The organism is Geodermatophilus sp. SYSU D00705 (assembly GCF_054050135.1).
Genome location: NZ_JBJGYT010000009.1, coordinates 112183 through 166882, shown reverse-complemented (window position 1 = coordinate 166882; position 54700 = coordinate 112183). Strand labels below are relative to the sequence as shown.

Here is a 54700-nt window from a genome sequence, read left to right as displayed (position 1 = left end):
CCCCCCCCCCCCCCCCCCCCCCCCCCCCCCCCCCCCCCCCCCCCCCCCCCCCCCCCCCCCCCCCCCCCCCCCCCCCCCCCCCCCCCCCCCCCACCCCCCCCCCCCCCCCCGCCCCCCCCCCCCCCCCCCCCCCCCCCCCCCCCCCGTCGTGTGTCCGAGGGGATCACTGCCGGCAGGTGGACACCATCACCGTGGCGTTCGCCGTCCAGCCGTAGGACGTCCGCGCCGTGACGGTGATCGGCAGCGTGTAGTTCTGGTCGATCGAGATCGGCGCGTAGGTGAACTGGGTCGTGTCACCGAGGTCCGCCGAGTACGGCGCGGGGCCGGGGATGGTCAGCGTGTAGCTGGTGACGTTCGGGGTCGTGCTCCGCTGCCAGGTGGCCACGCCCGACACGGTGGTGTCCTGGGTGGTCTGCCGGGTCGTGGTGGTGGTCGTCCCGTCCGGGTTGGTGGTCGTCTCGGTCGAGGCCGGCGGGTAGCTCCGGACCGGCGTGGTGACCGTGGTGGAGGAGGACTCCGTCACCGTGGACTGGCCGATGACGGTGCCGTCGGCCGCCTTCCGCGTCGTGGTGGTGGTGGTCGTCGTGGTCAGCGTGCAGGGCGCCGTGGCGCTCAGGCCGGTGACCGGGGCGACGGTGAGCGTGCCGACCGTGGTGGCCACGGACGCGCTGTCGCCGAAGGCGGCGCCGGCGAGCTGCTGCCCGCCCAGCACCATCAGGGTCGCGGTGGCGAGCACCGTGACTGCGCGGCGGACGATCATCGCCGGGCCTCCCCTTCCTCCACGCCGGGCAGGGGGGTCTGCCAGGTCCGTGTCGAGATCGACTGTGCCGGGCCGGCCGCAGGATCCCCGCGACGCATCCGCAAGGGATCCGCAAGGTGTGCCGGACGCGGTGGTCATGGCTGGTCCTGGTGGGTGTCGGTGTCGGTGTGGGGGTCGGTGGTGGGGCGCCAGATGGTGAGCAGGAGCCAGCCGGCCAGGAGGGTGGGGGCGCCGTAGACGAGCAGGTGGCTGAGCCAGGGGGTGCGCAGGGCGGTGATGGCGTGGCCGACCTCGGGGATGACGGCCTGGACCTGGTAGGCGGTGTCGCCTTGGAGGACGGCGGTCCAGGGGTCGGGGTGGTCGTTGGCGTCGCCCTGGGTCTGCACGGCGACGGTGCCGTCGGGGTTGTGCTCGACGGAGAGGACGCGGTGGGTGACCAGGCGGTGGTCGTCGATGGGGATGTGGTAGGTGATGATCATGCCCGGGGTGACGTCCTGGACGGCCAGGGGCGTGGTGACCACGATGTCGCCGGGGTCGATGGCCGGGGCCATGGAGGCGGTGAGCATGGTCAGGGTGCGGTAGCCCAGGACGTGGGGGCCGATGGCCAGGCCGGCGAAGGCCAGGACCGCGATGCCGACCAGGGCCCGGACCAGCCAGCGGCCGGTGGCCGCGGCCAGCGGCCGGAGCAGGGGCCCGGTGGTGGCCGCGGGGGGCCGTGGGTGGGTCGGCCCCGGTGCGGCGAGGGGGAGGACGGCGGTCATGGCGGGGTTCTCCGGTCGGCTCGGGGGGCGTCGGTCAGCGGGCGGTGCCGGTGCGCTGCAGGGCGGAGAAGGTCAGGCTCAGCGCGGCGGTCTGCTTCTGGAAGGCGTTGCCGGCGTCGGAGGGCAGCGAGACGGTGAAGACCAGGTGGTCCTTGGCGCCGGCGGTGAGGCTGGCGGCGTTGGTCACCTCGAAGGTGCCGACCGCCGGGCCCTGGCCGATGAGGCGCTCGGTGCCGCCGGTGCAGGCGTAGGTCGGCGCGCCGGCGGCGGTGAGCGTCTCGGTCCAGGCCACCGAGCAGGACTTCAGCGCCAGCTGCAGGCCGTTGGTCTTGTCGCTGGTGAGGATGTTGGCCGGGCTGGTGGTGGTGACGGTCAGGTTGACCGAGGACAGCGCGGCGTCGCCGATGTTGGCGAGGGTGACCGCCCGGCTGAGCGAGTCGCCGGGGAGGAAGGCGCTGGTGGTGACCGGGATGGAGGTGCCGGCGGGGGTCAGGTTGATGTCGACGTTGCCGGCGGTGACCTGGGTGGAGACCGGGGTGGTGGAGTCGGTGAAGGCGCCGAAGGTGCCCAGGCCGGCGACGGCGGCGGCGGCGCCGATCACGCCGAGGGAGCCGATGACCTTGCGGGTGGTGGTGCGGGTGGTGGTGCTCATGCGGGGCGTCTCCTGTGTGGGGGGCCGGAACGGGGTGTTCCGGCGGCACAGACGACGATCGGGGGGCAACCGCAGGGCACCCGCCCGCCTCCCGCAAGAAAGCCGCAAGCCTCCCGCGGGATCACACCCGGGGAGGCTCGCAGCAGGACCGTGTCGGCCCCCTGCAGGGTCCCGGTAGGGGCAGGGGCGCGTCCACCGAGCGGTGAGGACGGGGTCCTTCTTCAGGCGCCGGCGACGGCCTGCAGCTCGAGGACCAGGTGGTGGGCGAGGACCCCGCGCCGGGCGTCCTGCGCGATCGCGCGGCACACCGCGGCGACCTCCGGGTGGCCCAGCTGGGCGCTGGTCCCGGCGAGGGTGGCCGAGGCCCACGCGAGCGCCGTCGTGTCGCCGGACCGTGCGCCGTCGCTGATGGCGGTGAGCCGGTCGGGCAGGGCGGTGGCGTAGAGCTCCTGCAGCCGGTCCATGAGGTCGGCGTCCACGTCGTCGTCGTGGAGGTCGGCCACCTCGCTGATGGCCTGCAGCGCTGCCGGCGGCGGGGTGGCCGCCCGGCGGCGGAGCGCGGTGAGCAGGAGGCCGGCGTCGACCGGCTTGGCCAGGCAGGCCAGGGCGCCGGCCCGCAGGGCGGCGGCGCGGTCCTCGGCGGTGACGGTGTCGCCGGCGACCACGAGCAGGTGGGCGCGGCAGCCGGCCAGCCGGAGCCGGCGCAGCAGGGCCGGCCCCTCCCCGTCGGGAGCCAGGTCGATCACGACGAGGTCGGGGTCCAGCCGGCGGGCCAGGGCCGGTGCCTCGTGCGTGGACGGGGCCTCGTGCACCGCCCAGCCGGTGACGGCCAGGAGCCCGGCGACGCGGGCGCGGTCGGCCGCCTCGGCGTCGACGACGAGCGCGGTGGTCATGGCTGGTCCTGGTGGGTGTCGGTGTCGGTGTGGGGGTCGGTGGTGGGGCGCCAGATGGTGAGCAGGAGCCAGCCGGCCAGGAGGGTGGGGGCGCCGTAGACGAGCAGGTGGCTGAGCCAGGGGGTGCGCAGGGCGGTGATGGCGTGGCCGACCTCGGGGATGACGGCCTGGACCTGGTAGGCGGTGTCGCCTTGGAGGACGGCGGTCCAGGGGTCGGGGTGGTCGTTGGCGTCGCCCTGGGTCTGCACGGCGACGGTGCCGTCGGGGTTGTGCTCGACGGAGAGGACGCGGTGGGTGACCAGGCGGTGGTCGTCGATGGGGATGTGGTAGGTGATGATCATGCCCGGGGTGACGTCCTGGACGGCCAGGGGCGTGGTGACCACGATGTCGCCGGGGTCGATGGCCGGGGCCATGGAGGCGGTGAGCATGGTCAGGGTGCGGTAGCCCAGGACGTGGGGGCCGATGGCCAGGCCGGCGAAGGCCAGGACCGCGATGCCGACCAGGGCCCGGACCAGCCAGCGGCCGGTGGCCGCGGCCAGCGGCCGGAGCAGGGGCCCGGTGGTGGCCGCGGGGGGCCGTGGGTGGGTCGGCCCCGGTGCGGCGAGGGGGAGGACGGCGGTCATGGCGGGGTTCTCCGGTCGGCTCGGGGGGCGTCGGTCAGCGGGCGGTGCCGGTGCGCTGCAGGGCGGAGAAGGTCAGGCTCAGCGCGGCGGTCTGCTTCTGGAAGGCGTTGCCGGCGTCGGAGGGCAGCGAGACGGTGAAGACCAGGTGGTCCTTGGCGCCGGCGGTGAGGCTGGCGGCGTTGGTCACCTCGAAGGTGCCGACCGCCGGGCCCTGGCCGATGAGGCGCTCGGTGCCGCCGGTGCAGGCGTAGGTCGGCGCGCCGGCGGCGGTGAGCGTCTCGGTCCAGGCCACCGAGCAGGACTTCAGCGCCAGCTGCAGGCCGTTGGTCTTGTCGCTGGTGAGGATGTTGGCCGGGCTGGTGGTGGTGACGGTCAGGTTGACCGAGGACAGCGCGGCGTCGCCGATGTTGGCGAGGGTGACCGCCCGGCTGAGCGAGTCGCCGGGGAGGAAGGCGCTGGTGGTGACCGGGATGGAGGTGCCGGCGGGGGTCAGGTTGATGTCGACGTTGCCGGCGGTGACCTGGGTGGAGACCGGGGTGGTGGAGTCGGTGAAGGCGCCGAAGGTGCCCAGGCCGGCGACGGCGGCGGCGGCGCCGATCACGCCGAGGGAGCCGATGACCTTGCGGGTGGTGGTGCGGGTGGTGGTGCTCATGCGGGGCGTCTCCTGTGTGGGGGGCCGGAACGGGGTGTTCCGGCGGCACAGACGACGATCGGGGGGCAACCGCAGGGCACCCGCCCGCCTCCCGCAAGAAAGCCGCAAGCCTCCCGCGGGATCACACCCGGGGAGGCTCGCAGCAGGACCGTGTCGGCCCCCTGCAGGGTCCCGCCGCGAGCGTGCGAGCGGTGGGGGGCAGGGGGTCCTTCACCGAGGGGTGGGGAGGACGGGGTCCTCTCTCAGCGCGGCAGCGTCAGGGTGAACGTGGTGCCGCGGCCCTCGGTGCTGGCCACCTCGAGCGTGCCGCCGTGGGCGGTGGTGATGGCCTTGGTGATCGCCAGGCCCAGCCCCACACCCGGCACCGCGTGCCGGCGGGCGGTCGAGGCGCGGAAGAAGCGCGCGAACAGCTGCGCCTGCTCCCCGGCGGGGATGCCGATGCCGGTGTCGCTGACCGCCAGCTGCGCGACCGGGGTGGCACCCGGCTGCTCCCCGGCGACGACGGCGCCCTCCGGTGTGCGCCAGGCCGCCCGCAGGGTGAGGGTGACGCGGCCGCCGTGCGGGGTGAACTTGACGGCGTTGGAGACCAGGTTGTCGCATGCCTGCCCGAGCCGGACGGCGTCCCCGCGGACCGTCAGGTCGCCGTCGGGAACCTCCACCACCACCTCGACGCCCGCGGCGGCGGCGGTGACCCGGGCGGTGTCCTCCGCGGCGCGGGCCACTGCGACCAGGTCGACGTCCTCGGGCTGGAGGCTGAACCGGCCGGCGTCCACCTGCGCGGTGAACAGCAGGTCGCCGACCAGGCGCAGCAGCCGCTGGGCGTTGCGCTCCACGGTGGTCAGGTACTGCCGCTGCTCGTCGGTCAGCGGTTGGTCGGGGTCGTCGAGGACCAGTTCCAGGTAGCCGAGGATCGAGCTCAGCGGGGTGCGCAGCTCGTGGCTGATCAGGCTCACGAACTGGTCCTTCATCCGTTCGGTGGCGCGGACCTCGGTCATGTCGGTGCCGACGAAGTTCCAGCCGGCGTGCGCGCCGCTGTCGTCGGTGCGGGGGGTCACCGCCACCGAGACGGTGAGCTCCTCTCCGGCGGCGGAGACGTAGGTCCAGTCGCGGACGTCGCTGCCCTGCTCCTGCGCGGTCCGGACGAGCGCGGCCAGCCCGCCGCCGGCCTCCTCGAGCTCCTCGGGCAGGTGGAACTCGGTGATCGAGCGGCGGCGGACGACGTCGGCGCGGGGCAGGCCCAGCATCTTCTCGGCGCCCGGGTTCCAGACGCGGACGACGCCGTCGACGTCGGTGCCGATGATCGACTGCTCGGTGACCGCGTCGATGACGCTGGTCATCGTCTGCGCTCGCGCCTGCAGCATGCGGGTGGCGACCTCGAGCTCCTCGTCACGGTGCTGCATCTGCGCGCGCAGCGCCGCGTTCTCCCTGCGCAGCCGCGCCACCTCGGGATCGGTGGTGGGGGTGGCGTCGATGGCGGTCACGCGGTGGCTCCGGAGGTCAGCTCCCGGACGCGGGCGACCAGCCCCGCGACCGAGAAGGGCTTGGCGAGGTGGTCGTCGGCGCCGGCGGCCAGCCCGCTCGCGACGTCGTCCGGGGAGGCGCCCGCCGACAGCAGCAGCACGCGGACGGCGGCGGTGGCCGGGTCGGACCGGAGGGCGGCGCACACCTCCAGGCCGGTCGCTCCGGGCATGGAGACGTCGAGGACGGCGAGGTCCGGCGGGTCGGTGCGGGCGGCGGTCAGCGCGGACGAGCCGTCGGCGGTCTCGGCCACGACGGTGCACCCGGCCCGGCGGACGGCTAGGCAGACCAGGCCGCGGATGTCGTCCTCGTCGTCGGCGACCAGCACGGTCGGCACGGGGCGGGCTCCCTCGGTCGGGCGGCCGGTGCCCGGGGGCCCGCGCCGGTGGCGTCGTCCTCTCGGACGTCGGCCTCCGCGGCGGGCGGCTGCAGCCGGGGCGTCGCGGCCTCACCCCAAGAGGGGACCGGCCCCGGACAGCACTGCGCCCCGCCGGGGGAGTCCCGGCGGGGCGCAGTACGAGGGAGGGAACGGCTCAGCTGGTGCGGCTCTGCACCGTCTCCCGGGACTGCTGGGCCTGGCCCTGCACGTCCTGGGCGGCGGACTGGCCCTCCTGCTTGACCGTCTGGGCGGCGTCCTGCGCGGTGGCCTTGACCTCCTCGACCGCCTGCTGGGCGGCCGGCTTCAGCTGGTCACCGATCTCCTGGGCGGCCTGCTTGGCCGGCGCGAGCAGCGCGTCCTTGTTCTCGCGGACCGCGGTCTCGGCCTGCTGCGCGAGCTGCTTCTCCTTCTCCGACGCCGGCATGAGGCTGGAGACCAGCCAACCGACACCGAAGGCGATCAGCCCGGCCGCCAGCGGGTTGCCCTGGGTCTGGCGCACGACGGTGTCGGGCGCCTGCTGCACGGCCGAGGCCGCCGACTGCGCGGCGCCCTGCACCGACTCGGCGGCGCTCGACGCGACGTCCTGCACCGTGCCGGCGGCGTTCTGGGCGTGGTACTGGGCCGTCGACCGGGTGTCGTGGGCAGAGCCCATCACCGACGACCGGGCGTTCTGCGCGCTTCCCATCACCTTCTCCTTCACGCTGGTGATGCGGCCCTTGGCCGCGGTGACCCGCCGGTCCACCACCCGGGCGGGGTTGACCTTCTCGTTGAGGGCGTCGACGTCGTAGCTCAGCTCGCGCTGGGTGGCCTCGATCTGTGCCCGGATGACGTCGGGATCGCTGCTGCTGGTCATGTCTGCAACTCCAAGTCTCGGAAGGGCTGAGGCCGCGGTCAGTGGGGCTTGAGGGCGTCGGGAACCTGCTGCAGGGTGTCGACGGTCCGCTCGGGCTTCGGGTTCACGGTCTTGAGCTGCTTGCGGCCCATGACGAACGTGATCGCGGCGACGATCCCCCAGATCACGGCGACGATGAGCGCGGCCAGGCCGGCGTCCATCACGTTCTCCAGCGCCCACCACAGGGCGATGGAGAGGAACAGCAGGACCATGTAGCCGGCGAAGCCCGCCGCGCCCATGAGCCCCGCGCCCTTGCCTGCCTTGCTCGCCTCGGCCTTGACCTCGGCCTTGGCCAGCTCGAGCTCCTGGCGCATGAGGGTGGAGAGGTCCTTGGCGACCTCACCCATCAGCTGGCCGACCGAGGTGCCCTCCACGTCGGGGCGGCCCTGCTCGGTCGTGGGGGTGCCCATGGCGCCGCTGTGCGCGCCGTAGGCCTCGTCGGGGGAGACCGCGTAGTTGGCCTGCCCGGCGGCGGTGGCGCCGGTCGGGTCCTGGTAGCCCTGCGGCGTCCCCACCGGCGTGGCGCCGGAGTAGGGAGACGTCATCGGTCAGACCCCCCGATCCGTGGTGCGCGCGGGGTCGTCCCAGCCGGCCGAGGTGGTCGGCGGGACGGGCGCGTCCGGCGGCACGGTGCCGTACGGGGGCGGCGGCACGGGGGCGGTGCTGCTGGTGCCGTAGCCGGCCGTCTCGCCGTAGCCCGGGGTGGTCCCGGTGGTCCCGGTGTAGCCGGTCGTCGTCGTCTCGGTGTAGCCGGAGTAGGCCGGCGTCGGGGCGACGTAGTCGGTCTGCGTGTAGCCCACCGGCGTGGCGCGGTGCTGGCCGCTGGGACCGGAGTCGCTGTGCGCGGCCTTGACCCCGCTGGTGAGCCGGCCGGCGACGATCCCGGCGAGGGCGGCACCGAACAGGAACGTGCCCGGCTTGCGGCGGGCGAAGGAGCGGACCTCCTCGAGCAGGTCGGCCGGCTCGCGGTTCTGCAGCCAGCCGGCGAACTCCTCGACCTTGCTGGTGGCCTGCTCGACGATGTCGCGGGCCGGGCCGGCCTGCGCGCCGTTGCCCTCGACCATCCCGCGCAGCTGCGAGGCGATGCCCTGCAGGCCCGTGGCGGCCCGCTGCTGGGAGGCGACGGCCTGCTGGCGGAGCTGGGTGCGGCCCTGCTGGACGAGGTCCTGGGCCTGCGCCTTGGTCTCGTAGGCGACCCCCTTGGCCTGGTCGGCGGCGGTCGAGGCGACCTGGCTGCCGGCCTGGGCCGCGGTCTGGCCGACGTTGCGGGCCTCGTCCTTGGCGACGTCGGTGGTGGACGGGGAGCCCGTGGTGCCGGTGCTCGTGGTGCTCGTACCCGCGGTGGCGCCGCTGCCGTGGGTGGCCGGCGGCGGCGGGAACGGGGTGTCGATGGAGTGCGTCATCGTTCCTCCTCGGCATGCGTCGTGGTCAGAGCAGGCGCTACCCAGATCGCGATCACCCACACATCGCCGAACGACGGCCGTTCGGCGTTGACGTGCGGATATGGGTCTGGCCCGAGCCGCATGAGCGGGCCGGGTCGAGCGGTGTCGCCCGCCGGACGCGGCGTCGCGTGCTCGGCGGAGGGTGGAGCGGGTGGCCGGGGACGGACGGCCGGGCCGGTCGACCCACCGCGTCTTGGTGGCGCCCTGTCGCGGAACCGCTGGTACCCGGCGCGGAGGAGCCGAAACGAGACCGGTCGGTCGACGCCCGCCGTCACCGTCGGATCGCGGACTAAGGTGAGGCACACCTATCTCCCTCCCCGAGGAGCTTCGACCATGGCCGAGCAGGCCCCGCGCCGTCCGCGCTCCCCCCGGCTGGCCACGGTGCTCCGGACGTCCCGCCCCACGCCGCACCTCGTGCGCCTCGTCCTGGGCGGGGAGGGGCTCGCCGGCTTCGCGCCCGAGCACACCGACTCCTACGTCAAGCTGGTCCTGCCGCCGGCCGGCGCCCCCTACGCCGCGCCGTTCGACGTGGAGCGGGTGCGCAGCGAGCAGCCGGCCGAGCTGTGGCCCTGCCTGCGCACGTACACCGTCCGGGCGTGGGACGCCGCGGCGGGGGAGCTGACCCTCGACGTCGTCGTCCACGGCGACGAGGGGGTCGCCGGACCCTGGGCGGTCGCCGCCGCCCCCGGCGACCCGGTCCAGCTGCTGGGCCCCGGCGGCGCCTACTCCCCGGCCGACGACGTCGACTGGCACCTGCTCGTGGGCGACGAGACCGCGCTGCCGGCGATCGCCGCCTCCCTCGAGCGCCTGCCGGCCGGCGTCCCGGCCCGGGTGTTCGTCGAGGTGGCCGACGCCGCCGAGCAGCAGGACCTCGGTGCGCCGACCGGCGTGGAGCTCGAGTGGGTGCACCGTGCCGGTCCGCCCGGGGCCGCCCTCGTGGCCGCCGTCCTGTCCGCCGAGCTCCCGGCCGGCACCGTGCACGCCTTCGTGCACGGGGAGGCCGGCTTCGTCCGCGACCTGCGCCGGTTCCTGCGGGTGGAGCGGCTGGTGCCGCGCGAGCGGCTGTCGGCCTCGGGCTACTGGCGGCTGGGCCGCACCGACGAGGGCTGGCGGGCGGAGAAGGCGGAGTGGAACGCCGCCGTCGAGGCCGACGAGCAGCGCCTGCCCGTGGCGTAGCGCCTCAGCCGAGGTCGTCGGTGGTGAAGGTGTCGCACTGCCCCGGGTCGCCGGTCTCGTAGCCGGTGCTGAACCAGCGCTGCCGCTGCTCGGACGAGCCGTGGGTGAAGGCGTCCTGGTCGACGGTGCCGCCACCGAGCTCGCGCTGGATGAAGTCGTCGCCGATGCGTCCGGCGGCGTCCAGCGCCCGGTCGATGTCGTCCTGCGTGATCTCGGCGATCAGCGGCTCGCCGGACTCGTCGGGCACCGTCTCGGCGTGGTTGGCCCAGGCGCCGGCGTAGCAGTCGGCCTGCAGCTCCAGCCGCACCGTCCCGCTCTCCGGGCCGGTCAGGCCGGGGGTGACCTGCTGGTTGGTGCCGAGCAGGTTCTGCACGTGGTGGCCGTACTCGTGGGCGATCACGTACGCGTTGACGAACAGCCCGCCCTCGGCGCCGAACTGCGACCGGAGCTGGTCGAAGAACGACAGGTCGATGTAGACGAGCCGGTCGCCCGGGCAGTAGAAGGGCCCCGAGCCGCTGGTCGCGCCGCCGCAGCTGGTCTGCACCGAGCCGTTGAAGAAGACGGTCTGGGTCGGCTGGTAGTCGGCCCCGAGCACGCCGGACCAGTAGTCCTGGATCGACTCGATGTCGGCGACCACGGCGCAGTCCACCGACTCGTTGGCGTCCGCACCGGTCCGGCACTGTGCGGCGAGCTGGCCGTTGTCGGCCGTCTGCCCCTGGCCGAGGCTGCCCAGCTGGCCGAGGGCCGCACCGGTGCCGCCGTCCCCGCCGCCGAGCAGTTGGAACAGCACCAGGACGACGACGCCGACCAGGCCGAGCCCGCCGCCGCCGACCGCCAGCCCGCGGCCCCCGCCGAGCCCACCACCGCCGCGCCGGTCCTGGACGCCGGACGTGTCGAGATCGGCACCTTCGCTGTACCTCATGGGCTGGGAGCTCTCCTGGTCCCCGGCACGCTCGGTCGGTGCCGTCGGTCCCCGCGGTGCCCCGCCGAGCCCCCGGTCATGCGCGCTCGGCGGCCTCCCCGCCGGTCGGCGTCCGGGTGGGCTGCTCGCGCGGCTCGTCGCGCAGGAACAGGTACCAGTAGGACGTCGCGACGAAGACCACCGCGCCGACCAGGTTCCCCACGCCGGCCAGCACCCAGTTGAGCAGCACGTCGCCCCAGCCGATGTCCGGGACGCCGGCCCACATCGCCGCCGGCAGGAAGAACATGTTGGCCACGACGTGGTCGAAACCCATGGCGACGAACGCCATGACCGGGAGGAAGACCGCCAGCACCTTGCCCGACACCGACTGCGCGGCCAGCGACATCCAGACCGCCAGGCACACCAGCCAGTTGCAGCCCACGCCGCGCAGGAAGACCTGCCACGGGGACTCGTGCAGGGCCTTGGCCTCGGCGATCGCGGCCAGCCGGTCGTGGGTCAGCGCGGCGTTGCCCGTGGCGCCGGGCGGGCCGATGACCCCCGTCTGCACGGCGAGGAAGTAGGCGACCACCAGGGCGCCGAGCAGGTTCCCGAGCAGCACGAGCGTGAGGTTCTTGACGACGTCGCTGCCGCTGAGCCGACCGTGCATCGCGCCCAGCGGGACCAGCATCATGTTGCCGGTCGCGAGGTCGGAGCCGGCGACGATGACCAGGATGAGCCCGAGGGTGAAGGCCGCGCCCATGAAGAGGGTGGGCAGCGTGCCCCAGGTGTCGGGGTCCAGGCCGGAGGAGACGGTGATCGCCACCAGCGCCCCGAAGGCGATGTAGGCGCCGCCGAGGAAGGCGCTGACCAGCACCCGGTCCCACGTGCGGTGCACCTTCTTGGCGCCGGTCTCGCTGGCCACCTGGGCCATCTCGGGCGGCTGACGGTCGGACATCGCGCCTCCACGTGGCAGCGGACCTGGCCCTTCGGACGCTAGTGCTCGGGAGCCGTCCCGGCTCGTCGGCGGCGCGAGAGCGTGGCCTGGCCCGCGGGCCGATCTATGGTCGGCCGACACCCCGACGTCCCCTGGGAGAGCACATGGCCGTCTCCAACCGCGTCCGCAGCGCCCTCACCACGACGGTGCTCGCGACCGCGGCCACCGGGTTCCTCGCCGGGTGCGGGACGGACGAGGACGAGCAGGAGCAGGTCGCCTACTGCACGAACGAGGACGGCGAGATCGTCGACGACGACTACTGCGACGACGGCTACCGCGGTCCGGGCGCCGGCCTGTTCTTCCTCTACCTGGGCGGGTTCCGCCCCGGCCTCCCGGTCGGCACCGTGCTGCCCGCCGGGGGCACCCGCATCCACCCCGCCGACAGCGCGGCCCGGCAGCGGGCCGGCCTGCCCGCCAGCGGCAAGGTGACCGGCGGCACCCGCGTGACCGGCGGCCTCGGGTCCGGCACCGGCGGCCGGGTCGGCACCGCCGGCGGCTGACCTCCTCCGGCAGCGAGATCAGCGCAGTGGCGGCCATCGGCCGGGGAACGACCGCGAGTGTGCAGATCTCGCGGGGAAGGGGAGGTGTCCGGTGAGGCGGATGGCGACCGGCGTCGTGCGGCCCGGGTGGGAGGCCGAGATCGAGGCCCAGGGGCTGGTCTACAACCGCACCACCACGCCCGGCGGCGAGGAGCGCAGCTACTGGCGGGAGGGCCCCTTCTACGACTTCACGATGGCGGAGGTGCAACGACTGGAGGGCTGGGTCGCCCAGCTGTTCGAGATGTGCGTGGCCGCGGGGGACCACGTCGTCGAGCACGACCTGTTCGACCGCATGCGGATCCCGCCGATCGCCCGCCCGGAGATCCGGCGCACCTGGGAGGCGGAGCCGCCCAGCGTGTACGGCCGGTTCGACCTGCGCTACGACGGGCTGGGCCCGCCCAGGTTGCTGGAGTTCAACGCCGACACCCCCACCGGGCTGGTCGAGTCGGCCGTCACCCAGTGGAACTGGCACCTGTTCACCGGCCAGGGCGCCGACCAGTGGAACGCGCTCCACGAGAAGCTCGTCGCCGCCTGGCAGCGGAACCTGCTGCGGTGGGAGCGGCGGACCGGCGTCCGGCCCCGCGTGCACCTGGCGTGGACGTCGGAGGAGCGCTCCGGCGAGGACCGGATGACCGTCGCGTACCTGATGGACACCGTCGTCCAGGCCGGGTACGAGGCGATCGAGCTGGTCGTCGAGGACATCGCGCTGGACGACGGCGACGGGCGCTTCTACGACCCGCAGGGTCGCCACCTCGACGTCGTCTTCAAGCTCTACCCCTGGGAGTGGCTGGTCGAGGACGAGTTCGGCGCCGCCGTCCTCGCCGACGCCGCCCGGCCCGGCGGGACCACGTGGGTGGAGCCGGCCTACAAGATGCTGTGGAGCACCAAGGCGCTGCTGCCCGTGCTGTGGCAGCTGTTCGGGGGCGACGCCGAGCTGTCGCAGCTGCTGCTGCCGGCCTACTTCGCCGACGAGATGCCGTCGTCGTGGCGGGACTACGTCCGCAAGCCGCTGTGGGGGCGCGAGGGGGCCAACGTCTCGATCGTCCGCGGCGGGCAGGTGCAGCTGAGCCAGCCCGGCCGCTACGGCACCGAGGGCTGGGTGGTCCAGGAGCTCGCGCCGCTGCCCGACTTCCCGGGCGTCGACGGTCCGCACCACCCGGTGCTCGGCGCGTGGGTGGTCGACGGGGAGCCGGCCGGCCTGGGCATCCGCGAGAGCGACGGGCTGATCACCGACAACCTGAGCTGGTTCGTGCCCCACACCATCGACCACCGGGCTCCACAGGCCGAGGGGCAGCGGCCCGTCTAGGGTCCGGCCATGCCTCTCTCCGGCGAGTACGAGCCCAGTACGCAGCAGTGGGTCCGCGACCAGGTCGAGCGGTACGAGGCCACCGGGGGGCGCGAGGCCAACACCCTCCGCGACACCGGCCTGCCCGTCGTCGTCTTCAGCACCCGGGGCGCGAAGAGCGGGAAGGTGCGCAAGCAGCCGCTCATGCGGGTCGAGCACGACGGTGCCTACGCGATGGTCGGCTCGGTCGGTGGCGCCCCGAAGGACCCGGCGTGGGTGGCCAACGTGCGGGCCCACCCGGACGAGGTCACCGTGCAGGACGGCCCGGAGCCGTGGGACGGCGTCGCCCGCGAGGTGGTCGGCGAGGAGAAGGCGCAGTGGTGGGAGCGCGCGGTCGCCGCCTATCCCGAGTACGCCGTCTACCAGCAACGGACCGACCGGGAGATCCCGGTGTTCGTCGTCGAGCGGCGGTGACCCCCGCCACGAGGATGAGGTGAGGCTGCCCTAAGTTCTTCCCGGGCGCCGGACGGTCCGGCGGCCAGGGAGGACGGCTGTGCACGAGATCGGGCGATACCGCGGCGGAGTGCTCGCGGTGGCGGTGGGGCTCGCGCTCACCGGCTGCGGCGGCGGGACGACGGACGAGGCAGCGGCGACCGCGACCGCGCAGACCCGCACCGTGGAGCACGCGGCGGGGACGACGGAGATCGAGGGCACCCCGGAGCGGGTCGTCGTCCTCGACACCGGGGAGCTCGACGCCGTCCTCGCGCTCGGCCTCGCGCCCGTGGGCGCGGTGCGGACGTCGGTCAGCGACGAGCTGCCCGCCTACATCGAGGACGCCGGGGCCGACCCCGCCGAGATCGCGAACGTCGGCACCATCGCCGAGCCCGACCTCGAGGCGATCGCCGCCCTGACCCCGGACCTCATCCTGTCCAACGCCGTCCGGCACACCGAGATCTACGACCAGCTGTCGGCGATCGCCCCGACGGTGTTCGCCGAGGCGATCGGCGAGACGTGGAAGGACAACCTGCGGCTGGCCGGCGAGGCGCTGGGCCGGTCGGAGGAGGCCGAGGAGCTCCTCGCCACCCACGAGGAGCGGGCCGCGGAGGTCGGCGCGCTGTTCGGCGACCCGGCGGCGACCGAGGTGAGCATGGTGCGCTTCCTCGACGGCACCGCCGTCCGGCTCTACGGCGAGGGCTCCTTCATCGGCGCGGTGCTGGCCGACGTCGGGTTCGCCCGGCCGGAGGTCCAGCGCACCGGCGAGACCTTCGTCGAGGTCGCCCCGGAGGCCATCAGCCAGGCCGACGGCGACCTGCTCTTCCACGCCTCCTACGGCGAGGACGGGCAGACCGCGGCCGGGCAGATCACCGGTGGGGGCCTGTGGGCCGGCCTGTCGGCGGTGCAGAACGGCCGCGCGTTCGAGGTGGACGACGACCGGTGGTTCCTCGCCATCGGCCCGCTGGGGGCCTCCCTGGTGCTCGACGACCTGGAGGAGATCGCCGGCCGCTCGGTGGGCTGAGCGACGGGTCAGCCCGTCAGGTCCTCGCCGATCCGGCGGGCCAGGGAGTCGCCGAGCGCCTCGTCGCCGCGCGCCCGGGCACCCAGCAGTCCCCACCCCAGGTCGGCGACCCAGCGCGAGCGCTGCGTCCAGGCGGTCACCGACGGGGTGGGCAGCAGCTCCGCCCGGGCCGCGGTGGCCACCTCGTTGAGCTGGACGAGGGTGTCGTGCAGCCGGGCGTCGGCCGGGGAGCCGGGGGCCGCGGCGGCCGCGGCCACGGCGGCGTCGGCCGTGGCGCGCACCGCCCCGGGCAGCCGCCGGCTGGCCGCCCGGGGCAGCAGCGCGAGCCCGACGACGAGGGCGAGCACGATGCCGACCGCGGTCTCGGCCAGCCGTTCCCCGATCAGGTCCGTGCCGGACAGCCCGGGCCGGCCGATGTGCACCAGCATCAGCACCAGCGGGGTGATCGAGGAGACCGCGAGCACGTACTGGTGGGCGATGAGCAGCTCGACGCCGAGCTGCAGCACCCCGACCAGCGCGATCTCCACGCCGATCGGCAGGTCCAGCCAGATCAGCAGGCCGGCGACCAGGACGCCGAGCACCGTGCCGGTCGCCCGGTGCAGCGCGCGGGCCCGGGTGGCCCGCGCGTCGGTGCCGAGCTGGACGCCGACCGCGGTGGCCACCGCCCAGTACGGGCTGTGCAGGCCCAGCGCCGTCGCGACCAGCCCGGCCGCGGCGGCGCCTCCGCCGATGCGCAGCGCCGTCGCCGCCCACGGCGAGTGCCACCAGCGGTGGTCGGGCAGCTCGGCCTCCGGCAGCGGGGCGGTGCTCCGCGGTGTCGCCGGCAGCGCCCGCATGAACCGCTGCTCGACCTCGTCCAGGCGCCGGCGCAGCGTGCCGTCGCCCCGCCGGCTGCCGCTGCCGACGGCGGCCTCGGCCACGCGGATGGCGCGGGCGACGGTGCCGGGCCGCTGGGTGCCCGGCCCACCCCGCTCGACGACGTCGACCGCCGCGTCGGCCGCGGCCAGGGCCCGCCGCTCCGGTCCGGTCGAGTCCCACAGCCACGGCAGCATGCAGCCGGCCCAGGCCAGGGCCCCGCCGCCGGCCGCGGCCAGGGCGTGCAGGCCGAGGTCGCCGGGGCCGGTGCCGAGGGCGCTGGACCCGCCGGCCACCAGCACGATGCCCAGCGGGCCGGGCGGGCCGACCCGCCAGAGCACCGTGATCGCAGCCGCCGCGGCGGCCATCGCCCCCAGCAGCAGGGACAGCGCCACGGGGTGGCCACCGGCCAGGGCGCCGAGGGTGCCGGCCACGGTGAGGGTGACCCCGACGGCGGCCACGACGACGGCCCGGCGCCGGTAGGGCAGCGCGTGCCCGTAAACGGCGGTCAGGGCGGCGAGGGCGGCCGCCGACCCGAGGTCGGCCCGGCCCGCGGCCACGCCGAGGGCGAGGGGCACGGTCATGCAGACCGCGGCGGTGACCCCCCGGCGGCCGCCGGCCTGCCACAGGGCGGACAGCGCCGGGAGCGGCGGGCCGACGAGGTGGGGGCGTACCCGCCGCACGCGGGAGGGGGCAGCGGACACGCCCCTCATCCTCACCGGCCGGCCGATTCCCCACCCGCCGGCGGACCGGTGATCCTCATCCCCTCAGAAGCCGGCGACGGCGTGCGGGGTGTAGGGCTCCTCCAGCCGTGCGACCTCCTCCGCGGTCAGCTGCAGGTCCACCGCGGCGACGGCGTCGTCGAGGTGGGCGTCCTTGGTGACCCCGACGATCGGCGCGGTCACCACCGGCTTGGACAGCACCCAGGCCAGCGCGACCTGCGCCCGCGGGACGCCGCGCTCCGCGGCCACCTCCGCCACGCGCTCGACGATGGCCCGGTCGCTGGCCTCGTCGTAGAGCCGCTTGCCGAACTCGTCGGTGCCCGACCGGTCGGTCGACTCGTCCCAGTCCCGGGTCAGCTTGCCGCGGGCCAGCGGGCTCCACGGGATCACGCCGATGCCCTGGTCGGCGCAGAGCGGGTGCATCTCCCGCTCCTCCTCCCGGTTGAGCAGGTTGTAGTGGTCCTGCATCGACACGAAGCGGTGCCAGCCGTGCTCCCCGGCGAGGTGCAGCGCCTTGCTGAACTGCCAGGCCCACATGGACGACGCGCCGAGGTAGCGCACCAAGCCCCTCCGCACCGCGGAGTCCAGCGCCTCGAGCGTCTCCTCGACCGGCGTGTGGGGGTCCCAGCGGTGGATCTGGTAGAGGTCGACGTACTCCGTGCCCAGCCGCCGCAGGCTGTCCTCGAGCTCGCGCAGGATCGCCTTGCGCGACAGCCCGGCACCGTTGGGTCCCGGCCGCATCCGGCCGTGCACCTTGGTGGCGAGGACGACGTCGTCGCGGTCGGCGAAGTCGCGGATGGCCCGGCCGGTGATCTCCTCGCTGGACCCGTCCGAGTAGACGTTGGCGGTGTCGAAGAAGGTGACGCCCGCCGCGATCGCCTTCTCGATCAGCCGGCGGCTGTCCTCCTCCGGCAGGCTCCACGGGTGGTTGCCGCGGGCCGGGTCGCCGAAGCTCATCATCCCGAGGCAGATCCGCGAGACCTGCAGGCCGGTGCTGCCCAGACGCGTGTACTCCATGACCTCGGAGCCTTCCGCGGTCGCCCGGCCGCGGCCACCCGGCTCCCGCCTCACGGCAGGGCGGCGGCCACCTCCGGGAGGGCCCCGGCCACGTCGGCGGGGAACGTGGTGAACGGCTCGGCGACCAGTCGCCGCCGCGTGCCGGTCCCGGTCCAGCGCCAGGTGCCGACCACCCGGCCGCCGCCGACGACGGTCGGCCTGAAGACGCCGTTGCCCCCGGGGACGATCCGCTCGGCGAACTCCGGCGGCACCGCGCAGCTGCGGTCGGCGTAGCCGAGCACGAACTCGTCGAAGCCGGGCAGGAGCAGCAGCCGCTGCGCGTCGGCGCGGTGCGCGGCCAGCAGGTCCGGGGTCTCCGGTGCCATCAGGTGTTCCCGGCCGTCGACCTCCACGGCGGCCAGCTGCTCCCGGACCGCGGCCAGCCCGGCGCGGACGTCGCGCAGCGGCAGCCCGGCCCAGCGCGCGAGGTCGGCGACGGTCGCGGGGCCGTGACCGGTGAAGAACCGCAGGGCCAGCTCGGCCAGCGCCTCCTCGCGGCCCAGGCGCCGGGGGCCGGGCACCCACTCGTCGAGGAGCACGAACAGCTGCTCGCCGTCGCGGGTCGGCCCGAGGCAGAGCGTGCCGGTCTGGGCCAGGTACCAGAGCAGGTGGTAGCCGCGCTGTCCGCCGGTCGCGACCCCGCCGTCGGCGACCGCGGCCAGCAGCTCGCGGCGGCCGCACCGCCGGCCCCCGGCCAGGGTGGCGGTGACGACCCCGCGGGCCCGCTCGATCTCGTCGACGGTCAGGTCGAGGGCGGCCCGCCGGTGCGTGGCGCCGGCCAGCACGCGGGGGCCGAGCAGCTCCAGCAGCCAGTGCAGGTCCTCGGCGGCGACCAGGTGCAGGGTGCCGCGCATCGGCCAGGAGCGGACGACCTCGCCCGCGTCGAGAGCCGCCTCCACCGCGGCGCGTGAGCGGCTCGCCGTCCGCAGGGCCACCGAGGTGAGCGCGCCCGGGTGGTCCTGGGCCTGGACGCAGGTCAGCCGGCGGACCGCCGCCCCCGGTGTGGGCAGCGGCGGGCCGGCCAGCCGCTGGGCGACCAGCCGGAGCAGTGCGAGGTCCGGCTCCACGGCGGCAGCCTGGCAGGAGGGGCCGACAGCGGCGGTCAGCGCAGCCGGTGGAGGTAGACCATGTCCTCGGCGTCGGGCTCGGTGGTCAGGGGGCGGAAACCGGCCGCGGCCGCGGCGCGCAGGCTGGCGCCGTTGTCCGGCTCGATGCCCAGGACGAACTGCTCGACGTCGGTGGTCTCCGGCGCCGCCACCAGCGCGGCCAGGGCTGCCCGCCCGTACCCCTCGCCGGTCCGCTCCGGGTCGACGACGTAGGCCGCGCCCATCGTGCGGCGGGGGTCCTCGGCCAGCACCTGCTCCCTCTCGGGGTCCCATGCCGTCCAGCGGTCGTAGACGTCCCCGCCGATCTGCGCGACGGGACGGTCGTCGGGACCGAGGACGACGAAGGTGTGCGCGCGGAGCACCCGGCGGCCGCGGAACTCGTCGGTCCACGCCGCCGTCCGCAGCGCCAGCTCCCGCTCGGGCCACTCGCGGCCGCCGAGCCGGCGCTGCACCTCCGGGTCGTCGAACCAGGGGAGGACGGCGAGCAGGTGCTCCGGCTGGAAGGGGACGAGCCGGACGGGCGGGTGCTCGCTCACGGCGTCACCCTGCCGTCGCCTGCGCGTCTCCGCACGCCGGCGGCCCGGACGCCGGCCGTGCCGACGTCCGGGCCACCGGGGCGGGGCTACGCCCGGTGCCGCGCGCGCCGGCCGCGGGGAACGGTCAGCAGGAGCCCCGCGAGCAGCGCCAGGACGCCGGCCGTGACCGTTGCCGGCCCGGCGGCCGTCGCCGGAGAGGTCGCCGACCGCGTCGCGACGGCCTGCGGGGTGCCGGTGCCGCACGCGTCGCCGGTCCCCGTCCCGTCGGCGTCCGTGCCGCCGGTGCTGGGGCCCTCGGCGTCCGGGCCGCCGGTGTCCGCTGAGCCGGTCGACCCGCCGGTGCCCGGACCCGTGGGGGAGCCGGTGGCGCTTCCGGTGCCGGTCGTGCTGCCGGTGCCGGACGAGCCGGCGGCCGGGACCGTCCGGCCGGCGGCGCCGGAGCAGTCGCCGTCCGCGTCAGCTGCGGTGGAGCCGTCGAGGGAGGGAGCGGCGGTGCTGCCGGCCGCCGTGCCGGCCGCCGTCCCGCCGTCGCCGGAACCGCCTCCGGGCCGGCCCGCGCCGTCGCCGGACTGCTCGCTGCCGTCGCCGGGCTGCTCGCTGCCGTCGCCGGGCTGGTCGCTGCCGTCGCCGTGCTGGTGCCCCTCGCCGTCCCCACCGAGCAGGCCCGGCAGGAGGTCGCCGGTGGCGGAGGGCAGCGGCAGGGTCACCGTGCTCGGCCGGTCGCCGTCGAGGCCGGCCGGGAGCTCCAGGACGGTGTCCGGCGTCGTCGCGCCGTCGGTGTCGCCGATCGTCACCGTGTCCCGGAGGTCGAGCAGCAGGCCGTCCCCACCGGGCCCGGCCGTCACCGGGTCGGTCAGGTCCACGTCGACGTCGGCGCCGGTGAGCGGGTCGCCGTCCAGGACGTCGCCGAGATCCCCGGTGACGATCGGGACGGTGATCGTCGTCCCCGCCGTCCCGCCGCCGGAGGTGTTGACCGGGACGGTGACGGTGAGGCCGTCCGCCGGGTCCGGGAGGCGGTCGTCGGCCTCGGTGACCCGCACCGGGACGCTGACGCCCCCGTCGCCGAGGACGGTCGTGCCGGGCGCGGTGTTCGTGTCGACCGGGAGCCTGAGGTCGTCCCCGGTTCCCGTGCCGACGGCGAGGTCCTCGCCGGTGCCGGTGACGACCGGTGTGCCGAGGACGGCCCCGTCCTGGACCGGGACGGTCACGGTGGCGCCGAGCAGGTCGGCGGTGAGGTCGTTCTCGTCGGCCGCGGCGACGCCCGCTCCGGCGGCCAGCAGGCCCCCGGTCAGCAGGGCGGTGCGCAGGCCGCGCTGCACCCATCTGTTCATGGCTGGTTCCTCCTCCGTGCTGAGTGGACCGGCCCCGGACGGGACCGGGAGTCGTGCCGTGCCGGCTCGGGGCCGGCCGGCCGCACTCAGTCGGGCGAGGTGGAGGGGTCGTCGGCGAGGTCGCCGACCGCGTCGCGGGCCGCGTCGGAACGCATCCCCGTGGCGGTGAGGGCGGCGGTGCGGGGGTCGGTGGGCAGCGTGGCGGTGCCGGCGTCCGGGCCCGGTGCGGCGCCGCCGGCACCCGCGGCAGGAGCCGGGACGGCCGGCACGGCGCCGGACAGGGGACCGGGGCCGGCCGGCACCGGGACGGGGAGCGGCGACGGTGCGACCGAGGGCGGCGTCTCCTGGAGGAGGCGGAGGTCGGACGTCGGCGCGACCGGGCGCGCCACCGGGGCGAGCGGCGCGGCGGAAGTCGGTGGCTCGGCGGCGACGGCGGCGGGGGGCTGGACCGTCTCCGGAGCCGGGGGCAGGAGGTCGGGCGCGACCGGTGCGGCGACGTGCGGTGCGGGCGCCGGGGCGGCGGGCACCGGGCGATCGACCACGGGCGACACGACCTCGGCCACCGGGGACACGACCCCGGTCACGGGGGACACGACCCCGGTCACGGGGGACAGGGCCTCGGTCACGGGGGACAGGGCCTCGGCCACCGGTGGAACGACCTCGACGACCGGCGCGGGAACCGCGGTGGTCGTCCGTGCGACCTCGGCGATGACCTGCTGCGGAACCGCGAGGGAGTCGGCCGGCGAGCCGTGCACGATCCCGGGGAGCACGTCGGTCAGCGGCGCGACGAGGCTCTCGTCAGCAGAGGCGCCCGACGTCCCGGTCAGCCAGAGGCCGACACCGAAGCCGCCGAGCAGGACCGCGCGGTACAGCAGCCGGCGGCGCCGGGGACGGGCGCGGAGGAGGGGAGCGGTGTCGTCGGGCACGACGTCCTCCCTCACTCCGCGTGTTGGGCCGGTCACACCGAGGCTAGGCAGGGGTCATCGCCTCCCGCGCGCCGAGACGGGTCGCCCGACCGGGTGGACAACGCTCGTCGTCGTCACAGGAGGTCACCGGTCCCGCGTCCGGCGTCCGGTTGCGGCACGCCGGGGTCCGGAACCCGCACCACGTCTGGACGTCGGCAGCGTGGGTACGCCCGCCCGCGGACCTCACCCGACGAGAGACTCCCCATGCCCCCGCTGCACCCAGCCCTGGCCGCTCCCGCGGCCGAGCCCATCCCGCTGCGTCCCCGCGGACGACGGCTGTCCGGACGGCGCGTGGTCGTGACCGGCGGCGCCGACGGCCTCGGCGCGGCGATCGTGCGTGCCTTCGCCGACGAGGCGGCGACGGTGGCGGTGCTCGACCCCCGTGCGGAGGCCGCCCTCCGGCTGGCCGCGGAGGTCGGCGGCCGGGCGTACCCCGTCGACCTGGCCGACCCCGTGGACACGCGGGAGGCGATGGAGAAGGCGGTCGCCGGGCTCGGCGGGCTCGACGTCCTCGTCGCCTGCGCCGGCGAGCAGCGCTACGCCCCGCTGCTGGAGATGGACCCGCTGGACCCGGACGGCGCCTTCCCCCTGCCCGTCCAGTCGATGCTCGCCGCGATCCAGGCCGCGGCCTGCGCGATGGTCGGGTTCCGGACGCCCGAGGACGACTGCGTCGGCAAGATCGTCACGGTCGCCGGCGCCGGCGCGCCCGGTTCCGGCGGACCGGCGCACCACGCCGCGGCGAGGGCGTCGGTCGTCGCCCTGACCCGCGCTGCGGCCCAGGAGCTCGGCCCGCACGGCATCACGGTCAACTGCCTGTGCCCCGGCTACGTGCTCCCGCCCGCGGAGGCCGCCGCACGCCACCGCGCCGAGGTGGCCGCCTGGTCGGCGCTGTCCCCGCTCGGGCGGCTGGGGGAGCCGCGGGACGTCGCCCGCGCCGCGGTGTTCCTCGCCTCCAGCGACTCGGACTACCTGACCGGGGACGCGCTCAACGTCGGCGGGGGCGTGCCGCTCCACTGACAGACTGCCCGCGTGCGCGCACAGGAGTGGGACCAGCGCTACGCGGAGCAGCGGCAGTGGTCGGCCGAGCCCAACGCGCTGGTGGCCGAGCTGCTCAGCGGCCTGCCGCCGGGGACGGCCGTCGACCTGGCGGCGGGGGAGGGCCGGCACGCGCTGTGGCTGGCCGACCGTGGCTGGCTGGTGACCGCCGTCGACTTCTCCACGGCCGGGCTGGACCGCGGCCGCCGGCAGCCCGGTGCCGAGCGGGTGACGTGGGTGGCCGCCGACGTCCTCGGGTGGGACGCGCCGCCGGACTCCCTCGACCTGGTGCTCGTCGCCTACCTGCACCTGCCCGAGGCCGACACCGTCGCGCTGCTGCGCCGGGCCGTCGGCTGGCTGCGCCCGGGCGGCCGGCTGCTGGTGCTGGGGCACGACGTCGACAACGTGACCGCCGGCGTCGGCGGCCCGCAGGATCCGGCGATCCTGCACAGCGTGGCGCGGCTGGCCCCGGTGGCCGGGCTGCTCGACGTCGACCGGTGTGCGCAGGTGCCCCGGTCGACGCCGGCGGGGACCGCGCTGGACACCCTCCTGTGGGGCCGTCGACCGGACCCGACCGCCGGTCCCCAGCGGTAGCGTGCCGACCGTGATGGGGATGGGGGGCGCCGGCGGGCGCCGGGCGGAGCGACGGCGGCGGATGGTCGCCGCGGTGATCGTGGTCGCGATGCTCGTGGTGGCCGGTGCGACCGTGCTGTCGATCGCCCTGGGCTGAGGAGCCCGGGCAGGGGGATCGAGGCGTGGTCCGCCGCGGCCACCCCGCGCGATGAGGAGCCGTTGCAGGGGGAACGGTGAGCGCTGCCCGGCCGCTCGGACGCTGGCGAGCCGTACCCCGCTCCAGGCTCCTGGTCCGGTCCCAGGTGTCTGGAGGGGGCACGGCTGTCCGCCCTCCGCGAACGCACCCCGAGGTGGTGTGGCGAGTTGTGGGCGGTGCCCTATGAGGCGCCGACCGTCTCCTCGCTCAGGAAGTCCCGCACCACCCGTTCCACTCTCTCGACCTGCTCCCACTGGGGGACGTGGCCGGCACCTTCGATGATCTCGACACGAGAGTCGCTGATCCGCTCAGCGAACTCCTGGGCGTAGACCGGCGAGATCAGCCGATCCTGCTCGCCCCAGATGATCAGCGTCCGTGCGGTCACTCGGTGCAGCCGCTTCTTCAGGCCCTTGTCAGGCACCGGCCAGACGAACTTCCCTGTCGTACCGAGCGCCCACACCGAGTCGGCCTGCGCTCTCGCCAACTCCTGTGGATCTGTGGGCAACGCGAGGAAGTTCTGCACCGACGGGGCCTCCAGATTGCTGAACAGCGTCGTCACGAGCTCCTCGGGATCCAGGAGCATGTACTGCGTGACGGGGGCATCGTCGCGCCACAGTCCGATCGGGTCGATCAGCACGAGCCGGCTGACCCGGCCAGGGTTGTGGGCCGCCACTTCGCACGCCATCATCCCGCCGAACGAAGAACCGACGAGGGTGACCGAGGAGAGTCCGAGCACCTCGAGGAGTTCGTCGTAGATGAGGACGAGATCCCAGAGCGTGTCCACTCTGTAGATGGCGTCCCGGTCCGTTTCTCCCAGTCCGGGATGGTCGGGTGCGTAGACCGTGTACTCCTCGGCGAGCTTGTCGAGGAACAGGTCCCACTTCGGGCCACCCGCGGTGTGGAGGTAGACCAGGGGCGGACCATCTCCTGCCACCTTCACCTTGGCTTCGAAGTCGGCGTGCTTGAGCTGGACGGTTTCGACTCTCGGTGCAGCCATCGTCTTCGCTTCTCCTCTCTGCCTCGTTCAGCGGACGGGCGTCTTCTCGAGCCGCTTCGGCCACCAGCGCTGTTCCCATCCGTCGCCGTCCCACATCCGCTGCAGATGCGGGAGGACCTCACGACCGAACAGTTCGATGTTCCTCATCGCCTGTTCATGGCCCATGGAGCCGAACTGGAGCACCGTCATGAGGTGGCCGACGTTGAGGCGCCGCGCCATCTCCTCCAATCTCTGCCGTACGGTCTCCGGGCTGCCGACGACCGCAAATCCCTCTTCGATCATCTGCTTGCCGCTGACCTGGGTCAGTTCTCGGTAATCGGAGTGCTTGAGCATCCCGGAGCCGAACAGGTTGATGAGGCTCTTGTAGTCCGTGGCGCCAGGGACGGCGAGGTACTGCGGCGGGATGTAGAGCATCTTGTGGTAGAAGTACTCGACGTGCTCGATGAACTCCTTCTCCGCCTGGGCGTCCGTCTCGGCGACGCCCACCAGTTGTAGGAACGCCGCTCGATAAGGGTTGCGGTCCCTGCCCTTCTCCTCGGCCCTCGCCCAAAAGCGGTCCATGACCTTGACCGCGGAATCGCCGCCGAAATAGCTGAGGTAGGCGTAGGGGAGATCCCGTTCGTGACAGTAGTCCCAGGTCGACGAGCTGGCGGCGCCCGGGATGATCAGTGGCGGATGAGGAGACTGGATGGGGCGCGGCCACAGGTTCACCTTCGGCAGCTGGAAGTGCTTGCCGTTCCAGACGAAGAACTCATCGGCGGTCCAGGCCTTGATCATCAGATCAATGCCTTCCCGCCACCGCTCGCGCTGCTCCATGGGAGGAACGCCATAGGCGATGTTGGCGTCCGCGCCCAGGCCGTGCGGTAGGCCTGCCACGAGTCGGCCGCCACTGATGCAGTCGATCATCGCGTACTCCTCCGCAATGCGTATCGGAGGAGAGGTCGAGGAGATGGTGGCACCCAGTTGGACGATCGCCACGTCGTCCAGACCCTGGTCGTGGGTCAGCTTCGCCAGCGTGGCCCCGAAGAGGTTCGGGTTGTTCCAGAACCCGTACACCGCCTGGTGGTGCTCGTTGGTCCCGAGACCGTCGAAGCCCAGTTGTGCGGCGAACATCAACTCGTCCAGCGACCAGTGGTAGTACTGGCCTGCCTTCTCGGCATCGCCCAGTTCCCACCACGGGGCGTCGGTCCAGGAGCCGGTGTAACGCTTCTCGAAGTCCGCAGGCAGGTCGCGATGCGGCATGAAGTGGAAAGATGTCACTTTCACGGCGACTCGATTCCTCTCTCTGGACGAACATCTGGCGGTCCCGGTCGGTGGCCCACCTCGACGACGGATCGATGACATGCCTCAGCGCTGTGCGGTGACGCCGTCCGACCGCTCCTCCTCATCGCCGGAGTGCTCGGGTGCACGACGGCGGTGTGTCCGCACGGATGGGGCCCGGTCGGTTGGCGCGGACAGTCTGTGATGTGGGTCACGAACGGGCCGCGAGTGTGTCGGGTCGGGAATTCCGAGGTCAAGCCCTCACTGCAGCGGTCGACGGTCGTGGTCGTCTCCGGGGACCGGTGGCGAGGACCACCCGTGGCGCCGAGGAGGCGGCTCGCCGAGTCGGAGCGCGACGTCCACGATCCGATCCCGCATCAACGGGACGGCCCGCGGCTCGGGGGCGGCCGATCTGCCTCCGTCGCCGTGGCGCCACCTCCGCCGGACGCAACGGCTACTCCGCCGGCTGACCGGCGGCCGGCCGGGGGAGGTGGTCGAGGAACCAGTCGCGGGCCAGGGCGGCGGCCGTCTCCAGCGTGCCCGGCTCCTCGAACAGGTGGGTCGCGCCCGGGACGACGGCGAGGCGGTTCACGCACCGCAGCTGCTGTTGCGCCTGCCGGTTGAGCTCCAGCACCTGCCCGTCCTCGCCGCCCACCACCAGCAGGGTCGGCGCGCGGACGTCGGCCAGCAGCGGCCCGGCCAGGTCGGGACGCCCACCCCGGGACACCACCGCCCGCACCTCCCCGTCCCGGGCCGCGGCCTCCAGCGCGGCGGCGGCACCGGTGCTCGCACCGAAGAACCCCACCGGCAGCTCCGCGCAGGCGGGCGTCGCGCGCACCCACGCGGTCACCGCGCCCAGCCGGTCGGCCAGCAGCCCGATGTCGAAGACGGCGGCGCGGTCCCCCTCCTCGGCAGGGGTGAGCAGGTCGAACAGCAGGGTGCCCAGGCCCGCCCGCTGGAGGACGCCGGCCACGAACCGGTTGCGGGGGCTGTGCCGGCCGCTCCCGCTGCCGTGGACGAAGACGACCAGGCCGGCCGCCCCCGCCGGCACCGTGAGCGTGCCGGCCAGGTCCACCCCGCCGGCGGGCACCGTGACCTCGCCGCCGCCGGCCGGCTCCGCGGCGGGGCCGGCGGGCGTCCCCAGCAGTGCCACGACCTCCTCGTCGGCCGTGGGGCGGAAGTCCTCGTAGAACCGGCCCACGGCGGCGAACCGGTGCGGCACCTCCAGGCACACCACCTCGTCGAACTCGTCGGTCAGGGCCTGCGCACTCTCGCGGGCGCACACCGGCGCGGCGAGGACGACGCGGCCGGCGCCCTGGGCCCGGACGACCGCGCCGGCCGCCCGCGCGGTGGAGCCGGTGGCGATCCCGTCGTCCACCACGACCGCCGTCCGGCCGGTGAGGGGCACCGGCGGGCGGTCCCCGCGGAAGCGCCGCGCGCGCTGCACGAGCTCGGCGCGCTCCCGCTCCTCGGCGCGGGCCACGACGTCCGGGCCCACCCCGGCCAGCGCCACGACCCGCTGGTCGACCACGGTGACCCCGCCCTCGCCGACGGCGCCCATCGCCAGCTCGGGCTGGGAGGGCACCCCCAGCTTGCGCACCACGACGACGTCCAGCGGCGCGCCGAGTGCGCGGGCCACCTCGTAGGCCACCGGCACCCCGCCGCGCGGCAGGCCCAGCACCACGACGTCGTGCCCGCGCAGCCGCTCCAGCTGCCCGGCCAGCCGCCGTCCGGCGTCCCGGCGATCGAGGAACGGCACGTCGCACCTCCTGGCCTCCGGTCCCCGATGCTGCGCGTCCCGGGGCGGTCGCCGACAGGGGACGTTGGTCCCCGATGGGGGCGGGGTGACCAAGGTCCCTGGTGTCGGATCCGGGGGGCAGCTTGGGTGGAGACCACTCCCGGGGGCAGCTGCTCAGCGCCCCCGGTCTCCACCCGGCACGAAGGGGCCCGCCGCATGACGCTGACCGACGACTCTGCCGTCGACCAGGCCGTGGCCCGTCTCGCCGACGAGTTCCGCGCCCGGTTGCGGCCGCAGGTGATCGGCACCGTGGTCCGCAACTGCCGTCGGGACCTCAGCGGGGTGCCGGCCACCGCGCTGCCCGAGCTGGTCGAGCGCCTGGCGCGGGCCCGGCTGGAGCAGGTGGGCTGAGCGCCGGTCCCGGGGGCCGCCGCGGAACTCGCTTGCCGCCGCCCGGACGATGACCGGGTGGGCTTCGTCGACGTCACCGGCATCCGGCACACCCTCCCCGACGGGCGGGTGCTGCTCGACGACGTCTCCTTCCGGGTCGGTGACGGCGCCCGCGCCGCGCTCGTCGGTGAGAACGGCGCCGGGAAGACCACCCTGCTGCGGATCGTCGCCGGCGACCTCGTACCCGAGGCCGGCGCCGTGGCGCGCAGTGGCGGCCTCGGCGTCATGCGCCAGTTCATCGGCTCGGTCCGGGACGACACGACCGTGCAGCGGTTCCTCGTCGACCTCTCGCCGCCCGACGTCCGCGCCGCGTGGGAGGCGGTCGAGGCCGCCGAGCTGACCCTCATGGAGACCGACGACGAGGCCGCCCAGCTGGCCTATGCCGACGCGCTGGGGCAGTGGGGTGACGCCGGCGGCTACGAGGCCGAGGTGACCTGGGACGCCGTGACCGTCGCCGCGCTCGGCGTCCCGTACGAGCGCTGCAAGTACCGCGACCTGTCCACCCTCTCCGGTGGCGAGCAGAAGCGGCTGGCCCTGGAGGCGCTGCTGCGCGGTCCGGACCAGGTGCTGCTGCTGGACGAGCCGGACAACTACCTCGACGTCCCGGGCAAGCGCTGGCTGGAGGAGCGGCTGCTGGAGACCCGCAAGACGGTGCTGTTCGTCAGCCACGACCGGGAGCTGCTGGCCCGCGTCGCCGACCGCGTGGTCACCGTGGAGGGCGGGACGGCGTGGGTGCACGGCGGCGGGTTCGCCGGCTACCCCGCCGCGCGGACCGCCCGGCACGAGCGGATGGCCGAGCTGCGCCGCCGCTGGGACGAGGAGCACGAGCGGCTGGTCGAGCTGGTGCGCACGCTGCAGCAGCAGGCCGCCAACTCCCCGGACATGGCCTCGCGGTACCGGGCGATGCAGACCCGGCTGGCGCGGTTCGAGGCGGAGGGGCCGCCCCCGGAGCGGCCGCCGGAGCAGAAGGTGGCCATGCGGCTGCGCGGCGGGCGCACCGGCGTGCGGGCGGTGATGGCCGAGCAGCTGGAGCTGACCGGGCTGATGCGGCCGTTCGACCTCGAGGTCTGGTACGGCGACCGGGTCGCCGTCCTGGGCGCCAACGGCGCGGGCAAGTCGCACTTCCTGCGGCTGCTGGCCGGCCAGGAGGTGGCGCACACCGGCGCCTGGCGGCTGGGCGCGCGCGTCGTGCCGGGCTTCTTCGCGCAGACCCACGCGCACCCGGAGTGGCTCGACCGCACCCTCGTGGACCTGCTGTGGCACGGCGAGCCCGGGCGGCCGGGGGTCGACCGCGGGCGGGCGATGGCGGCGCTGCGCCGCTACGGCCTGGCCGACCAGGGCGACCAGCTGTTCCGCACCCTCTCCGGCGGGCAGCAGGCCCGCTTCCAGGTCCTGCTGCTGGAGCTCTCCGGCGCCACGCTGCTGCTGCTCGACGAGCCCACCGACAACCTCGACGTGCTCTCGGCCGAGGCGCTGGAGGAGGCGCTGGCCGCGTTCGAGGGCACGGTCCTCGCGGTGACCCACGACCGCTGGTTCGCCCGCTCCTTCGACCGCTTCCTGGTCTTCGGCGCCGACGGCCGGGTGTACGAGGCGCCCGAGCCGGTCTTCGACGAGGGGCGCGTGCAGCGAGCCCGCTGACCTCGAGTGCCCGCGCCCTGGCCGGGGACGACGCCGACTGAGCAGTCGTGGTCGCCGGACGCGGCGTGTCCGCCCGTGTCGGCGACCGCAACTGCCCACTCGGCGCAGCGGCGGCTCAGCCGAACGCCCGGCCCTCGCCGCGGTAGGTGGGGACGGCGCCGGTGCGGACGTCGCCCTCCAGCGTGTGCAGGACGTCGACGTGCTCGCACAGCTCCCCGGCCTTGGCGTGCCGGAACCAGACCCGGTCGCCGACCCGCAGCCGCGCGGCGTCCGGACCGCGCAGCGGGGTCTGCACCTCACCGGCTCCCTCCGCGCCCAGCAGCCGCAGGCGCGGAGGGTGGGTCGGCCGCGGCTGCCGGTCGCCGCCCGGTGGGCCGGAGGCCGACCAGCCACCACCGGCGACGGTGACCGTGCCCGGCGCGGGGACGCGGGTGACCGGCAGGGCGAAGAGCGCGGCCGGGCGGGCGGAGAAGGCGCGGTACCCGTCGAACAGCGTCGGGCAGAAGAGCCCGGAGCCGGCCGCCAGCTCGGTCACCGACGGGTCGGCCGCGGTGCGCTCGAGGCTGCCGGTGCCGCCTCCGTTGACGAACTCCAGCGGGCTCACCGCGCCGACCGCGGCCACCACCGCGGCCCGCCGGCCGGCCAGCTCGCGGGCCGACACCGCCTGCATGCCCCGCACGGCCAGGCCGCGCGCCCACCGGCCCGGCGGCGCGTCGGGCACCCCGGCGATCTGCGCCTCGTAGGCCATCAGCCCGACCAGCGTGAACCCCGGACGGGCGGCGACGGCGCGGGCCAGGGCGGCGGCGTCGGCCGGGTCGTGCACGGGGGAGCGGCGCACGCCCAGGTGCACCCGGCCCCCGGCGGTGCGCAACGACGCGTCGACGTCCAGGCAGATCCGCACCGGCGGACGCCGGCCCGGCGGCGCGACCGCGTCGACGACGTCGAGGTGCTCGGGGGAGTCCACCATGAGCGTCACCCGGGCCGCCGCGGCCTCGTCGGCCAGCAGCCGGCGCAGCGCGCCGCGGTCCACCGACGGGTACCCGACGACGGCGTCGGCGGTCACGGGGTCGTCACCGCCGGTCAGCCAGAGCGCCTCGGACAGCGAGTAGGCGAGCACGCCGGCGAAGCCCGGCCGGGCCAGCACCCGGCGCAGCACCGGCCGGCAGCGCACCGACTTGCTCGCCACCCGGACCGGCCGGCCCCCGGCGCGGGCCACGAGGTCGGCGGCGTTGGCGTCGAGGGCGTCGAGGTCGACGACGGCCAGCGGCGGGTCGAGGTCGGCGGTCGCGCCGTCCAGTCGCGCCCGGGCCGCCTCGGCGGACAGCTGCGGTGCCGCGGTCACGCGGCGAGGGTGGCCGTCCGACAGCGGAGGGTCAACCCCCGATCAGGCCGTTGACCTGCGGACTCCGCGCCGTGCAGAGTCCCTGGGAGCGAGCGGGAGGAGGACGGCCGGGTGGCGGTACGGACGGCGTTGCCCGGGAGCACCACGCGCTGGCGCAACTGGTCGGGCAACGAGCGGGCCGAGGTCGCGGTCGTGCACCCGGCCTCGGTGGAGGAGGTCGCCGCCGTCCTCACCGCGGCCGCCGGGGCCGGGCGCCGCGTGCGGCCGGTGGGCAGCAGCCACTCGTTCTCCGCCATCGCGCGCCCCGAGGCCGTGCAGGTGGTCCTCGACGAGCTGTGCGGTGTCGCGGTCGGCGCCGACGGCCTGGTCACCGTCGGGGCCGGGACGCCGCTCTACCGCCTCAACGCCGAGCTGGCCCGGACCGGCTGGGCGCTGACCAACCTCGGCGACATCGACCGCCAGACCGTCGCCGGTGCCCTGGCGACCGGCACGCACGGCACCGGCGCCCGCTTCGGCGGGCTGGCCACGCAGGTCCGGGCGCTCGAGCTGGTCACCCCGGCCGGGGAGGTGCTCCGCTGCGACGCGGCCACCCGGCCCGACGTCTTCAGCGCCGCCCGCGTGGGCCTGGGCGCCCTGGGCGTGGTCACCTCGGTGACCCTGCAGGCCGAGCCGGCGTTCGCGCTGCACGCCGTCGAGGGGCCGGGCCGGCTCAGCGCCGCGCTGGAGCGCTTCGAGGAGCTGATGAGCTGCACCGACCACGTCGAGTTCTACTGGTTCCCGCACACCGACGCGACGCTGGTCAAGTGCAACACCCGGGTGCCGCTGGCCGAGGGGCTCGACCCGCTGCCGCGGTGGCGGGCGGTGTGGGACGACGAGGTGCTGGCCAACGCCGCGTTCGCCGGTGTGGTCGCAGCGGGGCGGCGGGTGCCGGCGCTCGTGCCGCCGCTGGCCCGCGTCTCGGCCCGTGCCCTGGGCGCGCGCAGCTGGACCGACCACTCGCACCGGGTGTTCGTCAGCCGCCGGCGGGTGCGGTTCCTCGAGATGGAGTACGCCGTCCCGCGCGGCGACGCGCCGGCGGTGCTCGCCGAGCTGCGCCGCGTGCACGAGGCCGGCGACTGGCGCACCGCCTTCCCCGTCGAGGTCCGGCTGGCCGCCGCCGACGACGTCCCGCTGTCGACGGCGTCCGGCCGCGACACCGCATACATCGCCGCGCACGTGCCCGCCGGCACCGACCCCGGCCCGTGGTTCGCCGCGGTCGAGGCGGTCGCGGGCGAGGTGGGAGGCCGCCCGCACTGGGGCAAGCTGCACGGGCTGGACGCTGACGTGCTGCGGGAGCGCTATCCGCGGTTCGACGAGTTCCTCGCCGTCCGCGACCGGCTGGACCCCGGCGGGGTGCTGGCCAACGCCCACCTCGACCGCGTGCTCGGCCCGGCGCCCGGCCGCTGACGCCTCACGCCGTCGGCGTACCGCCGATCGCGTCGAGCTCCTCCAGCTCCCGCGGGCCGAGCACCAGCGCGGCCGCGGCGAGGTTCTCCTCCAGGTGCGCCATCGACGAGGTGCCGGGGATCAGCAGCACGTTCGGGCTGCGGGCCAGCAGCCAGGCCAGCGCCACCTGCATGGGGGAGGCCTCCAGCCGGCGGGCCACCGTCTCCAGCGCCGCCGACTGCAGTGGGGTGAAGCCGCCGAGCGGGAAGTACGGCACGTAGGGGATGCCCTCGCGGGCGAGCGCGTCGATCATCGGGTCGTCGCCCCGGTGCACCAGGTTGTAGTGGTTCTGCACGCAGGCCACCGGCGCGATCGCCTGCGCCTCGGCCAGCTGCTGCGTCGACACGTGGCTGACCCCGAGGTGCCGCACCAGCCCCTCCTGCTGCAGGGCGGCCAGCGCCTCGAACGGCTCGGCCAGCGACCGCTCGACCGGCCCGTGCAGCCCGGGCATCCGCAGGTTCACCACGTCGAGGGCCTCGACGCCGAGGTTGCGACAGTTGTCCTCCACGGCCGACCGCAGCTCGGCGGGGGAGAGCGCTTCGGGCCACCCGCCGTCCGGTGTCCTCCGGGCACCGACCTTGGTGACGATGACCAGGTCCTCGGGGTAGGGGTGCAGCGCCTCGCGGATGACCTCGTTGGTGACGTGCGGCCCGTAGTAGTCGCTGGTGTCGACGTGGTCCACGCCGAGCTCGACCGCGCGGCGGAGGACGGCGACCGCGGCGTCCCGGTCGGCCGGCGGCCCCATCACGTGCGGGCCGGCGAGCTGCATCGCGCCGTAGCCGATGCGGTGCACCGGCCGGTCACCGAGGGTGGACCGTCCGGACCGCTGTGCGGTGAACGTCGTCATCCCCGGCCCCTACCCCATCCGGGGGCGGGTCAGGCGGTGCTGCCGACCATCTCGGCGACCGGCCGCGGGGCGTCGGGGACGGAGGCGTCGTCCCGCCGGGTGACCGACTGGGCGAGGACGGCGATGCCGGAGCCGGTCAGGGCGAGGACGGCACCCACCCACATCGGCGCGGTGTAGCCGAAGCCGGCCGAGAGCACGAGGGCGCCGAGGGCGGCGCCGACCGCGTTGGCCACGTTGAACGCGCCCTGGTTGGCCGCCGAGACCAGGCTGCCCCCGCGCACCTGCGCGGCCTCGATGACGCCGTTCTGCACCACCGGGCCCAGCGCGAAGGACACCGTCCCGAACAGGACAAGGAGCACGACCGCCGCCACCGGCGTGCGGGCGAGGAAGGCGAAGGCGACCAGCACGACGGTGGTCGCCAGCAGCCCGACGGCGACGAAGGAGAAGCCGTGGCGGTCGCCGAAGCGGCCACCCAGCAGGGTGCCCACGGTCGTGCCGATGCCGAACAGCGCCAGAACCGGGGTCACCCACGCCTCCGGGATGCCGCCGAGCTCGGTGAGGATCGGGCTGACGTAGCTGTAGACGGCGAACAGCGCGGCGAAGCCGACCATGGTCAGGCCGAGCACGAGCCACACCTGCCCGCGGCGGAACGCGCGCAGCTCCGAGCGCAGGTCGCTGGGCTCGCCGACGTCGTGGGGCATCCACGCCAGCAGGGAGGCGATGGTGCCCACGCCGATGACCGCGATCGCACCGAGCACCAGCCGCCAGCTGGTCTGCTGGGCCACGAAGGTGCCGAGCGGGACGCCGATGACGTTGGCCAGGGTCAGCCCGGTGATCATCAGGGAGATCGCCTGGGTGGCGCGGTCGGGGGAGACGAGCCGGCGGGCGGCGACGGCCCCGACGCCGAAGAACGCGCCGTGCGACAGCGCGGTGAGCACGCGGGCGGCGGCCAGCGTCTCGTAGGTCGGGGCCAGCGCCGACAGGGCGTTGCCGACGACGAACACCACCATGAGGCCGACGAGGGTCTGGCGGGGGGAGAAGCGCACGCCGAGCGCGGTCAGCGTCGGCGCGCCGACCACCACGCCGATCGCGTAGGCCGAGATGAGCATCCCCACCGCGGACACCGACACCCCGAGACCGCCGGCGATCTGGGGCAGCATCCCCATGACGACGAACTCGGTGGTGCCGATGCCGAAGGCACCGATGGCGAGGGCGAGCAGACCGCGGGGCACGAGGGGGACTCCAGGAGGACGACGGCGAGTACGGGTGTGGCTCGGACTGCGTCGTCCTGCCGGGGGTCGTTGCCCGACCCTCTCTCAGGGCAGGTCAGTGCCCCGCGACGGCATGCCCCGAACGTCGGGTGGGTCTCCTCACACCCGGCGTCCGGGACCGAACCCCGGGTCAGGGCCTGAGGAGCACCTTGACGGCGCCCTCCTTCTTCTCCCGGAAGTTCGCGTAGGCCTCCGGTGCCTCCTCCAGCGGCACGTGGTGGGTCGCGAAGTCGTCGACGCCCAGCGGGTCGCCCTCGGTGAGGATCGGCAGGATGTCGGGCACCCAGCGCCACACGTTGGCCTGGCCCATGCGCAGCTGGATCTGCTTGTCGAACATCCGCATCAGGGGCAGCGGGTCGGTCGCGCCGCCGTAGACGCCGGACAGCGAGATCGTGCCGCCGCGGCGGACGGCGTCGATGGCGGTGTTCAGGGCGGCGAGGCGGTCCACGCCGGCCACCTGCATGACCCGCTCCATGATGGCGTCGGGGACGACGGCGGTCGCCTTCTGGGCGAGCGAGGCCAGCGGCGAGCCGTGCGCCTCCATGCCGACGGCGTCGATGACCGCGTCGGCGCCGCGGCCGTCGGTCGCGTCCTGGATGGCCTGCACGACGTCGTCCTTCCTGGTCGACCGGATGACGTTCGTGCCGCGGGCCGTCGCCCGCTGGAGCCGCTCGGGGACGACGTCGGAGGCGTAGACCTTCTCGATGCCCAGGTGGTGGGCGATGCGGGTGCACATGTCACCGATCGGGCCCAGCCCGAGGACGAGCAGGGTGCCGCCGGGCGGGACCGCCGCGTACTGGACCGCCTGCCAGGCGGTGGGCAGCACGTCGGAGAGGTAGACGAAGCGGTCGTCGGGCAGCCCCGTCGGGACCTTGATCGGCAGCGTGTTGCCGAACGGCACCCGCAGGTACTCGGCCTGGCCGCCCGGGACCTGGCCGTAGAGCTTCGTGTAGCCGAACAGGGAGGCGCCGAAGCCCTGGTCGCGGTTCTGCGTCGTCTCGCACTGGGACTGCAGCCCCTGCGAGCACATCCAGCAGGTGCCGCAGGAGATGTTGAAGGGGACGACGACCCGGTCCCCGGGCTTGACGGCGGTCACCTGCGACCCCACCTCACGGACGACGCCCATCGGCTCGTGGCCCATGACGTCGCCCACCGACATGAAGGGCGCCATCACCTCGATGAGGTGCAGGTCGGAGCCGCAGATGCCGCTCGAGGTCACCTCGATGACGACGTCGGTCGGCTCCTGGATCGTGGGGTCGGGGACGGTGTCCACCCGGACGTCCGCCCGGCCGTGCCAGGTCACTGCGCGCATGTCGATGTGCTCCTCGGGTCCGCGTCGGAGGGCTCCGACGGAGCCCTCCTGCCCTGCCGTGAGGCGCATCGCTCGTGTATCGAGCCGCCGTCGGCGCGCCGGTCACTCTGTGGAGTGAATGTTGCACGCGCAGCTGAAGGGCAATGGTGCATTCCTGTGTTCCTACTCACAAAACCGCAGGTCACGAGGGGGGTGTCCACATCACGAATTGATAACGGCATGTTTACATGGACCACGTCCGCTCCCCCGGGCACCGCACGCCGTCCTGTCCCCCACGGAAGCCAGGTGCATGACTCAGCTCCACGACGACCGCCTCCTCGCCGAGGGGTCGGCACCCGTCCCGGGTGTGCGCGACCCCCTCGACCCGGCCGCGGTCCCGTCCTCGCGACGGCAGCAGGAACCGGCGGGGGAGCCGACGGCGCAGCCCATCCCGACGCCGCGCGTGGGGGACGCGCAGCAGTCCGAGGCCGGCGGATCAGAGGCGCCGCACGAGCTGGCCGAGGTCACCGACCTCGCCGGCCTCAGCGGGCTCGCCGAGGCCACCGCTCGCGCCGGCATCGACGCCCTCCACGCGATCCCGGTACCCGGCCCGGAGGCCGGGGGCGCCGTCCCGCCGGGACGCCGTCGCGGCCGGCGCCGCCGTCCGGCGCTGCCCGCGCCGTCCCGCCGGCCGGCCGCGTACCTGGCCGCCGCCCTCGTGGGCGCCGCGGGACTGGGTCTGTTCTCCCCGGGGGACCCGGTGGCGCAGGCCGAGCCGGTGAGCTCCTCGGTCAGCGTCGCCGAGGAGCTCGGCCTGGACGAGCAGGCCGCCGCCCCCGTCATGCCGGACGACGCCGCCGCGCGGCTGGAGGAGATGGCCGCCAGCCGCACCGCCCGGGAGGCCGAGCAGGCCGCCGCGGCACAGGTGCAGGCCGAGGCCGACCGGCTGGCCGCCGAGGCCGCGGCGGAGGCCGCCCGGCCCAAGGCCGTGCTGCCCGTCGCCGGAGCCCGGCTGAGCAGCACTTTCGGCTCCCGCTGGGGTCGGATGCACGCCGGCATCGACCTCGCCGCCCCCATGCGCACCCCCGAGTACGCCGCGATGGACGGCGTCGTGCTCGAGGCGGGCCCGGCCAGCGGCTACGGCAACGTCGTCTACATCCAGCACGAGAACGGCGACGTCACCGTCTACGGGCACATGGAGGAGATCCTGGTGTCCGCCGGCCAGGTCGTGCGCGCGGGCGACACGATCGCGCTGCTCGGCAACCGCGGCCAGTCCACCGGGCCGCACCTGCACTTCGAGGTGGCGATCGGTGGCCTCGACGGCGAGAAGGTCGACCCGCTGCCGTGGCTGCGGGAGCGCGGCGTCCAGATCTAGGAGGACCCCCTTGCCCCCACCGCTCGCACGCTCGCGGCGGGGCCCTGCAAGGGGGCCGTTCCAGCACGTCACCCCGATGGACGCCCTCCTCCCGGCCGGTCCGGGCGGAGGGCGTCGTCGGTTGCGGCACACTCGCGGTGTGCGGCGCGGGACGGAGGTGGGCAGCTGATGGGGCACGACCACGGCCACTCCCACGGGCCGGCGACCGCCTCGGCGGCGCACCGGCGCCGGCTGGCCGTCGTCCTCGTCCTGACCGTCGCCGTCATGGCCGCCGAGGTCGTCGGCGCGCTGGTCTCGGGCTCGCTGGCCCTGCTCGCCGACGCCGGGCACATGGCCACCGACGCCCTCGGCATCGGCTTCGCGCTGGGCGCGGTCACGCTCGCCCAGCGCCCGCCGCGCGGCCGCCGGACCTTCGGCTGGCAGCGCGTGGAGATCCTCGCCGCGGTCGCCAACGGGCTGCTGCTGGTCGGGGTCGCCGTCTACGTCCTCGTCGAGGCGGTGCGCCGGTTCGGTGACCCGCCGGACATCGGCTCCGGCGTGATGCTCGTCGTCGCCGCGGTGGGCCTGACGGTCAACCTCGGCGGGCTCGTCCTGCTGCACCGGGGCCGGAGCGAGTCGCTCAACGTCCGCGGGGCGTACCTGGAGGTCCTCGCCGACGCGCTGGGCTCGGTGGCGGTCATCGCCGCCGCCGTCGTCATCGCCACCACCGGCTGGACGCCGGCCGACACCGTCGCCTCGATCGGGATCGGCCTGCTCGTCCTGCCCCGGGCCTGGTCGCTGCTGCGCGAGGCCGGCGACGTCCTGCTCGAGGCCGCACCGCGCGGGGTGGACCTGGACTCGGTGCGGGCGCACATCCTCGCGGTGGACGGCGTGCTCGGCGTCCACGACCTGCACGCCTGGACGATCACCTCCGGCCTGCCGGTGCTCTCCGCCCACGTCGTCGTCACCGACGAGGCCCTCGAGGCCGGGCACGGCGGGCGGGTGCTCGACGCCCTGTGCGGCTGCCTCGGCGACCACTTCGACGTCGAGCACTGCACCTTCCAGCTGGAGGCGGCCTCCCACGCGGGGCACGAGGCGCCCGTCCACGACTGAAGGCCTGCCTGGAGGGTGGCCGTTCCCGCACGTCGCCAGGTGGGACAGTGGGGGAGCAGTCGGGACGCAGGAGGCGCAGCGGTGGAGCACGGTCAGCACTCGGGCATGTGGGTGCCCAGCGAGCCACCGACCTGGGGGCGGATGTTCCTGCCGCACCTGGACGGCTGGTCGCTGCTGGCGGTGCTGAGCCTGCTCGGGATGGTCGGTTACCTGGTGGCGCTGGTCGTCCTGCGGCGCTCCGGAGTCGCCTGGCCGTGGTGGCGGACGGCGGCCTGGCTCGCCGGCTGCCTCTCGCTGTTCGCCGTGACCGGCACCTGGCTCAACGGCTACAGCATGGTGCTGTTCAGCATCCACATGGCCCAGCACATGGTGCTGTCGATGGTGTCGCCGATCCTGCTGCTGATCGGCGCCCCGGTCACCCTCGCGCTGCGCACGCTGCCCCGTGGCAAGGGGGTGGCCGGCGTCCCGCGGGCCCTGCTGCTCGACGTCCTGCACAGCCGGGTGGCGCGCTTCCTGTCGCACCCGGCGTTCACGTTGCCGCTGTTCCTGGCCAGCCTCTACGGCGTCTACTTCACGCCGGTCTTCGACGCGCTCATGGCCGATCCGTTCGGCCACCAGTTCATGCTCGCCCACTTCACGGTGACCGGGCTGCTGTTCTTCGGCCCGATCCTGGGTCAGGACCCCTGGCCCCGGACCACCGGCCACGGCGGCCGCATGCTCGAGCTGCTCATCCCGATGCCGCTGCACGCCTTCTTCGGCGTGGCCGTGATGATGTCCAGCGCCCTGGTCGTGACGACGTTCGCCGACCCGCCGGCCGGCTGGGGCATCGACACGCTCGCCGACCAGAAGGCCGCCGGCAGCATCGCCTGGTCCTTCGGTGAGCTGCCCACCGTCTTCGTCATGGCGATCGTGCTGTTCTCGTGGATGGGGTCCGAGGAGCGACGCGCCAAGCGCCTCGACCGCGCCGCCGTCCGCACCGAGGACGCCGAGCTCGAGGCCTACAACGCCCGCCTCCGCGCGATGGCGGCGGCGACACCGCCGTCCTCCGGGACGCCGCGCTGATCCCGTCGTCCTCCGGACGACGCCGTGGCCAGGTGCCGTCCCCGACGTGCGGTGAGCCCACCCGTGTCCAGGTCGGGAGGCCCTCCGGGCCTCCGCGACCGGTCCACTCCGAGTGGATGTCGTCCCGCCCCGTGGGCCGGGCTCTCGCCTCCTCCCGCGACTCCGGGGAAGGTGTCGCCCGTGGCGCCGGGGGAGGCGCACCTCCCCCGGAGTCGCGGCCCGGACCCCGGCACGACGCACCGCGGCCCCTCTCCGGACGGATCCGGGGAGGGGCCGCGGCGGGTGGGAACGAGGCTCAGCCGACGTGGACGACGGCGTCGCTGTCGGTGGGCAGGTCGTCCTTGGTGGCCTTGATCAGCACCGCGGACACCACCGCGCCGAGGACCAGCAGCGCCGCCGCCCAGGTGAAGGCGGTCGTGTAGCCCTCCACCTGCGCCTGCAGCGCCACGGCCGGGTCCTGCGGGTTGCCGCCGGAGGTGGCGACGTCGGTCAGGTGGTTGGTGATCGCGCCGACCGACAGCGTCGCCAGCAGCGCGGTGCCGATGGAGGCGCCCACCTGCTGGGTGGCGTTGAGCACCGCGCTGGCCGCGCCGGCGTCGTGCGCACCGGCCCCGACCAGGGCCAGGTTGGACAGCGGCACGAAGGTGAAGCCCAGACCCAGGCCGAGCAGCAGCTGGCCGGGGAAGGCCAGCGACCAGAACCCGCTGTCGACGTCCAGGAACGACAGGACGAACAGCCCCGAGGCCGCCAGCAGCCCACCGAGCACCATCAGCGGCTTCGGGCCGACCTTGACCACCAGCGCGCTGGCCGCACCGGCGGAGAGCAGCACGCCGAGGGTCACCGGCAGCGAGGCGATGCCGGCGTGCACCGGCTTGTACTGGAGCACCTGCTGGAAGTAGAGGCTCAGGAAGAAGAAGGCGCCGATCAGGCCGGCACCCACCAGCGTCGAGGTCAGGTACGCCCCGCCCCGGTTGCGGTCGAGGACGATGCGCATCGGCAGCAACGGGTTGCGGGTCCGCAGCTCCAGGACGACGAACGCCGCGACCAGCAGCACGCCGACGACGATGAACGCCAGCGCGGCCGGGTCGGTCCAGCCGCTGTCGGGGTTGCCGGCGGCCGCGTTCTCCTGCGACTTCTCGGCGACCTGGGTGAACCCGTAGACGAACGACGCGATGCCCGCGGTCACCAGGACCGCGCCGGGGATGTCGTAGCTGGTGTCACCCGGCGCCCGGCTCTCCGGGACGATCGGGATGGCCGCCACGATGGCGACGACGGCCACCGGCAGGTTCACCCAGAAGCACCAGCGCCAGTCGGCGTACTCGGTGAGCACGCCGCCGAGCAGCAGGCCCACGGCCGAGCCGCCGCCGGCGATCGCGCCGTAGACGGCGAAGGCCTTCGCCCGCTCCTTGGCGTCGGTGAAGAGCACGGTCAGCAGGGCCAGCGAGGCGGGCGCCAGCAGCGCGCCGAAGGCCCCCTGCAGCGCGCGGGCGGCGAAGAGCATCGCCTCGTTCTGCGCGATCCCGCCCAGCGCCGAGGCGACGGCGAAGCCGGCCGCGCCGACGAGATAGGTGCGCTTGCGGCCCCAGAAGTCGGCGATCCGGCCGCCGAGCAGGAGGAAGCCGCCGAAGGTCAGCGTGTATGCGGTGACGATCCACTGCTGGCTGGCGGCGCTGATCTGCAGGTCGGCCGAGACGGCCGGCAGGGCGATGTTGACGATGGTGGCGTCGAGGATGACCAGGAGGACGGTCAGTGCGATGACCCCCAGGGCCAGCCACCGCCTCGGGTACGGCTCCTCGCCGACGTGGCCGGCGCCGGAGGCGCGCGTGGACGTGGGGTCAGTCATGGAGAGGTCCTCAGGAGGTCGTACGGGGAGAACCCGGTCGTCGGGCGCTCCGCAAGGTAACCGCCTGGGACCATGTCCGCGTGCCGCTCTCCCTGGTGTTCACCTCGGACACGCACGTCCCCAAGCGTGCGCGTGACCTACCTCATTCCCTGTGGGCGGCGATCGACGAGGCCGACGTCGTCGTGCACGCGGGGGACTGGGTGGACGTCGCACTGCTGGACCGGCTCGAGGAGCGGTGCCGGCGGCTGGTCGCGGTGTACGGCAACAACGACCACGGGGCCCTGCGCGAGCGGCTGCCGGAGGTGGCCCGCGCCGAGGTCGAGGGGATCCGGCTGGCCGTCGTCCACGAGACCGGCGACCGGAAGGGCCGCGAGGCCCGGTGCGCCGCCCGGTTCCCCGACACCGACCTGCTCGTCTTCGGGCACAGCCACATCCCCTGGGACACCACCACCGACACCGGGATGCGGCTGCTCAACCCCGGGTCGCCGACCGACCGGCGCCGGCAGCCGCACGGCACCTTCGTCACCGCGGTGGCCGCCGACGGCGCGCTGCGCGACGTGACGTTCCACCCGGTCCCGAGGTGACGGAGGACGACGCGTCGAGGGCGCGCTGGCGCCACCTCGGGGTGGGCCTCGCCGGGCTGGTCGCCGCCTGCGCCGCCCAGAACGGCCTGCCCTTCCTCACCGTCGCCCTGCGCGAGGAGGGCCTGAGCCTGACCGCCATCGGGCTGCTGGTCAGCGCGCCCGCGGTGGGCCTGGTCCTCAGCCTCCTGGCCTGGGGGGCCGCCGCCGACCGGTACGGCGAGCGGGTGGTGCTGACCGCGGGCCTGACCGTCGCCGCGGTCGCCCTCACCGGGGCGGCGCTGGGGGGGACGCCGGTCGCGGTGGGTCTGTGGCTGCTGCTCGCCGGTGCCGGCAGTGCCTCGGTGCACGCGGCCAGCGGGCGTCTGGTGCTCGGCTGGTTCCCCGCGCGGCAGCGGGGGCTGGCCATGGGCATCCGGCAGGCGGGGCAGCCGCTCGGGGTGGGCCTCGCGGCCCTGCTGCTGCCGCGGCTGGCCGAGGGTGGCACCGGGCGGGCGTTCGCCGCTCTCGCCGCGGGCTGCGCGGTCACCGCCGTCCTGATCGGCGCGCTCGTGCGGGACCCGGCCCGGCCGCCGGTGGTGGCCGGGGCGCCGCGGCCGGCCTCGCCCTACCGGTCCCCGGTGCTGTGGCGGGTGCACGCGGCCAGCACGCTGCTGGTGGTCCCGCAGTTCGTGGTGGGGGCGTTCGCCTTCGACTTCCTCGTCCGCGACGCCGCGTGGACCGCGGCTGCGGCCGGCACGCTGCTGGCGGTCACCCAGGCGGGCGGCGCGGCCGCGCGGCTGGGCGCCGGCGTCTGGTCGGACCGGGTGGGCAGCCGGCTGGGTCCGCTGCGGCTCATCGCGCTCGCGGTCGCCGCCGTCGTCGCCGCGCTGGCCGTCGCCGCCGCGCTGACCCCCTCGGCGCTGGGCCCGGCCGCCGCCGCGGCCGCCGTCGTCCTCGCCGCGGTCGTCACCGTGAGCCCCAACGGGGTGGCCTTCACCTCGGTGGCCGAGCACGCCGGGGCCGCCTGGGCCGGTCGCGCGCTGGGGGCCCACAACACCGCCCAGAACCTGTCGGCGGCGGCGACCGTGCCGCTGGCCGCGCTGCTCGTCGAGGGCGGCGCCGGGTACCCGGCGGCCTTCGCCGCCGGCGCCGTCGCCGCGGCCCTGGCGGTCGGCGTCGTGCCCGGCCGGGTGGCCGAGGCGCGCCCGGCGGCGCCCCGGCCCGGTGCCGCGGTGCCGACGCCGTGAGCGCCCGCCGTCCCTGGCCCTCGCGCGCGGTCGACCTGCTGGCCTGCCCGGTGTGCGGCGGGTCCCTGACGCCCCTGCCCGGCGACGCCGGCCTGCGCTGCCCCGCGGGCCACTCCTTCGACCGCGCCCGGCAGGGGCACGTCACGCTGCTGCCGCCCGGGCACGTGCCGCCGTCCGGCGACTCGGCGGCGATGGTCGCCGACCGGGTCGCCTTCCTGGCCGCCGGGCACTACGCCGGCATCACCGGCGCCCTGGCCGACGCCGTCGCCACCGGGGACGACGGGCCCCCGACGACCCTGCTCGACCTGGGCGGGGGCACCGGGCAGCACCTGGCCGGCGTCCTCGACCGCCTGCCGGACGCGGTCGGCGTGGTCCTCGACTCCTCCCGGTACGCGGCCCGGCGGGCGGCGGGTGCCTCCCCGCGGGCGGTCGCCGTCGTCGCCGACGCCTGGGCGCGGCTCCCCGTCCGGGACGCCGCCGTCGACCGGGTGCTCGTCGTCTTCGCCCCCCGCAACGGGCCGGAGATCGCGCGGGCGCTGCGGCCCGGCGGCCGGCTGGTGGTCGTCACCCCCGCCGCCGACCACCTGACGGAGCTGGTCGGGCCGCTGGGGCTGCTGCGGGTCGACCCGGAGAAGGGCCGGCGGCTCGCCGCGACGCTCGAGCCGCACCTGCGGCCGGTCGCGGCCGCGGACCACCGGGAGCGGCTGGAGCTGGACCGGGCCGCCGTCACGACGCTCGTCGGCATGGGTCCGCACGCGCGCCACCTCGCGCCCGGGGCGCTGGCCGCCGCCGTCGCCCGGCTCCCGGAGCGGTCTCCGGTGACGGTGTCGGTCGACGTGACGAGCTGGGAGCGGGCCGGCTGACGGGCCCGCCGCGGTGCCGCCGGGCCACGGGTGTGCGCTGGGACACAGTGCACTCACCGGTGGTGTGCGGCGCGCCTCCACCGTCGGGAGGAGACGCCGGTGGGTCACCGTCTAAGCTCGCGGCCGTGACGATCGCACCGGCGCCGATCGTGAGCCGGCCGAGCCCGGCTCACGAGGTCGAGAAGGGTTCGCGGCTCTCGAATCTGCTGCGGACCACCGACCACAAGACCATCGGCCTCATGTACCTGGCCACCTCGTTCGCATGGTTCCTGCTGGGTGGGCTGATGGCCATGCTCATCCGTGGAGAGCTGGCCCAGCCGGGCCTGCAGTTCCTCTCCCCGGAGCAGTACAACCAGCTGTTCACCATGCACGGCACGGTGATGCTGCTGATGTTCGCGACGCCGCTGTTCTTCGCCTTCGGCAACCTGATCATGCCGCTGCAGATCGGCGCCCCCGACGTCGCCTTCCCGCGGCTGAACGCCTTCTCCTACTGGCTGTTCCTGCTCGGGTCGATCGTCGCGCTGTCGGGCTTCCTCACCCCGGGTGGTGCGGCCGACTTCGGGTGGACCGCCTACACCCCGCTGTCGGACGTCACGAACAGCCCCGGCGCCGGCGGCAACCTGTGGATCACCGGCCTGGCCGTCAGCGGTCTGGGCACGATCCTCGGTGGCGTCAACTTCACCGCCACGATCGTCTGCCTGCGGGCGCCCGGCATGACCCTGTTCCGGATGCCGATCTTCACCTGGAACGCGCTCGTCACCAGCGTGCTGATCCTGCTGGCCTTCCCGATCCTCACCGCCGCGCTGCTGGCGCTGCTGGCCGACCGGAACCTGGGCGCGCTGGTCTACTCCGAGGAGAACGGCGGGGCGCTGCTGTGGCAGCACCTGTTCTGGTTCTTCGGGCACCCCGAGGTCTACATCATCGCGCTGCCGTTCTTCGGCATCATCACCGAGATCATCCCGGTGTTCAGCCGCAAGCCGCTGTTCGGCTACAAGGGCATGGTCTTCGCGACCCTGGCCATCGGTGGCCTGTCGCTGACGGTGTGGGCGCACCACATGTACGCGACCGGTGCGGTGCTGCTGCCGTTCTTCGCGTTCCTGACCTACCTGATCGCCGTGCCGACCGGCATCAAGTTCTTCAACTGGATCGGCACCATGTGGCGCGGCCAGCTGACCTTCGAGACGCCGATGCTGTTCTCCATCGGCTTCATGGTCACGTTCCTCCTCGGCGGCCTGACCGGCGTCCTGCTGGCCAGCCCGCCGCTGGACTGGCACGTCTCCGACTCGTACTTCGTCGTCGCGCACTTCCACTACGTGGTCTTCGGCACCGTCGTGTTCGCCGCGTACGCCGGCATCTACTTCTGGTTCCCCAAGATGTGCGGCCGGATGCTCGACGAGCGGCTGGGCAAGCTGCAGTTCTGGCTGACGTTCATCGGCTTCCACGGCACGTTCCTGGTCCAGCACTGGCTGGGCAACGAGGGCATGCCGCGCCGGTACGTCAACTACCTGCCCACCGACGGGTTCACCACGCTGAACACGATCTCCACGATCTTCTCGTTCGTGCTCGGCGCCTCGACGATCCCGTTCCTGTACAACGTCTTCAAGTCGTGGCGGTTCGGCCGGCTCGCCGTCCGCGACGACCCCTGGGGCCACGGCAACTCGCTGGAGTGGGCGACGTCCTCGCCGCCGCCGCGGCACAACTTCGTGGAGATCCCGAAGATCCGCTCGGAGCGGCCGGCGTTCGAGGCGCACTACCCGCACCTGCTCGACCGTCTGCAGGCCGAGGCGCACGCCGGCAAGCGGCACGAGCCGTACGCCGGAGTCAGCAACCTCGGTCTCACCGAGGGCCGGCGGCAGGGGCCGAACGACCCCGACCCCAGCTGAACCCCGTCCCTGCAGGGACGCCCGCGACGCCCCGTCGGCCACCGGCCGGCGGGGCGTCGCCGCGTCCGGGGCGGGCCACGGTCGCCGCGAGCCGGTGGGGCACGATGGCGCCGTGCTGCACGACCCCATCCACCGGACGCCGTCGGACCCCTCCGGAGCGCCCCCTCGGGCGCTGCTGACCGTCACCGGGGTCGACCACCCGGGTGTCACGGCGCGGCTGTTCACCGCCCTCGCCGAGGCCGCGGACGGCCGGCGGGCGATCGAGGTGGCCGACGTCGAGCAGGTCGTCGTCCACGGGCAGCTGGTGCTCGGCGTGGAGGTCACGGCCGTCGCGCTCGACGGCGGCGGTGCCGTGGACGAGACGGCGTTCCAGGCCCGGCTGCGGCGGCTGGCCGCGGAGGTCGCGGACGCGACGGGCATGCAGGTGCAGGTCGACGCCATCGACGAGCAGGGCCGCCCGGCCGGCCGGGCGCACCACGTGATCGTCCTCGGCCGCCCCGTCCCGCCCGCCGCGGTGGCCGGTGCCGCCTCGGCGATCGCCGGCATCGGCGGCAACATCGACGCCATCCGCCGGCTGTCGGACTACCCGGTCACCAGCTTCGAGCTCACCGTGTCGGGCGCGGAGTCCACCGAGCTGCGGACCGCCCTCGCCTCCGTCGCCGCCGCCACCGGTGCCGACATCGCCGTGGAGCAGGTGGGCCTGGCCCGCCGCAGCAAGCGGCTGATCGTGCTGGACGTCGACTCCACGCTCGTCCGCGGCGAGGTCATCGACGAGCTCGCCGCCCGCGCCGGGCGCGCCTCCGAGGTCGCCCGCATCACCGCCGCCGCCATGAACGGCGAGCTGGAGTTCGCCGAGTCGCTGCGGGCCCGTGTCGGTGCCCTGGCCGGGCTGCCGGTGAGCGTGCTCGACGAGGTGCGCGAGCACCTCGTGCTGACCCCGGGGGCGCGCACCCTGATCCGCACCCTGAAGCGGCTGGGCTTCCGGTGCGGCATCGTCAGCGGCGGCTTCACCCAGATCACCGACCCGCTGGCCGCCGAGCTCGGGCTGGACTTCGCCGCGGCCAACACCCTCGAGGTGGCCGACGGGCGGCTCACCGGGGGGCTGGTGGGGGAGATCGTCGACCGCGCCGGCAAGGCCCGCGCGCTGGCCCGCTTCGCCGACGAGTACGGCATCCCGCTGGACCAGACCGTGGCGGTGGGGGACGGCGCCAACGACCTCGACATGCTCAACGCGGCCGGGCTGGGCATCGCGTTCAACGCGAAGCCGTACGTGCGCGAGCAGGCGCACACCGCCCTCAACCAGCCCTACCTGGACGCCGTCCTGCAGGTGCTCGGCTTCACCAGGGACGAGGTCCTCGACGCGGTGCCGTGACGCGGTGACACCGTCGTCCTCCGGACGACACCGCGGCCAGGTGCCGTCCCCGGCGCCGTGGAGCCGCTGCTCGTGTCCCTGCGACCGGGCGTCCGTTCCCCCGCTCAGCCGGCCCGGTGGACGGTCCCCTCCAGCTCGACGCCGGCGGCGCGCAGCTGGTCGAGGGCGGCCGCGGTGGTCTCCGCGGTCACGCCCGCGGTGAGCGGCAGCAGCACCCGGGTGGCGAACCCCGAACGGACGGCGTCCAGGGCGGTGGCGCGCACGCAGTGGTCGGTCGCGATGCCGACGACGTCCACGTCGTCCACCTCGTGCGCGCGCAGCCAGTCCGCCAGGCGCACGCCGTCGGCGGCGCCCTCGAAGCCGGAGTAGGCGGCGGCGTACTCGCCCTTGTCGAACACCGCCTCGATCGGCTCGCGGTCCAGTCGGGGGTGCAGCTCCACGCCGTCGGTGCCGACGACGCAGTGCCGCGGCCAGGTCTGGACGAAGTCGGGCGCCGCGGCGAAGTGGTGGCCGGGGTCGATGTGGTGGTCGCGGGTCGCCACGACGTGGGCGTAGTCCCCCGCGTGCCGGCGCACGTGCTCGGTGATGGCACCGGCCACCGCCTCCCCGCCGGCCACGGCGAGGCTGCCGCCCTCGCAGAAGTCGTTCTGCACGTCGACCACCACCAGTGCTCGGGTCATCGCCGTTCCCTCCTCAGGCCGTGACCGTCTCGATCGCGCAGTCGCCGCGCGACAGCGCCCACGCCTCCTGCGGCAGGGCCTCCTTCACGCGCGCGTGGTGGGCGCGGGCCGCGGCGAGGGCCTCGCGGGGCGACAGGGGGTCGCACACCCGGCCACCGCGCACGAGTTCCACGACCAGCTGCCGGTCGCCGTCCTCCGGCGGGATCGGGCCGCTGCAGATGACCTCGGCGGTCGCCGTCCCGTCGGTGTCGTGCCGGCGGACGGCGTGCTTGCGGCCGCCCACGGAGTTCTTCCCCTCGGACCGCTTCGCCACCGGGACGCCGTCGCGCTCCACCAGCTTGTAGACCATGCCGGCCGTCGGTGCCCCCGACCCGGTCACCAGCGACGTCCCGACGCCGTAGCCGTCCACCGGTGCCGCCATGAGCCCGGAGATGGCGAACTCGTCGAGGTCGCTGGTCACGATGATCCGGGTGCGGGTCGCGCCGAGGGAGTCCAGCAGCTCGCGGGCGTGCGTCGCCAGCGTGGGCAGGTCACCGGAGTCCAGCCGGATGGCGCCCAGCTCGGGGCCGGCCACCTCGACCGCCGTCCGGATGCCCTGGTCGACGTCGTAGGTGTCGACCAGCAGGGTCGTGCCGACCCCGAGGGTGGCGATCTGGGCGCGGAAGGCAGAGGCCTCGTCGTCGTGCAGGAGCGTGAAGGCGTGCGCGCTGGTCCCCGTGGTGGGGACGCCGTAGCGCCGGCCGGCCTCGAGGTTGGACGTCGACGCGAAGCCGACCAGGTGCGCGGCGCGGGCCGCGGCGACGGCGGCCTCCTCGTGGGTGCGCCGCGAGCCCATCTCGATGCACGGCCGCTCGCACGCCGCGGCGACCATGCGGGCCGCGGCGGAGGCGATCGCGCTGTCGTGGTTGAGGACCGACAGGATCAGCGTCTCCAGCAGCACCCCCTCGGCGAACGGGGCGCGCACGGTCAGCACGGGCGAGCCGGGGAAGAAGAACTCGCCCTCGGCGTAGCCGTCGACGTCCCCGCTGAAGGCGAAGTCGGCCAGCCAGTCGAGCAGTCGCGCGTCGGTGAGCCCCTGGTCTCGCAGGGTGGCGAGGTCCTCGTCGGAGAAGCGGAACCGGGGGAGCTCCTCCAGCAGCCGGGCCGTGCCGGCGACGACGCCGTACCGGCGGCCGTGCGGCAGCCGGCGGGCGAACACCTCGAAGACGCAGTCGCGGTGGGCGGTCCCGTCGGCGAGGGCGGCGGCGACCATCGTGAGTTCGTACCGGTCGGTGAGCAGGGCTGGACCCGTCGACATGGCTCCGGAGCGTAGGCGGCTGCGGCGGGGGCGACCCGTCGAGCGGCGGCGTCCTAAGGTGGGGGAGTGGGCGGACCACTAGCGCCGACACGGACGCCGGAGACCACGGTCGAGGAGCACGCCGATCTCGACCGACCCTGGGTGACGATCGTCTGGGACGACCCGGTGAACCTGATGACCTACGTCACCTACGTGTTCCAGGAGTTGTTCGGCTACGACGAGGCGACGGCGACCGCGCTCATGCTCGAGGTGCACCACGAGGGCAAGGCGATCGTGAGCTCCGGGCCCCGCGAGCGGATGGAGCACGACACCAACCGGCTGCACGCCTACGGGCTGTGGGCCAGCTTCCAGCGGGACACGTGAGCAGGTGAAGCCCTTCCGCCGCCGTGGCGACGAGTGCGTCGCCCGGCTCAACGAGGCCGAGGTCAGCATCGTCGGGCTGCTGCTCGACCAGCTGGAGCAGCTGCTGGACGCCGACGCGGCCGACGTGGGCTCCGACCCCGTCCTGCTGCGACTGTTCCCCGACGGGCACCGGGGAGACCGGGCGCTGGCCGACGAGTACCGGGAGCTGACCCGCGAGGGCCTGGCGTCGGGCAAGAGCGACGACCTCGCCACGGTGCGGGCCACGCTGCCCCCAGACGGCGGCGCCGTCCGGCTGGACCCCGAGCAGGCGCAGGCCTGGCTGCGCACCACCAACGACCTGCGCCTGGCGATGGGGACCCGGCTCGGGATCGAGGCCGACAGCGAGCCCCCGGAGGACCTCTCGTCCGAGGAGGGCCAGCAGCTGGCCGTCTACTACTGGCTCACCGGCCTGCAGGGTTCGCTCGTCGACGCGCTCGTCGCCGGTCGCGCCGGCCGAACGTGAGCAGGACCAGCACGGCCAGGAGCAGGTCGAGGACGAAGAAGACGTAGACCATGCCGTGCAGCTCCACGTCGCGGAGCATCGCCCCGACCGTGGAGACGAGGACGACCAGCGACAGGGCGCCCATCAGCAGCAGGGTGAGCAGCCGGATCGAGACCAGCAGCACCAGCGAGGCCCGGTCGGCCCCGACGTCGCTGCTGTAGTGCCCGCTGCGGCGGCGCAGGCCGCCGATCCCGAGGACCAGGGCCGGTGCCGCGACGACCAGGACACCGACGACCAGCAGCACTCCGAGGACCACGGTCCGGCACGGTACTGGCGGCCCCGTCCGGGCACCGCCCCGAGCCCGCGAGCGGTGGGGGGACGACGGCCTTCTAGACTGGACCTGTGCTGCGCATCGACCGCGCGACCTACGACGCCATCGTGGCCCACGCCCGGGAAGACCACCCGGACGAGGCCTGTGGTGTCGTCGCCGGCCCCGAGGGCAGCGACCGCCCCGAGCGCTTCATCCCGATGCTCAACGCCGCGCGGTCGCCCACGTTCTACGAGTTTGACTCCGCTGACCTGCTGAAGCTGTACCGGGAGATGGACGACCGGGACGAGGAGCCGGTGGTCATCTACCACTCGCACACCGCCACCGAGGCGTACCCGTCGCGTACCGACATCAGCTACGCGTCCGAGCCCAACGCGCACTACGTGCTGGTCTCGACGCGGCACCACGGTGCGCAGACCGGCCTGGCCGGTGACGACGTCGAGTTCCGCAGCTTCCGCATCGTCGACGGCGAGGTGAGCGAGGAGGACGTCGAGGTCGTCGAGTCCTACCTGTTCGGCCACTCGCCGACCACCGTCGTCTACGACTGAGACAGGGACCCTCCTGCCCCCGCTTCGGGACCCTGCAGGAGGGCCGACGGGGCCGCCCGCCGGAATGCCCCGCGGCGCACGGGCGTTCCCCGTCCAGACGCACGACCCGCCGCAGGCCGGCGGGCCCGCCACCCCCCGCTCCAGAGGAGAACAGCACGCCATGGCCATCGAGGTCCGGATCCCGACCATCCTGCGCACCCACACCGGCGGCAACAAGACCGTCGAGGGCACCGGTGACACCCTGGGCGCGCTCGTCGACGACCTCGACGCCAAGCACCCCGGCCTGAAGAACCGCCTCGTCACCGAGGAGGGCAAGCTGCACCGCTTCGTCAACGTCTACGTCAACGACGAGGACGTCCGCTTCACCGGTGCGCTCGACACCCAGGTCAAGGACGGCGACTCCGTCACGATCCTCCCGGCGGTCGCCGGCGGCTGCTGAGCGCCCGCTCAGCTCCCGCCCCGCACCCGTCTCCCCCGGAAGAGCACCCCCCATGGCCCGCTTCGCCTCCCTCGTCGACTCGCTCGGCAACACCCCGCTGGTGGGGCTGCCGAACCTGTCGCCGACCCCTGACGTCCGGCTGTGGGCCAAGCTGGAGGACCACAACCCCACCGGCTCCATCAAGGACCGCGCGGCGATCTCGATGATCGAGGCGGCCGAGAAGGAGGGGAAGCTCAAGCCGGGCGACACCATCCTCGAGCCGACCAGCGGCAACACCGGGATCTCGCTGGCGATGGTCGCCCGCCAGCGGGGTTACCGGCTGATCTGCGTGATGCCGGAGAACACCTCGATCGAGCGGCGTCAGCTGCTGGAGATGTACGGCGCGCAGATCATCAGCTCCCCGGCGGCCGGCGGCTCCAACCAGGCGGTCGCCGTCGCCAAGGGGCTCGCGGCCGAGCACGACGACTGGGTGATGCTGTACCAGTACGGCAACCCGGCCAACGCCGAGGCGCACTACACCGGCACCGGCCCCGAGATCCTGGCCGACCTGCCCTCGATCACCCACTTCGTCGCCGGCCTGGGCACCACCGGCACGCTCATGGGCGTCTCCCGCTACCTGCGCGAGAAGAAGCCCGAGGTGCGGGTGATCGCCGCCGAGCCCCGGTACGGCGAGTTGGTCTACGGGCTGCGCAACATCGACGAGGGCTTCGTGCCGGAGCTCTACGACGCCTCGCTGCTGGACTCCCGGTTCTCCGTCGGCCCGCAGGACGCCGTCCGGCGCACCCGCGAGCTGGTCGAGCAGGAGGGCATCTTCGCCGGCATCTCGACCGGCGCGATCCTGCACGCCGCGCTCGGCATCGCGGACAAGGAGGTGGCGGCCGGACGCAAGGCCGACATCGTCTTCATCGTCTGCGACGGCGGCTGGAAGTACCTGTCCACCGGCGCCTACGCCGGCACGCTGGAGGAGGCCACCTCCGCGCTGGAGGGGCAGCTGTGGGCCTGAGCCGGCTCCCGCTGTGGGCCTGAGCCGGGTCCTGCTCGGGGCGTGAGCGCCGTCTCCCGGCGTTCCCCGCTAGCCTGACCTGCGTGCCTGGGACAGTCGACCGCCCGCGGGACGCCGCGTGAGGCTCACGATCGTCGGCTGCTCCGGCAGCGGCCCCGGGCCGCAGTCGCCCGCGTCCTGCTACCTCGTCGAGCACGACGGCTTCCGGCTGCTCCTCGACCTCGGCAACGGGTCCTTCGGCGTGCTGCAGGGGCTGGCCGACCCGGCCACCGTCGACGCGGTGTTCCTGTCGCACCTGCACGCCGACCACTGCCTGGACGTCGCGCCGTTCGTGGTCTGGCACCGCTACTCGGGGCGCTCCACGCGGCAGCTGGTGCCGATGTACGCGCCGGTGGGTGCCGAGCGCCGGCTGGCCCTGGCCTACGACATGGACGGCGAGGGGCTGACCGACGTCTTCGACTTCGTGCCCGTCGGCGCGGGCCGGCTGGAGCTGGGGCCGTTCACCGCCGAGCTGGTTCGCACCGCGCACCCGGTCGAGTGCTACGCCATCCGTCTGGACGCCGACGGCCGGTCGCTGGTCTACACCGGGGACACCGGCGCGAGCGACGCCGTCGTCCGGCTGGCCAGCGGTGTCGACGTCCTGCTGGCCGAGGCCGCGCACCCCGACGTCCCGGACCTGCCGCCGGCTCTGCACCTCAGCGGCCGGGAGGCCGGTGAGCACGCCGCGGCCGCGCAGGCCGGGCGGCTGCTGCTGACCCACGTGCCGCCCTGGATCGACCGGGAGGTGCAGCTGGCCGACGCGCAGGCGGTGTTCCCGGCCAGCGAGCTCGTGCAGCCCGGCGCCACCTACGACGTGTAGGTGTTGCCCGGCGGTGCGTCGGCGGGCACGGTGGGCCGGTGGTCGACGACGAACGGGACGGCGTCCGGCTGACCAGCCTGGACGCGCCGCTGGGCGACGGGCTGGACGTGACGAAGGGCGACCTCGTCGACCACCTCGACGCGTTCGCCGACCGGCTCGTCCCGCTGCTGGCCGGGCGTCCGCTGTCGGTGATGCGGGTCCGGCCGGGCCAGCAGCCGTTCATGCAGCGCAACGTGGCGAAGGGCGCGCCCGAGTGGGTGCGCACGGTGGCGGTCTGGTCCCAGGGGGCGCACCGCGAGGTGCACCAGGTGCTCTGCGACGACCGCCGGACCCTGCTGTGGCTGGCCAACCAGCGGGCGGTGGAGTTCCACGTCCCGTTCGTCCCGGCCGGCGGGGACGAGCCGACCGGCATCGTCCTGGACCTCGACCCGCCCGAGGGTGCCGGCTTCGACGTGGTGGTGCGGGCGGCCCACCTGGTCCGGCAGGCGCTGGCCGACGCCGGGCTGGCCGGGGCGGTGAAGACCAGCGGCTCCAAGGGCGTGCACGTCGTGGTCCCGGTGCGCGGCGCCCGCGCCGACGACGCCGCGGCCGCGACCCGGGCGCTGGCGGTGCGGGCCGAGCGACTGGACCCGGACGTCGCGACCACCGCCTACATCAAGTCCGATCGGCACGACCGCGTCTTCCTGGACTCCACGCGGTCCTACGCGTCGACGATCGTCGCCGCCTACAGCCCGCGGGTGCGGCCCGGGCTGCCCGTGTCGGCCCCGGTGTCGTGGGAGGACCTGCCGGCGGTGCGGCCGGGCGACGTCACCGTCCGGACGGCGGCGCAGCGGCTGGGGGACGGCGACCCGTGGACGGCGCTGCTGCCGGAACCGCAGGAGCTGCCGGCCGACCTCGTCGCCGAGGGCCACACCATCCCGGTCGCCCGCGTGCAGGCGATGCACGAGGGGCGCCGCCGGGCCCGCGCCCGCCGGGCGGAGGAGGGGGACTGACACTCCGGCGAGCGCTCCACAGGGAGCGCCGCCGTCCACAGCCGGCGCAGCCGGTCCCGGCGCGACGTCCGGGCCCCGGCGCAGACTCCCGGGCATGACGACCGACCCGCAGACCATCGCCTGGCTCGACCAGGAGGACGCCCACCTCACCACCCTCATCCGCGAGAACCGCTGGGCCGTGCAGTACGTCGGCGAGGGGGAGTCGCCCGACGAGCCCGCCTTCGGCTACACCGTCGGGCTGTTCGGGCTGGGGCACCCGGAGCTGGTCGTGGTCGGGCTCGGCCCGGGGGCCACGCGCCGCCCGCTCGACGACGTCGCCGCGCTGGTGCTCGGAGGGCGGGCGCTGGTGGCGGGGGAGTTCGTCGCCCTGGTGGACCGGCCGGGGCGGCTGTTCGTCGAGGTGTGCCCCAACCCCGGCGAGATCCTGTACTCGGCCAACCGCTCCTACCGGCGTCCGGCCGAGGAGTCCGTCCCGGCGTACCAGCTGACCTGGCCCTCGCGCGACGGCACGTTCCCGTGGGAGCCCGGCCACCCGTGCGGTCCGGTCGGCCGGCCCCGGCCGGGCACGTGGCGGGCGTGAACCCGACGGCGGTCGCGGTCACGCACCGCGGCGCCGCGCGCGGTGCACGGTCCCGGCGCGCGGGGTGGCGGGGCGCGGGGGTGTCCCGGCCGGCCGGAGCGGTCGAGCATGAGCCGTCGACGGGCAGCGGCCCGGCAGGCGGGAGGGAGTCCG

57 protein-coding genes are annotated in these 54700 nt (G+C 74.8%); 27 read left to right on the top strand and 30 right to left on the bottom strand.

The annotated features are described in order from the left end of the window. Positions 1-163: 163 nt before the first annotated feature. The 11 genes from ACI78Q_RS10115 to ACI78Q_RS10065 form a co-directional block, all read right to left on the bottom strand. Positions 164-760 carry a hypothetical protein gene (locus tag ACI78Q_RS10115; RefSeq protein WP_456923210.1) on the bottom strand — a complete coding sequence of 199 codons (597 nt, stop codon included), beginning with the start codon at positions 758-760 and terminating at the stop codon, positions 164-166. Positions 761-894: 134 nt separating this feature from the next. Then, positions 895-1521: a signal peptidase I gene (locus ACI78Q_RS10110; protein ID WP_456923208.1), complete on the bottom strand. Its 627-nt coding sequence runs from the start codon at positions 1519-1521 to the stop codon at positions 895-897. 34 nt (positions 1522-1555) lie between these two features. Then, positions 1556-2173 (bottom strand): TasA family protein, encoded by a 618-nt coding sequence (locus ACI78Q_RS10105; protein ID WP_456923207.1) that lies wholly within the window; start codon positions 2171-2173, stop codon positions 1556-1558. A gap of 221 nt (positions 2174-2394) precedes the next feature. Beyond that, complete coding sequence (locus tag ACI78Q_RS10100; RefSeq protein WP_456923209.1) at positions 2395-3066, bottom strand: response regulator; 672 nt, start codon at positions 3064-3066, stop codon at positions 2395-2397. Further along, entirely contained in the window at positions 3063-3689 is a 627-nt protein-coding gene (locus ACI78Q_RS10095) for a signal peptidase I (protein WP_456923208.1), read from the bottom strand. The genes ACI78Q_RS10100 and ACI78Q_RS10095 overlap by 4 nt, the downstream gene beginning before the upstream one ends. 34 nt (positions 3690-3723) lie before the next feature. After that, entirely contained in the window at positions 3724-4341 is a 618-nt protein-coding gene (locus ACI78Q_RS10090; RefSeq protein WP_456923207.1) for a TasA family protein, read from the bottom strand. A 242-nt stretch (positions 4342-4583) separates the two neighbouring features. Then, a complete protein-coding gene (locus tag ACI78Q_RS10085; protein WP_456923206.1) occupies positions 4584-5822 on the bottom strand; it encodes a sensor histidine kinase in 1239 nt (412 codons plus the stop codon). Continuing rightward, entirely contained in the window at positions 5819-6196 is a 378-nt protein-coding gene (locus tag ACI78Q_RS10080; protein WP_456923205.1) for a response regulator transcription factor, read from the bottom strand. Before ACI78Q_RS10080 ends, ACI78Q_RS10085 begins: the two co-directional genes overlap by 4 nt. 196 nt (positions 6197-6392) lie before the next feature. Next, positions 6393-7091: a DUF3618 domain-containing protein gene (locus ACI78Q_RS10075; protein ID WP_456923204.1), complete on the bottom strand. Its 699-nt coding sequence runs from the start codon at positions 7089-7091 to the stop codon at positions 6393-6395. Positions 7092-7129: 38 nt separating this feature from the next. Next, complete coding sequence (locus ACI78Q_RS10070) at positions 7130-7675, bottom strand: phage holin family protein (RefSeq protein ID WP_456923203.1); 546 nt, start codon at positions 7673-7675, stop codon at positions 7130-7132. A gap of 3 nt (positions 7676-7678) precedes the next feature. Further along, the gene (locus ACI78Q_RS10065; RefSeq protein ID WP_456923202.1) at positions 7679-8533 is read right to left on the bottom strand and encodes a hypothetical protein; all 855 of its coding nucleotides are present in this window, start codon (positions 8531-8533) and stop codon (positions 7679-7681) included. 372 nt (positions 8534-8905) lie between these two features. Between ACI78Q_RS10065 and ACI78Q_RS10060 the strand changes: the two genes are divergently transcribed. After that, the gene (locus ACI78Q_RS10060) at positions 8906-9748 is read left to right on the top strand and encodes a siderophore-interacting protein (RefSeq protein ID WP_456923201.1); all 843 of its coding nucleotides are present in this window, start codon (positions 8906-8908) and stop codon (positions 9746-9748) included. Between the two features lie 4 nt (positions 9749-9752). Here ACI78Q_RS10060 and ypfJ read toward each other — a convergent pair whose 3' ends face one another. Together ypfJ and ACI78Q_RS10050 are read right to left on the bottom strand one after the other, a co-directional pair. After that, a complete protein-coding gene (gene ypfJ / locus ACI78Q_RS10055; protein ID WP_456923200.1) occupies positions 9753-10670 on the bottom strand; it encodes a KPN_02809 family neutral zinc metallopeptidase in 918 nt (305 codons plus the stop codon). Positions 10671-10746: 76 nt separating this feature from the next. Then, positions 10747-11604: a formate/nitrite transporter family protein gene (locus ACI78Q_RS10050; RefSeq protein ID WP_456923199.1), complete on the bottom strand. Its 858-nt coding sequence runs from the start codon at positions 11602-11604 to the stop codon at positions 10747-10749. A gap of 143 nt (positions 11605-11747) precedes the next feature. Here ACI78Q_RS10050 and ACI78Q_RS10045 point away from each other — a divergent pair, with 143 nt between their 5' ends. The 4 genes from ACI78Q_RS10045 (at position 11748) to ACI78Q_RS10030 (ending at position 14983) form a co-directional block, all read left to right on the top strand. Next, positions 11748-12143 (top strand): hypothetical protein, encoded by a 396-nt coding sequence (locus ACI78Q_RS10045; RefSeq protein ID WP_456923198.1) that lies wholly within the window; start codon positions 11748-11750, stop codon positions 12141-12143. A gap of 100 nt (positions 12144-12243) precedes the next feature. After that, positions 12244-13488, top strand: a complete 1245-nt coding sequence (locus ACI78Q_RS10040) for a glutathionylspermidine synthase family protein (RefSeq protein WP_456923211.1) — start codon at positions 12244-12246, stop codon at positions 13486-13488. 9 nt (positions 13489-13497) lie between these two features. After that, positions 13498-13941: a nitroreductase family deazaflavin-dependent oxidoreductase gene (locus ACI78Q_RS10035; protein ID WP_456923197.1), complete on the top strand. Its 444-nt coding sequence runs from the start codon at positions 13498-13500 to the stop codon at positions 13939-13941. Positions 13942-14020: 79 nt separating this feature from the next. Further along, positions 14021-14983 carry an ABC transporter substrate-binding protein gene (locus ACI78Q_RS10030; RefSeq protein WP_456923196.1) on the top strand — a complete coding sequence of 321 codons (963 nt, stop codon included), beginning with the start codon at positions 14021-14023 and terminating at the stop codon, positions 14981-14983. An 8-nt stretch (positions 14984-14991) separates the two neighbouring features. Here ACI78Q_RS10030 and ACI78Q_RS10025 read toward each other — a convergent pair whose 3' ends face one another. From ACI78Q_RS10025 to ACI78Q_RS10000, 6 genes are all read right to left on the bottom strand, one after another. Then, the gene (locus ACI78Q_RS10025) at positions 14992-16542 is read right to left on the bottom strand and encodes an FUSC family protein (RefSeq protein ID WP_456923195.1); all 1551 of its coding nucleotides are present in this window, start codon (positions 16540-16542) and stop codon (positions 14992-14994) included. 63 nt (positions 16543-16605) lie between these two features. Continuing rightward, on the bottom strand, positions 16606-17577 hold the full coding sequence (locus ACI78Q_RS10020) for an aldo/keto reductase (RefSeq protein ID WP_456923194.1): 972 nt from the start codon (positions 17575-17577) through the stop codon (positions 16606-16608). Between the two features lie 50 nt (positions 17578-17627). After that, on the bottom strand, positions 17628-18683 hold the full coding sequence (locus tag ACI78Q_RS10015; protein ID WP_456923193.1) for a winged helix DNA-binding domain-containing protein: 1056 nt from the start codon (positions 18681-18683) through the stop codon (positions 17628-17630). Between the two features lie 35 nt (positions 18684-18718). After that, positions 18719-19258 (bottom strand): GNAT family N-acetyltransferase, encoded by a 540-nt coding sequence (locus ACI78Q_RS10010; RefSeq protein WP_456923192.1) that lies wholly within the window; start codon positions 19256-19258, stop codon positions 18719-18721. An 86-nt stretch (positions 19259-19344) separates the two neighbouring features. Further along, complete coding sequence (locus ACI78Q_RS10005; protein WP_456923191.1) at positions 19345-20589, bottom strand: hypothetical protein; 1245 nt, start codon at positions 20587-20589, stop codon at positions 19345-19347. A gap of 86 nt (positions 20590-20675) precedes the next feature. After that, complete coding sequence (locus ACI78Q_RS10000; RefSeq protein WP_456923190.1) at positions 20676-21515, bottom strand: hypothetical protein; 840 nt, start codon at positions 21513-21515, stop codon at positions 20676-20678. Between the two features lie 243 nt (positions 21516-21758). On the opposite strand from ACI78Q_RS10000, the gene ACI78Q_RS09995 reads away from it, so the two are divergent. From ACI78Q_RS09995 to ACI78Q_RS09985, 3 genes are read left to right on the top strand one after another with little or no spacing between them, the layout of a single operon-like run. Then, a complete protein-coding gene (locus ACI78Q_RS09995) occupies positions 21759-22571 on the top strand; it encodes an SDR family NAD(P)-dependent oxidoreductase (RefSeq protein ID WP_456923189.1) in 813 nt (270 codons plus the stop codon). Positions 22572-22583: 12 nt separating this feature from the next. Continuing rightward, positions 22584-23183: a class I SAM-dependent methyltransferase gene (locus tag ACI78Q_RS09990; protein WP_456923188.1), complete on the top strand. Its 600-nt coding sequence runs from the start codon at positions 22584-22586 to the stop codon at positions 23181-23183. 10 nt (positions 23184-23193) lie between these two features. Beyond that, positions 23194-23319, top strand: coding sequence for a hypothetical protein (locus ACI78Q_RS09985; RefSeq protein WP_456923187.1), 126 nt, complete (start codon positions 23194-23196; stop codon positions 23317-23319). 220 nt (positions 23320-23539) lie between these two features. Here the strand turns inward: ACI78Q_RS09985 and ACI78Q_RS09980 are convergent, their stop codons facing one another. The 3 genes from ACI78Q_RS09980 to ACI78Q_RS09970 form a co-directional block, all read right to left on the bottom strand. Continuing rightward, positions 23540-24355, bottom strand: a complete 816-nt coding sequence (locus tag ACI78Q_RS09980) for an alpha/beta fold hydrolase (protein ID WP_456923186.1) — start codon at positions 24353-24355, stop codon at positions 23540-23542. Between the two features lie 27 nt (positions 24356-24382). Next, positions 24383-25597 carry an LLM class flavin-dependent oxidoreductase gene (locus ACI78Q_RS09975; protein WP_456923185.1) on the bottom strand — a complete coding sequence of 405 codons (1215 nt, stop codon included), beginning with the start codon at positions 25595-25597 and terminating at the stop codon, positions 24383-24385. A gap of 472 nt (positions 25598-26069) precedes the next feature. Continuing rightward, positions 26070-27374, bottom strand: a complete 1305-nt coding sequence (locus tag ACI78Q_RS09970) for a phosphoribosyltransferase family protein (protein ID WP_456923184.1) — start codon at positions 27372-27374, stop codon at positions 26070-26072. Positions 27375-27569: 195 nt separating this feature from the next. Here ACI78Q_RS09970 and ACI78Q_RS09965 point away from each other — a divergent pair, with 195 nt between their 5' ends. Further along, complete coding sequence (locus ACI78Q_RS09965) at positions 27570-27764, top strand: three-helix bundle dimerization domain-containing protein (RefSeq protein WP_456923183.1); 195 nt, start codon at positions 27570-27572, stop codon at positions 27762-27764. 57 nt (positions 27765-27821) lie between these two features. Then, positions 27822-29441: an ABC-F family ATP-binding cassette domain-containing protein gene (locus ACI78Q_RS09960; RefSeq protein WP_456923182.1), complete on the top strand. Its 1620-nt coding sequence runs from the start codon at positions 27822-27824 to the stop codon at positions 29439-29441. 115 nt (positions 29442-29556) lie between these two features. Here the strand turns inward: ACI78Q_RS09960 and ACI78Q_RS09955 are convergent, their stop codons facing one another. Then, positions 29557-30783: an amino acid deaminase/aldolase gene (locus ACI78Q_RS09955; RefSeq protein WP_456923181.1), complete on the bottom strand. Its 1227-nt coding sequence runs from the start codon at positions 30781-30783 to the stop codon at positions 29557-29559. Between the two features lie 111 nt (positions 30784-30894). On the opposite strand from ACI78Q_RS09955, the gene ACI78Q_RS09950 reads away from it, so the two are divergent. After that, a complete protein-coding gene (locus tag ACI78Q_RS09950; protein ID WP_456923180.1) occupies positions 30895-32229 on the top strand; it encodes a D-arabinono-1,4-lactone oxidase in 1335 nt (444 codons plus the stop codon). 4 nt (positions 32230-32233) lie between these two features. Here the strand turns inward: ACI78Q_RS09950 and ACI78Q_RS09945 are convergent, their stop codons facing one another. The 3 genes from ACI78Q_RS09945 to ACI78Q_RS09935 form a co-directional block, all read right to left on the bottom strand. Next, positions 32234-33115 carry an oxidoreductase gene (locus ACI78Q_RS09945; protein ID WP_456923179.1) on the bottom strand — a complete coding sequence of 294 codons (882 nt, stop codon included), beginning with the start codon at positions 33113-33115 and terminating at the stop codon, positions 32234-32236. A gap of 29 nt (positions 33116-33144) precedes the next feature. Continuing rightward, positions 33145-34347: an MFS transporter gene (locus tag ACI78Q_RS09940; protein ID WP_456923178.1), complete on the bottom strand. Its 1203-nt coding sequence runs from the start codon at positions 34345-34347 to the stop codon at positions 33145-33147. Positions 34348-34516: 169 nt separating this feature from the next. Then, on the bottom strand, positions 34517-35698 hold the full coding sequence (locus ACI78Q_RS09935) for an alcohol dehydrogenase catalytic domain-containing protein (protein WP_456923177.1): 1182 nt from the start codon (positions 35696-35698) through the stop codon (positions 34517-34519). A 289-nt stretch (positions 35699-35987) separates the two neighbouring features. On the opposite strand from ACI78Q_RS09935, the gene ACI78Q_RS09930 reads away from it, so the two are divergent. From ACI78Q_RS09930 to ACI78Q_RS09920, 3 genes are all read left to right on the top strand, one after another. Beyond that, a complete protein-coding gene (locus ACI78Q_RS09930) occupies positions 35988-37052 on the top strand; it encodes a M23 family metallopeptidase (protein WP_456923176.1) in 1065 nt (354 codons plus the stop codon). A 168-nt stretch (positions 37053-37220) separates the two neighbouring features. Beyond that, complete coding sequence (locus ACI78Q_RS09925) at positions 37221-38144, top strand: cation diffusion facilitator family transporter (RefSeq protein ID WP_456923175.1); 924 nt, start codon at positions 37221-37223, stop codon at positions 38142-38144. An 81-nt stretch (positions 38145-38225) separates the two neighbouring features. Continuing rightward, on the top strand, positions 38226-39206 hold the full coding sequence (locus tag ACI78Q_RS09920) for a cytochrome c oxidase assembly protein (RefSeq protein WP_456923174.1): 981 nt from the start codon (positions 38226-38228) through the stop codon (positions 39204-39206). A 295-nt stretch (positions 39207-39501) separates the two neighbouring features. On the opposite strand, the gene ACI78Q_RS09915 is transcribed toward ACI78Q_RS09920, so the two are convergent. Next, a complete protein-coding gene (locus ACI78Q_RS09915; RefSeq protein ID WP_456923173.1) occupies positions 39502-41049 on the bottom strand; it encodes an MFS transporter in 1548 nt (515 codons plus the stop codon). Positions 41050-41129: 80 nt separating this feature from the next. Here ACI78Q_RS09915 and ACI78Q_RS09910 point away from each other — a divergent pair, with 80 nt between their 5' ends. The 5 genes from ACI78Q_RS09910 (at position 41130) to serB (ending at position 46977) form a co-directional block, all read left to right on the top strand. Beyond that, positions 41130-41633 carry a metallophosphoesterase family protein gene (locus tag ACI78Q_RS09910; RefSeq protein WP_456923172.1) on the top strand — a complete coding sequence of 168 codons (504 nt, stop codon included), beginning with the start codon at positions 41130-41132 and terminating at the stop codon, positions 41631-41633. After that, positions 41630-42859 (top strand): MFS transporter, encoded by a 1230-nt coding sequence (locus ACI78Q_RS09905; RefSeq protein WP_456923171.1) that lies wholly within the window; start codon positions 41630-41632, stop codon positions 42857-42859. Before ACI78Q_RS09910 ends, ACI78Q_RS09905 begins: the two co-directional genes overlap by 4 nt. Then, positions 42856-43722: a putative RNA methyltransferase gene (locus ACI78Q_RS09900; RefSeq protein WP_456923170.1), complete on the top strand. Its 867-nt coding sequence runs from the start codon at positions 42856-42858 to the stop codon at positions 43720-43722. The genes ACI78Q_RS09905 and ACI78Q_RS09900 overlap by 4 nt, the downstream gene beginning before the upstream one ends. Before the next feature lie 125 nt (positions 43723-43847). Continuing rightward, on the top strand, positions 43848-45605 hold the full coding sequence (ctaD, locus tag ACI78Q_RS09895; protein ID WP_456923169.1) for an aa3-type cytochrome oxidase subunit I: 1758 nt from the start codon (positions 43848-43850) through the stop codon (positions 45603-45605). Positions 45606-45717: 112 nt separating this feature from the next. Further along, entirely contained in the window at positions 45718-46977 is a 1260-nt protein-coding gene (gene serB / locus ACI78Q_RS09890) for a phosphoserine phosphatase SerB (RefSeq protein WP_456923168.1), read from the top strand. Between the two features lie 104 nt (positions 46978-47081). Here serB and ACI78Q_RS09885 read toward each other — a convergent pair whose 3' ends face one another. After that, positions 47082-47657 (bottom strand): isochorismatase family protein, encoded by a 576-nt coding sequence (locus ACI78Q_RS09885; RefSeq protein ID WP_456923167.1) that lies wholly within the window; start codon positions 47655-47657, stop codon positions 47082-47084. 13 nt (positions 47658-47670) lie between these two features. Further along, complete coding sequence (locus ACI78Q_RS09880; RefSeq protein WP_456923166.1) at positions 47671-48954, bottom strand: nicotinate phosphoribosyltransferase; 1284 nt, start codon at positions 48952-48954, stop codon at positions 47671-47673. 66 nt (positions 48955-49020) lie between these two features. Between ACI78Q_RS09880 and clpS the strand changes: the two genes are divergently transcribed. Beyond that, a complete protein-coding gene (clpS, locus tag ACI78Q_RS09875; RefSeq protein ID WP_456923165.1) occupies positions 49021-49317 on the top strand; it encodes an ATP-dependent Clp protease adapter ClpS in 297 nt (98 codons plus the stop codon). A gap of 4 nt (positions 49318-49321) precedes the next feature. Beyond that, positions 49322-49819, top strand: coding sequence for a DUF2017 family protein (locus ACI78Q_RS09870; RefSeq protein WP_456923164.1), 498 nt, complete (start codon positions 49322-49324; stop codon positions 49817-49819). Here the strand turns inward: ACI78Q_RS09870 and ACI78Q_RS09865 are convergent. Continuing rightward, positions 49758-50114 (bottom strand): hypothetical protein, encoded by a 357-nt coding sequence (locus ACI78Q_RS09865; protein WP_456923163.1) that lies wholly within the window; start codon positions 50112-50114, stop codon positions 49758-49760. The two genes, ACI78Q_RS09870 and ACI78Q_RS09865, sit on opposite strands and share 62 nt — an antisense overlap. Positions 50115-50200: 86 nt before the next feature. Between ACI78Q_RS09865 and ACI78Q_RS09860 the strand changes: the two genes are divergently transcribed. From ACI78Q_RS09860 to ACI78Q_RS09835, 6 genes are all read left to right on the top strand, one after another. After that, on the top strand, positions 50201-50674 hold the full coding sequence (locus tag ACI78Q_RS09860; protein ID WP_456923162.1) for a Mov34/MPN/PAD-1 family protein: 474 nt from the start codon (positions 50201-50203) through the stop codon (positions 50672-50674). Between the two features lie 160 nt (positions 50675-50834). Further along, positions 50835-51113: a ubiquitin-like small modifier protein 1 gene (locus tag ACI78Q_RS09855; RefSeq protein WP_436693918.1), complete on the top strand. Its 279-nt coding sequence runs from the start codon at positions 50835-50837 to the stop codon at positions 51111-51113. 52 nt (positions 51114-51165) lie between these two features. After that, positions 51166-52116, top strand: a complete 951-nt coding sequence (locus ACI78Q_RS09850) for a PLP-dependent cysteine synthase family protein (RefSeq protein ID WP_456923161.1) — start codon at positions 51166-51168, stop codon at positions 52114-52116. Positions 52117-52234: 118 nt separating this feature from the next. Continuing rightward, positions 52235-52975, top strand: coding sequence for an MBL fold metallo-hydrolase (locus ACI78Q_RS09845; protein WP_456923160.1), 741 nt, complete (start codon positions 52235-52237; stop codon positions 52973-52975). Between the two features lie 38 nt (positions 52976-53013). After that, positions 53014-53967: a DNA polymerase domain-containing protein gene (locus ACI78Q_RS09840; RefSeq protein WP_456923159.1), complete on the top strand. Its 954-nt coding sequence runs from the start codon at positions 53014-53016 to the stop codon at positions 53965-53967. A gap of 94 nt (positions 53968-54061) precedes the next feature. After that, complete coding sequence (locus ACI78Q_RS09835; RefSeq protein WP_456923158.1) at positions 54062-54547, top strand: DUF4262 domain-containing protein; 486 nt, start codon at positions 54062-54064, stop codon at positions 54545-54547. The last annotated feature ends 153 nt before the right edge of the window (positions 54548-54700 follow it).

Excerpts from the sequence above, each read along its gene's own strand:
- ACI78Q_RS10115 (WP_456923210.1), bottom strand. The coding sequence starts at position 760 with ATGATCGTCCGCCGCGCAGTCACGGTGCTCGCCACCGCGACCCTGATG.
- ACI78Q_RS10110 (WP_456923208.1), bottom strand. The coding sequence starts at position 1,521 with ATGACCGCCGTCCTCCCCCTCGCCGCACCGGGGCCGACCCACCCACGG.
- ACI78Q_RS10105 (WP_456923207.1), bottom strand. The coding sequence starts at position 2,173 with ATGAGCACCACCACCCGCACCACCACCCGCAAGGTCATCGGCTCCCTC.
- ACI78Q_RS10100 (WP_456923209.1), bottom strand. The coding sequence starts at position 3,066 with ATGACCACCGCGCTCGTCGTCGACGCCGAGGCGGCCGACCGCGCCCGC.
- ACI78Q_RS10095 (WP_456923208.1), bottom strand. The coding sequence starts at position 3,689 with ATGACCGCCGTCCTCCCCCTCGCCGCACCGGGGCCGACCCACCCACGG.
- ACI78Q_RS10090 (WP_456923207.1), bottom strand. The coding sequence starts at position 4,341 with ATGAGCACCACCACCCGCACCACCACCCGCAAGGTCATCGGCTCCCTC.
- ACI78Q_RS10075 (WP_456923204.1), bottom strand. The coding sequence starts at position 7,091 with ATGACCAGCAGCAGCGATCCCGACGTCATCCGGGCACAGATCGAGGCC.
- ACI78Q_RS10070 (WP_456923203.1), bottom strand. The coding sequence starts at position 7,675 with ATGACGTCTCCCTACTCCGGCGCCACGCCGGTGGGGACGCCGCAGGGC.
- ACI78Q_RS10065 (WP_456923202.1), bottom strand. The coding sequence starts at position 8,533 with ATGACGCACTCCATCGACACCCCGTTCCCGCCGCCGCCGGCCACCCAC.
- ACI78Q_RS10060 (WP_456923201.1), top strand. The coding sequence starts at position 8,906 with ATGGCCGAGCAGGCCCCGCGCCGTCCGCGCTCCCCCCGGCTGGCCACG.
- ypfJ (WP_456923200.1), bottom strand. The coding sequence starts at position 10,670 with ATGAGGTACAGCGAAGGTGCCGATCTCGACACGTCCGGCGTCCAGGAC.
- ACI78Q_RS10050 (WP_456923199.1), bottom strand. The coding sequence starts at position 11,604 with ATGTCCGACCGTCAGCCGCCCGAGATGGCCCAGGTGGCCAGCGAGACC.
- ACI78Q_RS10045 (WP_456923198.1), top strand. The coding sequence starts at position 11,748 with ATGGCCGTCTCCAACCGCGTCCGCAGCGCCCTCACCACGACGGTGCTC.
- ACI78Q_RS10040 (WP_456923211.1), top strand. The coding sequence starts at position 12,244 with ATGGCGACCGGCGTCGTGCGGCCCGGGTGGGAGGCCGAGATCGAGGCC.
- ACI78Q_RS10035 (WP_456923197.1), top strand. The coding sequence starts at position 13,498 with ATGCCTCTCTCCGGCGAGTACGAGCCCAGTACGCAGCAGTGGGTCCGC.
- ACI78Q_RS10020 (WP_456923194.1), bottom strand. The coding sequence starts at position 17,577 with ATGGAGTACACGCGTCTGGGCAGCACCGGCCTGCAGGTCTCGCGGATC.
- ACI78Q_RS10005 (WP_456923191.1), bottom strand. The coding sequence starts at position 20,589 with ATGAACAGATGGGTGCAGCGCGGCCTGCGCACCGCCCTGCTGACCGGG.
- ACI78Q_RS09995 (WP_456923189.1), top strand. The coding sequence starts at position 21,759 with ATGCCCCCGCTGCACCCAGCCCTGGCCGCTCCCGCGGCCGAGCCCATC.
- ACI78Q_RS09980 (WP_456923186.1), bottom strand. The coding sequence starts at position 24,355 with ATGGCTGCACCGAGAGTCGAAACCGTCCAGCTCAAGCACGCCGACTTC.
- ACI78Q_RS09975 (WP_456923185.1), bottom strand. The coding sequence starts at position 25,597 with ATGCCGCATCGCGACCTGCCTGCGGACTTCGAGAAGCGTTACACCGGC.
- ACI78Q_RS09965 (WP_456923183.1), top strand. The coding sequence starts at position 27,570 with ATGACGCTGACCGACGACTCTGCCGTCGACCAGGCCGTGGCCCGTCTC.
- ACI78Q_RS09945 (WP_456923179.1), bottom strand. The coding sequence starts at position 33,115 with ATGACGACGTTCACCGCACAGCGGTCCGGACGGTCCACCCTCGGTGAC.
- ACI78Q_RS09935 (WP_456923177.1), bottom strand. The coding sequence starts at position 35,698 with ATGCGCGCAGTGACCTGGCACGGCCGGGCGGACGTCCGGGTGGACACC.
- ACI78Q_RS09930 (WP_456923176.1), top strand. The coding sequence starts at position 35,988 with ATGACTCAGCTCCACGACGACCGCCTCCTCGCCGAGGGGTCGGCACCC.
- ACI78Q_RS09925 (WP_456923175.1), top strand. The coding sequence starts at position 37,221 with ATGGGGCACGACCACGGCCACTCCCACGGGCCGGCGACCGCCTCGGCG.
- ACI78Q_RS09915 (WP_456923173.1), bottom strand. The coding sequence starts at position 41,049 with ATGACTGACCCCACGTCCACGCGCGCCTCCGGCGCCGGCCACGTCGGC.
- ACI78Q_RS09885 (WP_456923167.1), bottom strand. The coding sequence starts at position 47,657 with ATGACCCGAGCACTGGTGGTGGTCGACGTGCAGAACGACTTCTGCGAG.
- ACI78Q_RS09880 (WP_456923166.1), bottom strand. The coding sequence starts at position 48,954 with ATGTCGACGGGTCCAGCCCTGCTCACCGACCGGTACGAACTCACGATG.
- ACI78Q_RS09855 (WP_436693918.1), top strand. The coding sequence starts at position 50,835 with ATGGCCATCGAGGTCCGGATCCCGACCATCCTGCGCACCCACACCGGC.
- ACI78Q_RS09850 (WP_456923161.1), top strand. The coding sequence starts at position 51,166 with ATGGCCCGCTTCGCCTCCCTCGTCGACTCGCTCGGCAACACCCCGCTG.
- ACI78Q_RS09835 (WP_456923158.1), top strand. The coding sequence starts at position 54,062 with ATGACGACCGACCCGCAGACCATCGCCTGGCTCGACCAGGAGGACGCC.